We start from the raw sequence: 56,365 nt of genomic DNA on the forward strand, positions 1-56,365 counted from the left end.
AATGTCCATAACTATCCAAGTCTTTCGATTCTTTGTTTCACCTATTGGGTGAAGATACAAATTTAGCTAAACATATGAAAGACTTGATGTTACTGTAATTTTTCTAATTTAACTCACGGATTCTGGTTACTAATATCGGTCATCCCATCTTTGAATCAAACCACAACCTGCCTATAATAATCCCGATCATGAATTCGAATATCGGTCATCCCATCTTTGAATCAAACCACAACTGCTGAGATCGATCTGGAACTAGTCGGCATTGGTTCACTATCGACAATTTACCATGGTGAGCCTATGAAAGTTTGTTAGATGACTATATGCCGCCATAAATATTGAAATTGCAAAGATAATGGAGCCATTTACAAGCATCTGAGAACGGAATGAAAAAATACAGACCCCTGCAGTAATCCAAAAAGTACAGGAGCTCAACAAAACCAAAGATTCATTGACCATCGCTGACATAAACCCCAGTTATAGCTGGCTGGATTAGATTGACCAAAAAGCTTGACAACAAGCCACAAAAGAAACTTGGATATTAAACGTCTTTTGAAGTATTCTTCAATACGATAAATCATTACCCTATTCCACAGAAATCATAATCGGATACTTGAAATGTCAGTTGTATTATGAAAAAGTCATATGTTGATATTTGGATAAGATGGTTGCCCCTAGCAATATTACTTTTTTCAAGTTTCTACCTTATAATAGTTTTCTATCTATCTTGGCAGATAGACTTTAGGCAAGCTTATGTTAGGGGTGTATCTGAATGGACAAATCAGTTCCCAGTTTCGATTTTTTGGCTCCATATTAACAGAGAAGGTTTTTTAACTGAAAACTTACAATGGCTTTTCCTTTGGTTAACATTTTTCATTGGAATCATATGTTATTCACGTTTGCACAAAACATATCAAATTAATCTAAAATATGGGGTGTTGCTTTTCACAATCGGAGTATTTCTGATGATTTTGGAAGATATGTTCAATATTCGTCATATATTAGCTAATAAAATCATAGCTATTAATACTGAGGGCCATGCTTTATCAATAGAAGTCAGTAACAGTATTATAAGAACACTAGTTGAGGTATCCTTTTACTCAATAATTGGAGCCATAATGTTACTTGCATTTATAAAATTATTTTTTCTCTCACGTTTAAGTACAAAAACAAAGTACTATCTTTTTAGTGGTTATGGCTTTTATGCTATTGCAAGTATTGCATCAGCTACAAGGCATATTGGGGATTGGTACGTTGTTACTGGGAAATATATTCTTGATAAACTTTTAGTTAACAACGTAGCAGCCTATAATCCAGACAGTATTATGTTCTCAATTCATCCACTAAGTTATTATTTTATGGATCATCTTGTGGAGGAGTCATTTGAGCTTATGGGAAGCACGCTTTTGTTGGGAGCAATTATATATATTTTGATTACTGTTATAGATGGGCCCAGTTAGAAAAATTAAGTACTCAACTAGGATTTAATTTTTCAATTTGATCGCTCAGTCATCAAAAAAATCTATATAAAAATTACAATTTTTAATCTACAACTAAAATTAGAAATAAAAAAAAGCTACAAAGTTATTTTTAACAAAAAAATTATTATTGCATCATTCAAAATGATTTGCATATGCTCAAAAAACCGTAGGGCAAATAATATGAACGGCATTGGGAGGATGTGGGTGGTACTGGATTCGAACCAGTGACCCCCTGCTTGTAAGGCAGGTGCTCTGAACCAACTGAGCTAACCACCCGGTTATTACACAGAATTTTTAATATACGACGAAGTGCTGATATTTGCAATAAACACGGCTGAATTTTGTCGGATGCCGGTTGGCCGGGAAGATATCCACAAAAAAAGTTTTTCAAATTTTTCAAATTTTCTTGAAAAAAAGGTTGCAAATAACAGATTTGCCTTTATCTTAGACACAAGTATTATGGAGGAGAAGCTTTGGTTCCGGTGAAACTTATCCACAAAATTAATTTTTACTAATAAAGTTTGTAACAAAGTGGGGTTTAGTGTATCCTCTCTATACACAAGGGTGTTTCGGGTTTGTTACGGCAGTCGGTGCATGTGTCCGGCCGCCTGCCACCGAAATAAGTGATAATCATCCACAGACGGTTATTATTTCCATGCAGAACTTGAGACATACTTTTCAACAAACATCGCAATAATACGGAATAGGGGATTGTCTTCCAAGGACTTTCGCAACTATTCCGGAAACTGTAACAAAACAAACGGAGAACAAAATGGGTCAACAGCAACTTTTACTCGTAATATTGGTAACCATACTCGTAGGAATCGCGACCGTTGTCGCGCTGAACGTATTCGGCACCGCAGCCGAAGATGCCAACCGTGATGCCGTAAGGCAGGATATCCTGCAGGGTGCTTCGCAAGCTCAGGCGATACATGCTAGACCAACAGCACTAGATGGTGCTGGAAGAGATTTTACCCGTATCCAAGATGATGGCGCAGGTGAAGGTGATGATTTAATAACTAGGTTAGGAATGCCGGTAGTTTTCGAACATGAAAACTGTACTGATGCTACAGGTAACTATGGTAATGAGAATGGATGCTATGTGGTGGACGTGATTGATGCAAACTCACTTAGAATTACTGGTGATCCTTCCAGTGATCCTGATAATCAAATATTTGCAATTGTAAGTAGAGATGTTGATACAGGTTCATGGGAGATAGGCTGGGATGGATCTGATCCGTTCGCATCATCATAACTTAGCTGTTTAGTTTTATATTTTTGGTATAGATGTCTTGTTGTGAGGCATCTATACCTTTTTTTTAGTATTGCCGACTAAAAAAAATCATAAAATGCAATAACTCTACTTTTGATAAATGGCACAGCAACAATTATTGTTGTTAATACTGGTTTTACTGATTACCTCGTTTACAATAGTTGTAGCAGTTAACATATTTGGAGAGCGAGTTGCTCAGTCAAACCGCGATGCGGTCCGACAAGATTTGCTGTCAGGTGCCACTTCGGCTCAGGTTGTTTATACCAGGCCTGCAAACATAGGTGGAGCAGGTGAGGATTTTACCAGGGTTGAGGATGATTTGCTCCCGCGGTTGCTTGCACCGATAACCGAAATCGAGCCGGGTGTCTGGGGCAATGAAAACGGAATTTATGAAATAGTAGATGTCGAGGAATCCTCATTTTCAATACGCGGCATACCGTCGGGCAGCGACCCGGCATTGGTTTTAACAGTGCGTTTCCTCGAGGATAATCACGAATGGATTGTATCCATTGCGGATCAGGACGAGGAATCGTGACTCTTGCAGCGTATCCGGAGTACCCTATATTAAATCAATAAAAACCAACCATGCCCGAATTTCGATTTCAAGGCATTAACCCTCAGGGCAAGCTCGTAAAGAGCGAATTCAAGGCCCCCAGCAAAAAGGTGGCGAAGGCCCGTGTGGACAAGCTGGTGAAGTCCCGGAACCTCAAGAAGAAGTCCCTGGACCAGAAGGATATGTATATCTACCGGGTCCGGAAGAACGGCAAGGGGTCCATCGAGGGGGAGCAGGAGGCATTCAGCAAGGAGGAGCTGGAGCGTGCCCTGGTCAAAATGGGCTACAAGGTGGACAGTGTCAAGCGAAAGTGGCTTGACCTGAAAGGCGGCGTGCCCAACAAGGAGGTGGTTACCTTCATCCGGCTCTCGGCCGACCTGCTGCGCCAGAAGCTGCCGTTTGATCAGATCCTCAACCTGCTGCATGAGGATACGCACAATAAGCGCATGCGCGAGGTGATCCGGGAGATCCAGAAGGATTTGCGGGACGGCAAGGAGGGAACCGAGGTGTATGACAAGCACCGCAAAATCTTCGGTCAGTTCGCCTGTTACATGCTCAGCGTGGCATCCACAAGCGGTAACATGGCCCAGGTGTTCGACTCCACCGCCAAATTCATGGAGCGCGACGCTGATTTCAAGAAAAACATGCGCCGTGCCCTGATGATGCCGGTCATTGCTTTTATTGCGGTTGTCGGGGTTGTCCTGTTCTATGTGGCCTACATTTTCCCGGAAATGGCCGAAATGTTTCTGGAATTTGATATTGTACTTCCTCCCATGACCGCCGCGACGCTGGACTTCAGCAATTGGATTCAGCGCCACTGGATCCTGATAACCCTGGCGCATGTAATGCCCGTTGTCGGATTTATTATGTTCATAAGAACTCCTCAGGGCAAGCTGTGGTTTGATAAACATGTGATTAAAATTCCCGTGATGGGAGATTTGCTCCACAAAACCAGCATTGAGATTTTCTCGAGAGTATTTTACACGCTCTACAGCGGCGCCGGACAGAATATCGAGGTGATCCGCGTGGCATCCGAAGCCTGCCGCAATACATATATCGAAAAGCAGGTCAAGGAGGTGGCCATCAGGAAGATGGTGGAAGACGGCGCCGGACTGATTGAATCCATGGAGGCCACCATGGTCTTCCCGCAAACCGCGCTGAGCCGGTTCCGGCTGGGTGCCGAATCGGGTGCGCTGAAGGAAAACTCCAAACAGCTGGCCGAGTATTATGAAATCCAGACCACCTACAAAATGGACAATGTTATCGATTTGGTTAATCTGGGTATCAACATGCTGATCATGATCGCCCTGGTCTACATCACGGTGGTCTCATCCGAAGCAGCACTTATTTCACCGGGCTGATCTACGGCACGGTGACGCGGCCGGGCACCGCCAAGGCACAATCAACACATTCGCAGTATTTCCATGAGCACCAACGTCAGAAATTCCATCGGAAGACGCATCGGCGACCTGCTGGTCAAAAAGGGGGTCATCGACAACGATCAGCTTGAGCGTGCTCTGGAAATCCAGGCTTCCGAGCCCGAATCGGTGCGCCGCCGGCTCGGGAACGTGATCATCGAAGAGCTCGGCGCCGACCGCCATGATGTCATGAGCAACATGAGCGAGCTCTACGCTTTCCGCGAGGTGCTGCCCAGCGGCGAGGTGGACCAGAACCTGGTCGATAATACAAGGGCCATAATTGAAGAGCTCCCGGACGGCATGGAGGATCAGCTTTTCCACCGCAACACCATCCCCTATGAAAGGCGCGGCAACCGCCTCGTGCTGGCCTCTGCCGATCCGACCGATCCCGGCATTTCGGATATCGCCTCCAGGCTCCCCTTCAAGCAGTACGAACTGGTGTACTGCCGGCTCGAGACCATCCAGAAGATCACCGAACAGGTCTATAAGCAGAAGAACGAGTTTCTGGATCTGCTGGATGAGTACGACTACGAAGAGCCGGACCTGACCGGCGAGGAGGAAGGAGTCGACGAGGAGCAGCTCGATGCCGAGATCAACCAGAGCATGCTCAACTCCCTGGTCGAGGGCATGCTGGTCGAGGCCGTCCGCAAGGATGTCAGTGATATCCACGTCATCCCCGGCGCCGGCAACAAAACCGACATTTTCTTCCGCCTGGACGGCAAGCTGCAGCTCTGGCACACCCAGCCGAACCTCAAACCCGAGGCACTGTCGGCCGTGGTGAAGGACAAAAGCCGGAATGTAGACCGCTTCGAGCGCGACTCCGCCCAGGACGGCTTCATCCAGCGGCGCATCGACGGCACCAACATCCGCTACCGGGTCTCCATCCTGCCGATCGTCGGAGAGGAGTTCGACCGCAAGCTGGAGTCCATCGTTATCCGGGTGCTGGACGACCGCAAGGTGATCACCGACCTCAACAAACTCGGTCTGCAGAATCAGGCCTTCGATGATTTCAACAAGGCGATCCGCAAGCCTTCCGGAATTGTGATCATTACCGGTCCGACCGGAAGCGGCAAGTCGACCACGCTGGTGGCCGCGCTCTATTCCGTAGTCGATCCGTCGGTCAACGTGCTGACGGTTGAGGAGCCGGTCGAGTATCTGATCAGGGGGGTGCGTCAGCTCAAGATCTCCCACAACATGACCTTCGACAATGCCATGCGGGGGATACTTCGGCATGACCCCGACATCGTACTGGTCGGTGAGATCCGGGACCTGCTGACCGCCGAGATCGCCATCAAGCTGGCCAACACCGGTCACCTTACGTTCTCGACCCTGCACACCAACGATGCGCCCAGCGCCGTGGCCAGGCTGTTCAAGATGGGGGTGGAGCCGTTCCTGATTGCCAATGCCATCAACCTGGTCATGGCCCAGCGGCTGGTCCGAAAACTGTGCGAAATCTGCAAGCGGGAGATGGAGGATGTCAATCCTGAACTGCCTCGCAGCCTTGGCTTTACGGATGAGGAGATCGAAGAGACCACCTTCTACGAGCCGGCGGGCTGCGACAAGTGCAACCGCGGCTTCAAGGGCCGTATCGCCATCCACGAAGCTCTTTATTTTGACAAGCAGATCAAGAACATTGTTTTCGAATCCGGAGATGAGATTGATGAGGATCAGATCCGTCAGCAGGCGATCAAAAACGGCATGCTGACCCTGCGGGCATCCGGCCGCGAGAGGATCAAGGCCGGGATTACGACCCTTGACGAGATTGTGGCAACGACCCTGGAGGACTGACACATGAATGATTACACCGATCTGTTCTACACGCTGTTTGCCGTTGTGATCTTCGCCGTGTTTCTGCTGGTCGCAAACAATGTGATTGTCCGGAACGAGGTGTCCAAAGTGGATCTGGAGTATGAAAAAACGGCCATTTCGATGGCGCAGTCAATTGTAGAAGAGGCACGGAAAATGACGTTTGACCAGGCGCTGCTGGACGGGGTCGATCAGGATGATCTGCCGGCCGGCTTTCGTGAAACGCTGGGCGCTCCGGCCGGGATGCAGCGCCGTGATTTTACGGTATTCGATCATTTTCACGGTTACGCCGACACCCTGTCAACACAGATCGGTGATTATGCGGTGGAGGCCGAGGTGGTATATGTGGACGGTGAGCACCCTCATGACGAGGTTAGTGAGCCGACATATCATAAAAAATTAACGGTCGTTGTGCGCAGTCTGGAAAGCAGGAAAGGTGCAACCAAAACATATATAAAGTCGCATTTTTGACGATTTTCCCGGTTTTGGGATGAGACGGGGAGGATATTAGAATATTATAATGGATGGTGATTATGGATTCAAAAATGAATAATCTGATTCATCATGAAAAAGTGCAGGATATTCTTCAGAATGTTCCGGCGCTTTTCAGGAAATTTTCTCCTGATGACCTGAGGGGTTTTTTTATCACAGGTGAGCTGGAAACATTTCAGTCCGGAGAAATTGTCACGAGGGAAGCCTCGGAGCAGGTTCACAATGGCTGGCTGATAGCCGATGGCGTACTGTCTGTTTGGACAGACAATATAAAAGTTGCCAGTCTGGGTCCGGGTGATTTTATCGGCGAAGAGTTTTTGTTCAGCAAAGGTGTCAGGGCGGCCACGGTCAAGGCCGAGTCGGATGTCGCTCTGATCCGTTTCGACCGGGAGTCGGTGATTGATTTTTTTCGCACCCGGCCGGAGCGTATATTCAAGATATTTATCATGAACCTGCTGGAAATACAGCAGCGTAAGATCAAATCCATGAATAACAAAGTCGCCAGGCTGCAGCGCAAGCTGGCGGAGAACAACATTGACTAAACCGTTATGAATCCCGGGTATATTATAAGCACGATTATCGCCGGCCTGGTGCTGCTGTCGCTTATTGCGCTTAATGCCCGGATTATGCAGAGCGGCGGTGAGCAGACGCTCTACAACATGACCAAGATCCAGACCGATCTGGCATCCGACCTGATTGCCCATGATTTTCGCTCGATGGGTTATGGGATCCAGGATTCGTTCGCTGTCACGGCCGCCGACACGAATCGCATCCGGTTCCTGACGCACTTTGAAGGCGACGAAAATCCGACTGAAATTGAGTGGTATTTCGACCAAAGCGAAGACTCACCGTATGAAAACCCTGATATTCGTCCGCTCAGACGTCTTGTCAACGGCGATGAAGAGGTGGTAATCCAGGGGGTCACCCGTTTTCATCTGGAATTTTATGACTCACAGCGGCAGCCTGTAGATCCGCAGGCGGGACCGATGAGTGATATTCGCCAGATCAGAGTGGAATTGTTTACCGAGAGCCGGGAGCGGTTTTCCAACAACCGGTTTGAACGATCCACCTGGACCGGAGAACTCACACCGTTTAATTTGAACTGAACGCTAATCCGCATGAGGTAACCACATGGGACGAGCATTACTGATTATTTGCCTGGGATCATTTATCATCCTGGGAATCGTACAGCACGCCGTAAACAACCGCAGCGTATCGGTCAGCGGAGGTAATGTCGAAACCTTTTACGCCAATCACGGGCAGAATATGGCCGGGAGCGCGCTGGAGATGGCCATCAACCGCATGAATTTTGACAATAGCTGGGAGAGCCACAGTCAGCCATGGATTTACTCGCTTGATGAGGATATGGATGCGCATGTGCGGATTGATGAACATGATGATTTCCCTGGTGAGGTGCCGGAGGGGTACTACCGCGTCCGCTCCGAAGTGCAGGTGGGCGACAAAACGCTGGAAGCGTTCGCCTTTTTGTTAAAAAACTCAATTGAGCTTCCGGAGATCGAGTCGGCGCTGGGCGTATACGGGTCGGGGTCTACGATCAATTTCAGTGGAGCGGGTGGTGATAAAAAAATGGTCTCGGGGTTTGATACAAATCCGGACGGTTCTGATGGACCGGCTGAAGCTCTTCCGGGAATCAGCTCTCCGGATGATGAGGATGACCTGATAAATATCAGCGGAGGCAGCATACCCTATGAAGGAGATCCAGATTATCTTAAACGGGATGATCTGGACTCGGAAGAACTTGAACGAATAGTGGAGGAATACCGCGGCATGGGCAGGCGGTATGAGTCAGAATCCGATTTCGGAACACCCGAAAATCCCGCTGTAACCATCATTGGGGAAAAAGATGGGGGTAATAATCAGGATGTAAAAATTTCGGGCAGCAGTGCTCATTACGGCGGCATTATTATTGTTGAAGCCGGCAGCAGCTTTACTATGTCGGGAGATTCTGTATTTGAAGGCCTGATTATTGTGCACGGCACTTTTGAGGCGGCCGCGGGAACCCCTTATGTTTATGGCGGGGTAATACTTGGCGACAATGCAAAAGTTGAGATTGACCAGCCGGATTTTGACCTGCAAGGTAATCCCACCGTTCACTACAGCAGTCAGTCCCTTCAGAATCTTCAGGACAATATTACCGGCGGAGGCAGTTCCGGCAACATGGTGGTAGACAGAATTTTTTATTGATGTAACATTGGTTTATGAATCTTGATCCTCAGTCCCAGAAGCATCTGGACGAATTTCGCGAGAGAATCACCCGGTTCCCGGGTCATCTTCACGGTACCGAACGGCAGAAATGGCTTGTGGACCTGATTAACAGGTCATCACTGGAGGTACGAAACGCACTGAGAGAGGCGGTTGAGCATCACCTGATGATGATGAGTTCCCTGGAGGCGTCCGATATCGACATGGGAGGAAGCGGCTGCCATGGCCGCATCTGGTACCGTATTCACGGGAAAAAATCCGTCTACCCGGATTCGCCCGTATTCAATCTCATTGAAACCGATGCCATGCTGCTGAATCTGGTTTCCAAGGATCAGATCGACCAGCTTTTTGAAAAGCGGAATCTCGATTTCTCCCATGTTATTCCCAATGACGACGGACCGGATCACCGGTTCCGGGCAGATATCTACTTCGACCTGGATCATCTGGCGCTGAACATGCGGCGCATTGAAACGGAGATCCGGCCGTTCAAAGGGCTGCAGCTGCATCCGGAAATTGCCAAAGTGCTGAGCCTGAAATATCTCAAATTCGGACTGACACTGGTGACCGGTATCACCGGATCGGGAAAATCATCCACGCTGGATACCATCATCAATGCCAACAACCGAAGCGTGGACGGGCATATCGCCATCATCGCCTCTCCGGTGGAGCTTGTACATGAACCCGTCCGCTGTATTGTCCGGCACCGTGAAGTGGGGCGGGATGTCCCGTCATTCAGGGACGGTGTGGTGCAGAGCATGCGTCAGGATCCCAATATCATTGTCATCGGCGAGCTTCGCGATGACGAAACCATACTTGCCGCTCTGGAAGTGTCCGATTCCGGTCACAAGACCTTTTCAACGCTGCATACGGCATCGGCCAGCGAAAGTATTGACCGGATCATCGGGGAAGTGCCGGTCCGCGAGCAGGACCGGGTGCGCAACCGTCTGGCCGATGTGATCACCTGCGTCATCAGTCAGAAGCTGGTCCCCACGCTGGACGGCAAGCGGGTGCTGGCCAAGGAGGTGATGCTGGCGACCAATTCGGTCAAGGCCGCCATCCGCAACAACAATGTCGGCGAAATTTATCAGATGCTGGCAGAGGGCGGCCAGTACGGCATGCACACTCTGGAACAGGATCTCAAAAGACTGGTTGAAGAATACAGGATTTCTGCTGATGAAGCAGTAAATTACGCCAATAATAAAAAGCGGATGAAAGAACTGCTGAGGTAACAGACTCAAAAGGAGCCACCATTGAAGAAAAAGGCATATTTAGGGTTAGCCCAGGACAGGAATAAAATTTACGCTGCCCACCTTACCAAGGTGAAAGGTATACTGCAGCTGGTCGATATAGAGGTCCTTGAGCTTCCGGAGTCCATCGAGCACCGCCCAAAGCCCAGACCGGGCGGACCGCCGCCGGAGCCGGAAGACGATACCGTTTTTAATCTCGATGATGATGACCTCAGCGATTTCGAATCCATCAGCATGGATGACGATGATATCCCGGATGAATCCGATTCCGGCAAAACCAAGGTTGGCTATGACGAGTCGGAAGATGAGGAGACCAACGAGCAGATCCTGAGCAACTATCTGAATTCGCTTGGCGACAGAAAACTCATCACCGGAATCAATATTCCACAGGGAAGGACCATCTTCCAGCCGCTTCAGGGAGTCAACCTGAAGAAAATGAAAAAGAAGGAGCAGGATGAGTTCATCAATGAGAAACTGGCTCCTATCTACAATGAAGAGATTGAGGCCGACAAGTACACCTGGGAGGTGGATGATGATGGTGACGGCTGGCTTGTTTCCCATGACAACGGCACCGATCTGATCAACCTGATTGACCTGGCCGAAATTACGTACGACGGCAAGGTCCGGATCCACGAGATGCTCTCCGACGAGGTGATCTGGACCGGGCTTGTGCAGAGCCATTACCGTCTTGGCGAGGAAGAAATTACCGGACTGCTTAGTATCGGGGAACGCACTACCAGACTGGTGTTTCTCAAGGGGCACCGCATTTTTCATGTCCTGCCGGTCATCAACGAAGGAGGAAGATCCCGAAATGTAAAGCAGACCGTATTCAGCAAGCTGCTTTTCGAGATTGACAAGGGTACGCTGCCTGCACTGGATTGCCTGCTGATCATGCACAGCAGCTCAACGGCCGCCGAACAGATACGCGATTTCTTCAGGGACCAGTTTATCGATGTGGAAGTGGATCTGTTCCGGCCGGATCCTGAAAAGCTGCAGCTGCCCGAAGAGATCCAGAAAAACCCGGAAGTTATCCGGCCCTATCTGACGGCCATCGGCGCGGCACAGGCAGCCGCCCGCATTGATACGGCGGAATGGCCCTCTCTGTCCCTGCTGCCGGAATTTGTGATTGAACGGTACAAAATTTTCAAGCTTCAGTGGCACGGGGCCGCATTGCTGGTCTGCATCGCCCTGGCGCCCCTGCTGGTCAATCACTGGTATCAGGATTATGTATCTGAGCGGCAGCAGCTTGAACGGGAACTCAGTCAGATAGAAACTGAAATTACCGAACTGCGTCCGGTAGCTGCCGATGTGGAACACATGACCGAAGAGCAGGCGGTGCTGCGGGAAAAAAACGCCAGGGTCATCGAACTGTCCGAAAACACGCTGCTCTGGTCCCGGATCCTCGGTCAGATCAACGAGGGTATGGCCGAAATCCCCAACACCTGGCTGACCACCTTCCGGGTCGACGGCGATGAGCTTTCCGTGGAGGGGCATACCCTTTACCGGCAGCGCGTGCCACTGGTTACACGTGTATTTGATGATGCACGCATTGAACGGGTCGAAGAGTCGGAGGTCCGGGATGCCACCATACACAATTTTTCACTCAAAGTGCATGATTACCTCGCAGATCCTGATCGCTTTACACCGGAAATACCCGAACCGGATGAAGACTATATCCGGGAAGTTGAACTGAGGTAACCGGATTCCAAATTATTAGTCACTGATTTTGCATATGAGTTACGGCATACGAAATACCATTATACTTGTTATCACGCTGGTGCTGATGCTGGGCGGCAGCTGGCTGTTCCTGCGATTTACCTATGCCTCGGATATCGAAGAGCTTGAGGAGGAAATATCCCGGAAGGATCAGGAGCGCAGCGAGTATGCCGAAGTAGCCGCCATGTACAATGAGACCGTGGTTGAGCATGCCCGGCAGCTGTACATCCGTGACAACCATCCCAAAGAGCTGTTCGATGACCACCGCCTGGGACGGATTTACGAGTATATCGATCAGCTCAGCCGCGGCATTTCCTTCATCCGGTATAACTATTCCCTCAGGGACTCCACGGTACACGACGATTACGGGACGATGCATTTTGTGCTGAACGGGGAGGCGGAATACCGCAATCTCAACAATCTGATCCACCGGATTGAGCACAGCAGCGCCATTATACACATCCGCTCCATTCAGCTCAGCAATTTCACAGATCTGGACAAGCTCAGTAAAGTAGATTTTCAGATGGAGCTGGAGGCATATTACAACCGGGAAGACCGGCTTGCCCGGCCGGTCCGGATGTCTCGGGCTGACCATCTTGGCAATATCACGCACAATCCGTTCTATTCGCTTGTACACCCGGTGCCTCCCAACGAGGAGAACCGGCTCGATGTGGATCAAAGCCGGCTCATTGGCATGACTTCGCGGTTCATCATGGTCCGTGACCAGGATGGCGAGATGCAGCGGCTGACACCCGGAGACCGCGTGTACCTGGGCCGGTTGCAGCGCATCGATACGGAGACACAGGAGGCGGTATTTGAACTGGTGCGCGGCGGTTTGTATGACCGTGTTGTGATGACGCTGAATTAGGAAATTTCAATTTGATAACGGGAGCTAAACACATGAAGCTTACAGCACTGAATTTATTACTTGCCTTGTTTATTGTGTCGGCTGGAGTTGCGGCGGCACAGGACCGGCTGCCGGTTCGGGAGTACACCAATCCTGATGAGCTGGTGGTGCTTGATGAAAGCATGGATTTTGAAGAGGCCCTGTCGCTGTTCGAAGAGTTTTCAGAGGAATTTACCGGCAGGATCATCATTGACCGATCCGGATTCAGCGGGGAAATCGGTGTTGAGGTTCCGCAAATGCACTGGTTTGATGCGCTGGAGCGGGTGGCCGGGTACAACAATCTTGCTGTGCTGGAGCATGAGCGGTATATCGAGATAGAAGAGATGCCGGATGAAGAGCAGGAGCGTGTTCAGGAGCCCGCCCGCAAGCTGGAAGACGAAACCATCAATTTCAACACCAGGGAGATCGAGATCAAGGCCACGTTTTTTGAGGTGAACCGTTCTGCCATCCGGGAGCTTGGAGTTGACTGGTCTGCTGTGAGCAACGGAAGGGTGCAGGTTGATCATCAGGCCGCTGACCGTATCGGCGATCCGGCTATAGGCATACAGATCAGCGGGGACGATGTGGGCGGCACCGGCGTGGATATTTCGGCCCTTTTCAACGCGCTTGAGTCGATGAATGAGGGCGAGGTTATCTCTTCACCCACAATCAAGGTCATGGAAGGCGAAAGCGGGCGCATCCAGGTGGGACAGGATTTCTCCCTGCGCCAGCGTGATTTTGCCGGAAACATTGTGGAGCGGTTTTTCAGCACCGGAACCATCCTGGAGGTGGTTCCCAATATTTTATATCACGAGGGAACCCCCTACATCTACATGACTGTCCGGGCCGAGCGCAGCACCGTGGCACCCGGCGAGACCAGTACGATTGTGAACAAGCAGGAGGCAGAAACCGAGGTGCTGATGCTCAGCGGTGAAACCACGGTCATAGCCGGACTTTATGAAACCGAAGAAAATGTCACCCGAAGGGGCGTTCCCTTGCTCAAAGACCTGCCCGGATGGTTTTTCGGGCTGCGCTATCTTTTCGGTTACAACTCTACCGAACACATCGTGCAGGAGCTGGTGGTGGTGCTGGAAACTTCCCTTGTTCCCACCCTTGAGCAGCGCCTTGAAGGCGTATTTGAGAGCGCACCGAACCTGATAAGAGATATGCGCAATGAATTCCAGGAGTTTCAGCTTGAAGATCTGGAGCGCTGAGGTTAGCGCAGTGTTTTTTCCGGCAAGACTGTGACAGCCATCAGTTACAAGTGTTAGATTTTGCTTAAAATCTTGAAACAATGGTTTCTTATTTATCTGGTCGGATGAAATCTGGGGGCCGGTACACACCAATGGCCGTTTCAACATTGCAGGCGATCCGACATTTCATGGACGTGTAACAAGCCCTGAAATGTGGCGCGGGCATGGAGGTCATACTAATGATCCCCATTTTTTGAGCGGGTCCGACTTCAATGCACCTGAACGCAGTCCGCCTTCTCAGCTGGACCTTGAAATACTGAGGGATGCCGCTTCGTCGGGAGGTGTCGAATTTGACGAAGAGGTTGAGGTTGAGTTTCTTGAAGGCGAAAAAATCCGGGTTATGGAAGTTGACAGCGGAATGGAATATGAACTCAGTCTGGAAGGTTCAAATGGTGTGATAAGCTCTACAGAAAAGATTTCTCTAAGGGGCAGTGTGGACGGCAGCTATACCGTCCATTCGACAAATGACATTTTCATCAATGGTGACGTGGTGTACAATGATAATCCGCATGACAATCCGGATTCGGAAGACCTGCTGGGCATTGTAAGTGAGCAAAATGTCCGGATAGAGCGAAACGCCCATCAATATGATGGAAACAGCGATATTCATGTGCATGCATCGATTATGGCATTGGGAAATTCCTTCGGTGCCGAGGATTATAACACGGGTTCCCCGAGAGGAGAGCTTCATCTTCTCGGAGGAATTATCCAGGAGCGAAGGGCAGCGGTTGGCACCTTCAGCGGCAGTGGCATATCGTCCGGTTTCAGCAAACAGTACCGCTATGATGACAGGCTGCAGTATCTGATCCCCCCAAGCTTTCCCCGGGAAAGCGTCTTTTCTGTTGAGCACTGGATTACCAATGTGTATCCGCATCAGGAGGATGGAGACGACAGTGAAGAAGAGCCTGCTATCTGACATTAACCAGTTCTTTTAACAACCGACATCGCAAGTCACAAATCTGCAAGTGCATGTATTACTACAGTTATATTCTGATTCCTTTTTTTCTGCTTTCAAGTGCCCTTTTTCTGACGGTATCTGCGCAAACAGAGATCACTTTCCAGGTGAACATGCAGAATCATATAGATGAGGGGGTTTTCGATCCGGAAAATCATGCCGTGGAACTCACAGGGGACCTCGGCCCATTGCGCATAAGCGGCAGCAAGGCTCTGCTGCCATCCGAATCGGATTCAACCATCTATAAAAAAGAAGTTGCCTTTCCCGCTCATAGTGTCGGCCGCGAGCTGCAGTACCGGTTTCAACTGAACCTGAACGGCCGGGTGGAAAAAGAGGATAATCCGCGGCTACTTCGGATTCCGGATGAAGATGAGGAGCTGGATGCCCTCTTTTTTAACAGTTATGCCTGGTAGCACTTTGTTGCTGAAGTATTTTCCGGCAGATTTTTTTAGCCGCAATGCCATTCATAAAGCACGCCGGCTCTTAATAAATTAAATAATTTTAATAATATTATTCGTTTAGGGGTCTTGCCGGGCGTTTTTTCCTCGCTTCCGTACAAGAAAATTAATTGTTTGCATTAGTATTAATTTTTTTTAATATTCAATCAGAAGTTATCATCTACACCCAAAAACTGGAGTATCCGGCGCTATTATTAACCGGCCGGATCAATCGGCACTCGACAGACAAGGCGGCTTATGGGGAAATACGCAATGATATTGGTATCTGCGCTCGTTTTTTCGATGACGGTGTACGCCAACAGCCTCATCAATACAAATCTGGCCGCAAATACCCGCACCGTAGAAAGCTACAGCCATAACCAGGCTCAGAATATTGCACAAAGTGCCATCATGGCTGCAATCAGACAGTTGCAGCAGGATGAAAGCAGTCCGCTGCTTCCGGCAAGTGATCAGAGTATTTCGTTTCCATCCGAAACCGGGTTTGAGCCATGGGACGCACTTCACGGAGACTACCGGCTTCACTTCCGGAATCAGTCGGATACTCTGCTGGTCATCGAATCAACCGGCCGGTTTGAAGAGAAATCATACAAGGTATCTGCCGGTCTCACTTTCGGGCAATCCGGCTGGAATCCGGTATTCAACCAGGCAGTTCACGGCGAGCACTCCATCGACTTGACGGGCAGCTCAAGTATTAAAGGAAGTGCATCGATCAACAGCACCGAACCTGTGTCGGTTACACTTGACTGGGCAACGGTCATTGAAAATGCACTGTCCATAGGTCCGGGAGGAGACCCGGCTGTTGTTGTAGACAAGCGCCATGAAGGCAACATCGGAGAAGGCATTTTTAATTTGCCCCGGGAGCAGACCTATCCCATGCCTGACTTCCCCTCCTATCCCCCGAAAATGTTCTTCGGCAGTTCGGTTTACCTGCAGGGAAATGATACAAAAACGCTTATGTATAATGATTTTGACGGTTATTACATTCCGGAAATCAGGGTGCGGAGCAATACCAGTCTGACCATAGATTTAGGAGATGAGGACAGGGTGCTCCATGTGGGAAACTTTGACATACAGAACGGCCATGTGCACCTCGAAGGAGATGGGAGCCTGGAGGTGTATGTGGAAAACAAGCTCAATCTCGGCGCCAGCAGTACGGTGAACAGCGACGGGGATGTCGGGCGGTTTTTTCTCTATTATGGCGGCAATGATGCCGTGAATTTTCGCGGAGATACCAACTTTAACGGTGGGTTGTTTGCCAAATCGGCAAATGTGGAGCTCGGCGGATCCAATTCACTGACGGGATCGCTGATCACCGGCGGCACCAGTGTGGATATCCGCGGGGCGGCATCGGCAGAATCACGGGTGGTTTATGCGCCGAATGCACATGTGGAACTGAGGGGATCGGCAAGCATCCATGGCGCCGTGATATCGGATTCGTTCAGGGCCGTGGGCAACTCGCATGTTTACTACGAAGAGGATCTTGACTCCGAACTGCCAGATCTGGACACAGGCGGGGAAGGATCGGTGGAACTGGCTTACTGGGAATGAGAAACTAATCATATGTAAGGGATAGCATATGTCCACAAGTCAGACACTGTTAAGCGTTGGAGCGGTAATCCTGCTTTCTATTGTTTCGCTGAGCATCGGCAGGATGTACGTGCAGTCGGTTCACAACTCTGTTGATCATCAGCATACGAACGATGCACTGAATCTTGGCAGGGACCTGAGCGAAGAAATTCAGTCCTACGCTTTCAAGTACGATGAACTCGAAGCTGATTTTGGCGATTTAAGCGATGTGACCAATCCGGCCCGCAGAAGAACGTTCCCGTCCGAAGCAGGTGAACTGTTTTATGTAACCTATGAGCTTGAGGCTGACGAGGAGCTGGTACACGGACAGGGCGGACATATCGTGACCATACGGATTTTCATGGAGCAGAAAAGTCAATACACAAAGAAAGCCGAATATGTGACAGCCGTATTGCCGATGTGACAGTCACCAGTAACGTCCACTCATAATTATTACGATCATGGCATTTCAACCGGATCTGGTCGTTCCACCAATTATTATTGCAATGCTTATTCTGATGGTGCTGGGAATAAACTCTCTGATTCTGGAATCGTCGGTAGATAACCGCCTGGCCAATGACATGCAGACCAGGGCCGCCCTGGCGGTGGACCTGGTTCAGGAGGAAGTCCGGGGTCTTGAGCAGCTTCTGGAGGAGCCCGACAGCACCCTCCGGTTTTTCACTTTTACCGGAGACTCTGTTGTGATCTCGCAAAGGGATAAAAACCTCAAGATCATCCGGAAGGATCGTATTTCAGAGGTTCCGGACACGGTATATTATGACCTGGACTTGAAGAAAGTCCGCTTTGCCTCCTATCCGGATACGGTGATGTACGATTATGCCGATTTCATCAAGGTGAATGCCCGAACGCAAAGCAATCCGGACCATCATGCCCGTTTCAACAACACGGAGCAGCTGATGAGCGCCGTGGCTGAGAAAAAGCTTTTTTTACGGCACAAGGCGGCAAGGTCGCATAAAGAATCGAACTGAGCAGGTTCGTCCGGGCTCAAATGTCCAGCCGGTAATGCTGAAGTGACGGAAGTTTCTTCCGGATGGACTGAAGATAGGATATATCAATTTCAGCAAGAGCCATACCGGTCTCCGTTCCAAGATGGTCAAGAATATTTCCCCACGGATCGATGATCATAGTGTGTCCGTGCGTTTTCCGTTTTTCCCCGTGGAAGCCGGTCTGCGCCGGTGCGATGACATAGCAGGTGTTTTCAATGGCACGGGCGCGCAGCAGCACCTCCCAGTGTGCCTCGCCGGTCGGGCGTGTGAAAGCCGAGGGGACGCACAGCACCTCGGCGCCCCGTGAAGCAAGCCGGCGGTAGAGCTCGGGAAAGCGGACATCATAGCAGATTGAAAGTCCGAAACGGATCCCGCACGAACCGTCATGGACCACAGCATTGGTCCGGCCGGATTCCACCGTGTCCGACTCCATGTAGCTCTCTTCATCCGACAAACGGATATCAAACATATGGATTTTGTCATACGAGGAAGTGTGACCGGTCCCGGGATCGAAAAACACAGCCCGGTTGTACACTTTTCCCGATCCGGCCCTGACCGGAAAGCCTCCTGCCAGAATGCTGATGCCGTATTTTTTTGACAGTGCGGGGATCTGTTGCATAACTGCTTCAGCAATGGTTTCAGCCTGACGGTGCTTCTCTTTTTCATCACCAAGGAAAGCGAAATTTTCCGGCAGCGCAACAAAAGAGGCGCCCCTGGCTGCCGCATCACCCACAAAACGTCCGGCATCGGCCATATTGGCTTCCAGATCGGGCTGACTGTTCATCTGAATGGCTGCTGCAAGAATATGGCCCATGTTGATACTCCTGAGTTACGGATCGGTGTACTGCAAAATTAAAAGTATAACGGAGATGCGGCCTGTCTTCTGACATCCCGCCGTTTTAAAAACGGCTGCTGATTTAACAATACAAATTCGGAATAAATGCTCACAGATGCGTACCTTGATAACGGTTATCTGCCTGAGGTGGTTGCAACCGTCAGCATATTCAGCATTTATTGACAGCAAAAGAAGACATAAAACAGCTATGGGAGAGGATCCGGAAGGATCCCCGGACTGAGAAAGCTCAGTACATCCTGCAAAGGCTGATCGTTCTGGCCATAGTCGGGCTGATAATCTATCAGCTGGCGGACATCGGCTGGAGAGAGGTACTCCGGTCTCTGCCTTCCCATCCGCTTTTTTATCTGCTGTTTGTTTTCCTGTATCTCAACCTTCCTGTGGCTGAAATTTTTATTTACGGGCAGGTATGGAATTTCAGGAAACCGGACGGATTCCGGGCCTTCCTGAAGAAGCACGTCTATAACAACGAAGTGATGGGTTACTCCGGAGAATTCTATCTTTTTCTCTGGGGCCGCAAGCGTGTTGAGGGTCCGGACAAAAAGATCTTCAAGAACATCAGGGATAACACCATCATATCATCGGTAACCTCCAATATGGTGGCGGTGCTGCTGCTTGCCGCGCTGGTATATACCGGCACCATAGACATATCGGCCATAACGGAAGACCTCAATCTGCTCTATGTGTTTCCGGGGGTGTTTCTGGCCGTGGTTGCAGCCGTAGTGCTGTACCAGCTGCGCCGTTACATATTCGATCTTCCGCGGCGCAAGGCGCTGGTCGTATTCGGTATCTACCTGACCCGTTTTTTGCTGCACCACGGAGCCATGATGCTGATGTGGGCCGTGGCGCTGCCGGGAACCTCCATTGCCGTGTGGCTGACCTTCATCGCCATATTTATTGTAGTCAACCGGATACCCTTTGTGCCCAGCAAAGACCTGGTGTTCATGTGGGCGGGAATCGAATACGCCCGGGTTCTGGATGAAACCATGCTGGCATCCGTAGCAGGGATGCTTCTGGTGTACAGCGCGCTGAAAAAGATAACCGGACTTGTGCTCTATTTGTACCTGTCGGCTTCTCAGGATGAGTCTGAAAGTGAAACGGTTCCGCAGAATTCCGGTTAAGTTTTCCGGCTTCTGACCGATAACACCGATAACGAGGGTGCAGGTAATCTGTTGAACCCGAATAAGAAGCGAATTTCGTGGCCGGGTGCGGAACCAGTCGTGCATTACTTCTTTAATGCCTCCCCACCCGTCCGGTATGCGGAATCAGGGACATAACCGGAATCACACAAATATTAGAGTATTATGACTGATGAGCTGAGCAACTCGAATTCATGGAGCATTGGGAAAAAGCTGACGGTATCATTTTTGACCGTAGCTTGTGTTACGTTGCTGCTTGGAGGGGCGGCGTTTTATCAGATGAGTGTAATCCGGGGGTACTCCGATGATCTGATAAACAACAATCTTTCAGAGTGGAGCGTGGCCTCATCGATTCAGGAGAATGCAAGGGAAGTTGTGTATTTCATGATTACGTTTTCGGCAACACGGGATATGGACTGGTGGGATCGTGCCGTTGAGCCTTTTGAGGAGGCGGTTGCCTACGTGGATGAGGGATTCGAGTTGGCTGAAGAGCGGGATGCCGAAGCATTCAGAAATGATCTCACCGAGCTGCGGAATGCTTTTGATGATTATGAGCACTCCATCGACCGGTCGGGGGAAGTAGTACAGACTTTTCTGGAGCGACAGGAGGATATGGAGAATGCCTTTGACCAGTTCCATCACAATATAGCGCAGTATATGGACATGCGCCGGGAGGCGATATTGGAGCTGACGGAAGAGGCTTCGGATGAAAATGCGGCTGCCGTACGATCTCATCAGGATGAGCTTGTTCAGGCCGATATGCTGCTGGAAGAGGCCAGGAACGATTTTGACCGGATATGGGAAGCGGAAGCCGCTGATGAATTTGATGTCATTGAACGGCTTGTTTCTGATTTCAGGGACAAGGAGGATCAGGTTTCGCGGATAGTTGCTGATACACCGGCGTCGGAGATGCAGATTCAGCTTGAGGCTGCGCGCGGTGATCTTGGTGATATTGCAGGGGGACTGGAGGAGATGGTCGTTGCCCGTCAGGTCGAGCACGATGTGGCCATGGAGCGGCTGGATGCGTACACACGGGTGCTGGATCTGGTGGATGAGCTGGATGAGTCCTATCGCATGGCGGCATTGGCCAACGGGGAAAATACACAGGCGGTAATAGACCGGTCGCTGTGGATTCTGGGAATCCTTGCCCTTGCAGGGGTTTTGATTTCCCTTGTGCTCGGGGTAATTGTCAGCAGGTCCGTATCCGGTAAATTGTCAAGAGTTATCGAACGGCTCAGGGGCGGTACAGAGCAGGTAAGTTCCGCTTCGGACCAGCTATCGGAAACCAGTCAGCAGCTTTCACAGAATACCAGTTCCCAGGCGGCCGGATTGCAGCAGACCACATCCTCCCTGGAAGATTTTTCCTCACAAATAGCACAGACTGCCGACAGCTCCGGAAAAGCGGAAGAGACTGTCAGGCAGGTGAATGTATTGATGGATAACGGAATTGAAGCTATGACCAGGATGACAGAGGCGATGGACAGCATCCGCGATTCTTCAGAACAGACGTCGAAAATTGTAAAAACGATTGACGACATTGCATTTCAAACCAACCTCCTGGCCTTGAATGCCGCTGTAGAGGCTGCGCGGGCCGGTGAAGCCGGCAAGGGGTTTGCCGTTGTGGCCGAAGAGGTCCGCAGCCTGGCGCAGCGCAGTGCCGAAGCGGCAAGGAGCACATCCGAACTCATCAATGAGTCGCGAAGCAAAACCGAAGGAGGTGCGGAAGTCGCAAAAGAGGTGAGCGGCAACCTTGAGCGTGTCAGAGATCAGGCCAAAGAAGCCGGAGCGCTTATTACCAATATTTCCAATGCCGCAAATGAGCAGACGCGGGGAATGGAGCAAATCAACGACGCTATTCAAAACATTGACCGCTCGGTACAGGAAAATGCGTCCAGTGCGGAAGAGTCGGCAAGCTCAGCAGAAGAGCTGTCGTCCCAGTCCAGAGAGCTGTATGGTTCGGTTGAAGATCTGGTCAGTATAGTTGGCGGAAAATCCTTCCGCCATGACCGGAGGATTGACACTGTTTCAGAGAGCCGGGATCCGGAGTATCAGGGAAGGGGTCATTACACGGAGTATTCCGGCAACGGGACAGGGAGAAAGAAAATCGGGCAGAATATTTAAGTTTTTTTAATAAATCGCGATAACAATTCACAAGGGGTGACCTCAGGAGCAGTTTCCAATCCGGTCTGCAAATCGGAATATGCCCGGAGTCTATTCCTTTGCGGCACAAAATTTGTATTGATTTTGCATATACACAGCACCGGTGCATTCCGGAAGCAACGGAATGTGGTGCTGTAATTTTAACTGCAAACATCACAATGTCTTCCGGAAGCAAAAAATTATTTGGAGTTAGTTTATGAGCAAAATAAAAGCATTGGTAGTGGATGATTCCAAAATCATGCGAAGTGCGGTGAAGCGCACGCTTGATCAGCTGATGATGGCGGATTTTGAATATATCGAAGCCATTGACGGGCAGGATGCCCTTGAAAAATTTTCCGATGAGATTCAGATCATATTTCTTGACTGGAATATGCCCAAGATGTCCGGTGTGGAATTTTCCCAGGCTGTGAGAAGCAAGGGCAACACCAGTCACATCCCTATCATCATGATCACGGCGGAAAAATCGATGGGCAAGGTCGATACCGCGCTGAATGACGGCGGAGCCAATGACTATGTCACCAAGCCGTTTACAGCTGACCAGGTGCACAAGGTGCTGAGCAAATACATCGACAAGGATGGGAACCTGATTACCGGCACCGATGATGACGGACAAAAGAAAAGTTTCTTCAAGGACATGCTTAATCTGAAATAATTATGAGTGAACTATTACCTGTGAGTCTGGATGACGTCCGGAAAATACCTGATGAGATCATTACCTCCGTCCGGAACAGTGTTGAAGCAACCTTTGAATCCATTATGGGCAGCCGGCCCGATTTTGTTGATGGCGTGGAGAAGGAAGAGCCCATGAACGGAATTATCGGCAATATTTCCGTTTTCAATGCCAATCATACCCTGACGCTCATGGTGGCCATTCCCAGAGAGACTGCAGTCAGTCTTTCAGAGGTGTTTTGCGGTATGGAGCTGCCCTTCGAGAGTGATGATATGGGGGATCTGGTGGGTGAAATATCCAATATTCTTGCCGGGGAGGTTGCAGCCAATGCCGAACAGGTAGGCTTTGTGGGACAAAGCTCGCTGCCGACAGTCACCAGGGGAAGTGATCTCAAGTTGTTCATGCCAAACAAGCCTCCGACCTCACAGCTTCGCTTTAATGGCAGCGGAGGTGAATTTTGGGTCAATCTCGCATTGTGCGAATCCAAACGTCGAAAGTAAGAGGGAATTATGGGTGATGCCAACGATAAGTGTGTCCGGTCGCTTGAAGAAATTATGAGAACTCTGGCCGATGTCTGGCCCGGAGACCGTGATAATATCATGCAGGCGGGTGCCCGGCTCGAGGGGACAATAGAAGAATTCGAGGGCAAATCAACATTGCTGAATGAGCTTATCGGACTGGCATGGAAGGCCCTGATTCACCTCTATGAAAAGGACGACTTTTTTTTCAGTATCAGGGTTGCAACGCTGCAGGCCGTGAATACCATCCGCGAATTTGCGGTTCATGACGGAGACATCGCTGTAGAAGTATTTGAAAAAGCCAGTTCAGATCTTCAGAAAGCACTGGCCGGAGAAGCCGAGTCAGCCATTTCTGAAGGAGAGGCAGCCGCACCTGCTGAAAGCGAAATGAGTGCGGATCCGGCACCCCAAAATGAAAAAAAGCAATCGCCGGCTGATCCAGCGGGTGAAGAGGCGCTTGGTGACGATGAAGATCATGGTGAACCGGACACGCAGACCGGAGCAGAGATACCGGAGGTGACATTAAGTGATCTCGCTTCGGTGATCATGCAGCTCCCGGATGATACTCTTTCAGCGGCACATATTGAACAGATTGCCAATCTGGTGTCGTTTTTGAAAGAGCACTGCCGGCCGCCGATATGCGCGGTACTCAGCGATATCCAAGAAACCATTGCCGGGCTTGAGGGCAGGGAGCCGGAAGATCCGGCAGGTTTTCTGTCGGATCTGTCGGCTAAAGTTGATAAAGCCGTTCAGTTGGATATGAACGATGAGCTGGGGCAGGAGGAACAGTCACCCGGGGCTGACGGAAAGGAAACAGCTGATCAGCAAGCAGAATCCGGCCGGATAACCGATATCAGCCAGCAGTCCGTGGATGATCCGCAACCGGAAATAAATGAACAGGCCGAAGGCGGCCAACAGACCGGTGACAGCTACTCCCGGGACTTCACTGTGCCCGACGATCTCGACGTGACGTTGCTTACCGATTTTATTACCGAGTGCAACGAACAGATCGAGGAGGCCGAAAGTGCGCTGCTGGACCTCGAAACATCACCGGACGACGATGAGCTGATCCACAAAGTTTTCCGGTCATTCCATACCATCAAGGGGACATCCGCTTTTATGGGACTCACACCCGTTTCGGAGTTTGCTCATGCCGTGGAGACGCTGCTTGATATGGTCAGGGATGATCATATCCCCTACGATTCCGCCTGTGCCGATATCACTCTCAATGCCATTGATATCGTCAAGTCATTCCTCGAAAAATCAGAACAGTTGAGCGGGGGTGATGTGCTTTCCATGCCGGAAGAGTATCCGCCCATGATGCGCACGCTCATTCAGATTGCCGAGTTCGGCAAGAAACCCGAACAGGCACTTGCAGAGGAAACCGGGTCCGGTGCAAGGAAGCAGGCTGGTCCGGCTTCATCAGAAAGCAATAGTGAGCCGAAAAAAGAGCAGACGGCTGGTGATGCCGAAGATTCCGGTTTGGATGTGTCCGGAGAAGCAGCGGGTGATCCTGTGCAGTCTGACAGAAGTGCACCGGAGAAATCAGCAAATGCACCAACCGGTAGTCCGGATACCCCTGCTGAAAATGACCGGAACGGTGCGCCGTCCGGAAACCGGGAAGCAGACGGGCCGGGAGCCAATGGCAGTCCGAAAAGCAGCAAAGCGCGGGCAGAGTCGGATGTTACAGTCCGGGTAAATGTTGAGCGGCTGGACAGGGTGATCGATATGGTTGGTGAGCTGGTGATTGCCCATTCGGTGGTGGCCCAGGATTCCAACATTGCCGCGGATCCGGACTTGTCCCGCAAGGTTACGCACAGCACCAAAATTTTGCGCGAACTGCAGGACACCAGTCTGACCCTCAGGATGGTTCCGCTGAAGGCCACATTCCAGAAGATGAACCGGCTGGTCCGTGATCTGTCGAAAAAGTCCGGCAAAACCGTGTCCTACGCAACCGAGGGAGAGGATACCGAAATCGACCGCAATATGGTCGATATCATAAATGAGCCGCTGGTTCACCTTCTGAGAAACGCCCTGGACCATGGCATCGAGGATGCGGAAACCCGTCAGAAGAAAGGCAAATCCGGCATAGCAAAAATCTGGCTGCGTGCTTTCCAGGCCGGCGGAAAGGTTATCATTGAAATCGAGGATGACGGCAAGGGGCTTGATAAAGATAAAATCCTCTCCAAGGCCGTTTCAAAGGGGCTGGTTGAGCCCAATAAAAAACTGACGGACAGCGAAATATACAAGCTCATATTTTTGCCTGGATTTTCTACGGCGGAAAAAGTCAGTGATTTGTCCGGAAGGGGAGTGGGGATGGATGTCGTCCGCAAGTCCATCGACCGGCTTCAGGGTAAAGTGGATGTGTCCTCACGTCCCGGCGAAGGCACAAAAATCTCACTGGAACTGCCGTTCACGCTGGCCATAACGGACGGAATGCTGGTCCGCATCGGTAGTCAGCAGTTTATCGTCCCGACCATCAACATCGACATGACATTCCGGGCAGAACAGGATGACTTGTTTACGGTTCTGGGTGATTCCGAGCATGTGCGTTTCCGCGGGGATTCCATTCCGGTAATCCGGCTTCACAGGATGTTCGGGATCACGGATGCGGTTGAGGATGTGAGGGAGGCGACTTTAATGGTTATAAACAACAACAAAAAGAAATACGCACTGCTGGTGGATGAGGTGGTCGGACAGCAGCAGCTGGTCGGCAAATCGATCGATATGCCGGTCAAGATGCGGAATATTTCAGGTGGTGCCATTCTGGGGGACGGCCGCGTGGGGCTGATCCTGGATACGGTGGCACTGCTGAACTGAACGAGCAAAGCAAAGGTGAATGCTATGGATGAACAAAACAACGTGCAAAACGAAGAAATGGAGAAAACGGTAGAAGGCGGGAAGTTTCTGACGTTTTATCTCGGCGAAGAGGAGTATGCCATAGAAATCCTGAAAGTGCAGGAGATTATCGGGCTGATGTCGATTACACCGGTGCCGAACATGCCTGCCTACATCAGAGGTGTCCTCAATCTGCGCGGGAAAATAATTCCTGTCATGGACTTGCGGTCGCGTTTCGGCCTTCCCGCGGTTGATGACACGACAGAAACCTGTATTGTGGTTATTCAGGATGGTCAGTACCGGATGGGCACGGTGGTGGACAAGGTTTCCGAGGTAGCCAACATTGACGGTGGTGATATCGAGGATGTTCCTTCCTTCGGCAATAACAAAAGCAGTGAATATCTGGCTGGAATCGGCAAGCAGGAGGATTCGGTCAAATTGATTCTGGATGTTACAAGGGTTCTTTTTGATGTTCCTGAAGAGCTGAAGGGGAAAAAGGAGAAGGAAACGGCTGCTGCCGAGGCTTGACGGCAGGAGTTTGATGCTTTCCGGATATGTAAAATCTGTCCGGACGGAGTTGGTACAGTTTGCCGGAGGTGCTGTTTCGATGGCAAAAAATCTGACAGAATGTTCTGAGTATTGATAGAGGGTTTAAAGTCAAAATAGATGTATTAGTCATTCAATTAATGTTAAAGAGGGGGCAATTATGAAAGGTAATAACAAGAGTTCCGTTGAGCAGGGAAAGAAAGGAAGGTCATGGACCATTGGCAAAAAGCTTATTGTGTCATTTCTGGGTGTGGCACTGATTACATTCATTGTAGGCCTTCTGGGTTATGGCGGTGCCGTGCTTAGTGATAATTATATGGAAGAAATAGGGGAGGTGCGGTTGCCCAGTGTGGCCAGTTTGCTTCAAATGGAGGCAGAAGCCGAAAATATTCGCGGAACCATGCGAACGCTTAACATCCCCGGACTTCCACGGGATCTGCGCCGGCAGCAGTATGTGCATATAGAGGAAGCCAATCAGCGTTATCAGGAAGCCTGGGATATATTTGAGCCCTTGCCGCAGACAGAAGAGGAGGCAAGGCTGTGGAACCAGTTTGTCCCGGTAGATGAAGAATGGAGCGGGTACACGGATGAGGCCCTTGACCTGGCCCGGCAGTTTGATGACATCGGAATTGCAAACCCGCAGGAGCTGGAGCGGGAACTGGAGCGGTTTATGAAAGACCATTACATGGTGGTTCAGGAGGTGCTGCACATGCTTCATGTAGATCAGCAAACGTTTGCTGGCGGTGATGATCATACCGCATGCAACGCCGGAGAGTGGCTGCCCGATTACCGTACCGACAACCCTGAACTTGCTGCGCTTATCCGCAATTTTGAGGAGCCTCACAGGGCGTTCCACGAAGCTGTCGGACAAATGAAAGAATTGGTGGAAGCCGGCGAGACCGAACAGGCTGCAGAGCTATACGAGGAAGCATTTATTGCAAACATGGAAGCGGTTTTCGGACAGTTCGATGATATGCTTGCTATGGCAGATGAAGCAACAATGGCACTTGAAACTTCACAGGATCTGCTTTTCGGCTCTCTGCAGGAAACACAGGATGAAGCCCTGGATTTGTTGTATGCCCTTGTCAGCGAAAACATGGAAATTGCAGCCGGGGAAGTTGAGAGAGCGACAACCAGCTCTGCCGTGGTTCGTGCTTCAACACTTTTCGGTCTGGCCATCGGTGTCATCCTGGCCATTGGTCTTGGTATTCTGATCAGCCGCTCTATTAATAATTCGCTAAGACGCATTATCGATGGACTGAACAGCGGTTCGGAGCAGGTAAATGCCTCTTCAACCCAGCTTTCAAGCTCGAGTCAGCAGCTGTCAGAAAGCTCCAGTGAGCAGGCAGCCGGATTGCAGCAGACAACGTCATCGCTTGAGGAGATGTCTTCGCAGACAAAGCAGACAGCTGAAAATGCATCCCAGGCCGAACAGGCCATGCGGGAAACAGAGCCCAAAGTCCAGCAGGGTATGGAAGCCATGGAGCGAATGTCCAAAGCCATGGGCGAGATTCAGGAGTCTTCACAGGAGACATCAAAAATCATCAAAACCATTGATGATATCGCATTTCAGACCAATTTGCTGGCACTTAATGCTGCCGTTGAGGCTGCCAGGGCCGGTGAAGCCGGAAAAGGATTCGCTGTAGTGGCCGAGGAGGTCAGGAACCTGGCACAGCGAAGCGCCGAAGCGGCAAGTAATACGTCCGAACTCATTGAGAAATCGCAGACAAGCTCTCAGAACGGAGCATCTGTTGTCAAGGAGGTTTCTGAAAACCTGGAAAGCATTAAAGACAGTGTTACCAACGTGAGTACACTGGTTGTTGAGATCTCGGCTGCCGGCAAGGAGCAGGCCAATGGCATATCCGAACTGAACTCGGTAATGTCGGAGATGGACAAGGCGGTTCAGGGCAATGCCTCTTCTTCAGAGGAGACGGCGAGTGCCGCTGAGGAGCTGTCGTCGCAGGCAACAGAGCTGCGCAATATGGTAGGTGATCTTGTGGGACTGGTCGGAGGCACGCACGAACAGAGCTACTCGGGAAACAGAGCGGACATTCGTTCTCAGGCTGACTGGCAGGGCGGCTCGGCAGCAGGTAAAGGAACGGGTTCTTTTGCCGGTAAACTGAAAAAACCTTCGGCAGCTCAAAAAGCTGAAAGAAGTGAGAGTGGTAATGGAAAGACATCATCCGGCAGTAAAGACCCCAAAAGGCTGATTCCACTGGAAGATGACGATCTCAGTGATTTCTGAAATCAATAACACTCCGTATCCCGGTTTCTTTGTCTCCGGAAGTCCGGGGTATGGAGTGGCTTTATTCAGGGTTAATTCCCTGTCTGCCCGGATTCTGACGGTTTGTTGCCGGCATTTTTTTACACAGTAATATCATAACAACTATTATGGTGAATGGATGAAGTTCTTCAATAATCATGCGGAAGATTTGACCAGGCTGGAGCTGCCAAGTTCTGATTTCAACAAGGTACGCAAGCTGCTGCATGATTATTGCGGAATTTATATCCAGGAAGGCAAGGAGGCGCTGGTCAAGGCCCGCATGCTCAAACGGATCCGGCATCTCAAGCTGCGCGGATTCAAGGAGTATCTGGATTTCATGGACAGCGACGAGTCGGGAGCCGAGTTTCTTGCTCTTGTGGATGTCCTCACCACCAACAAAACCAGTTTTTTCCGGGAAAGTCAGCACTTTGAATTTCTGCGGGAGGAGGTGCTGCCAAATACCCGGCAAAGGGATCTGAAGTGGTGGTCGGCGGGATGCTCATCGGGGGAAGAACCTGTCTCCTGTGCCATCACCTGGCTGGAAGAGCAGCCCGATTACGGGAGTGGGTCACTGAAAATCCTGGCAACGGACATCGCACAATCCATGCTGCAGATCGGTAAGAGCGGTATTTATGCAGCGGAAAAACTGCACGGCATTCCGGGTTTTGTCGTAAACAAGTACTTTTCAAAGCTCCCGGAAACCCCGCCGTCATACCGCCTTGATCCGGCAGTCAGAAAAATGATCAGCTACGCCCGGCTGAATCTCAAAGAGTCCTGGCCGATGAAGGGCCCTTTTCATGTAATAATGTGCAGAAATGTCATGATTTATTTTAATCGTCAGACGCAGGAAGAGCTGGTATCACGGTTTCATCGTCTGCTCGAGCCGGGCGGATATCTGTTCCTTGGCCACTCCGAGAGCATGCAGGGCAACAGCTCGCGGTTCAGGAACATCAGGCCGGCGGTATATCAAAAAATCAGGTGATGCATACATGAAGACGATTGTTGGTGTCAGTGATGTAAAAATTTCCAATATAGCCGGTGAGGAGCTGGTGACCTATGCGCTCGGGAGCTGCCTTGGAGTAGCCGTTTACGATCCTGTGGCCATGGTGGGCGGTTTGCTCCATGTGATGCTGCCGCTGTCGAAGGCGGATCCGGACAAGGCCCGGCAAAAGCCGGCAATGTATGTGGATACCGGGTTTTCACAGCTACTGAACGGTTGTTATGATTTTGGTGCCAGTAAGAAAAACATGCATGTGGTGGTGGCCGGAGGTGCTTCCATGAAACAGGCGGGGAACGGCGACTACTTCAAAATCGGGAAACGCAATTTCACTGTTTTGCGCAAACTCTTATGGAAAAACGGATTCATAATTGCCGCCCAGGATGTGGGGGGATACAATTCCAGAACAATGTCGCTCCGGATATCCGACGGACTGGTCACCATCAACAAAAAACCGTTTTATCACCATCAGAATACATACTCCAGTACATCCGGTTTTTAATGACACTGACAGGCACCCGGATTATGACCCTTTTTAGTTCACTATCAATAATTTATTCACAACCCATAACCAACCGTTCATACAAATGGCATTGCGCGCTTTAATCGTTGATGACTGTTCGGTAACCCGGTTCATGATCGCCAAAACCCTTCGTTTGGGTGATATTGAATTCGACAAGATATACTATGCCATGGATGGCCGCGAAGGGCTGGCCGTTATGGATAATCATCCGATCGATTTGCTGCTCATGGACATCAACATGCCGGTCATGGACGGACGGGAAATGCTGGAAATCGTACGTCAGCGGCCATACGGCAAAAACCTCCCGGTCCTCATCATTTCGTCGGAAAGCAACACCCGGCAGATTGAACATTTTCAGGAAATTGCAGCCGGGTTCATTCACAAACCTTTTACAGTGGAACAACTCAGAAACACGGTCCGAAACACAATTTTGCAGAACTATGAAGAATAGCCTGAACGAAAAAATTTACAGCACGGCAGCAGAAACGTTTGAAATGATGTGCTACATGTTTCCGCTTGAAGAGTTTGAAGTTGAAGAAACCGAAAAAATGGAGGAGTCCGGGTCTGTTGTATCCGTGGTGAATTTTGACGGAGCATCACACGGCGGAATGATCCTGCGCGCATCTCGGGACCTGGTTGATGCCATTGCAGATAATATGCTCGGAAGTGATGATGCCACCGAAGAGCAGAAGCACGGTGCGCTCTGTGAAATCGCCAATATTATCTGCGGGAATGTCGTGCCTGCTTTTTCCGACGGCGAAGAGATCAGCTATATCCGGCCGCCAAGGATAGCCGCACCAGGCGAGCAGCCCCACAGTCTGTTTGACTCGATGAATCACAGCGAAACGGTACGGATTCATCTGGATGAAGGCAGTGCGGAAATATCAGTTTATTACTCCTGAACAGGTACTTATTCAGCATATGGAGATGACATGATCAAGGTTCTGGTTGTAGATGATTCGGCGCTGGTGAGAAAAATTCTCACCGAAGAGCTTAACCGCCAAAAAGATATTGAGGTGGTGGGGACGGCAATTGACCCGTACGCTGCCCGTGACAAGATCATTGAGCTCAAACCGGATGTTCTGACTCTGGACCTGGAAATGCCCAGAATGGACGGTCTCTCTTTTCTGGAAAAACTGATGAAACACTATCCGATGCCGGTGGTGGTTGTGAGTTCTCTGACTCCGAAGAACAGTGAAAATGCGCTGATGGCGCTGCGCCTTGGGGCCGTGGATGTCATCTGCAAGCCCGGCTCAGCCTATTCAACCCAGAATATCTCCGTCCAGATTGTCAAAGCCATCCGGACCGCATCTGTTGCACGCTTTGACAGAACCGCAGTTACGGAGCAGGAGGCCGGAAACGGCAGAGCAGCGGCAGGTGAAGCACCGGTCCGTGAAGCGGGACTCATCCATACAACCAGCAAACTGATTGCCATGGGGGCTTCAACAGGCGGGACCCGGGCCATCGAATTGGTGCTCAAATCACTTCCGCCTGATACCCCCGGCATTGCCATGGTACAGCACATGCCGCCGGTGTTTACAACCACTTTTGCGGAGCGGCTTAATCAGATAAGTCCGCTTGAAGTCCGGGAAGCCCGCGACCGTGACAGAATCTCTCCCGGTGTGGCCCTGCTAGCCCCGGGCAATTACCATATGCAGGTGGAAAAAAGCGGGGCAAGTTATTATGTGCGGATCAAACAGGGTCCGCCGGTACATCATCAGCGTCCCAGTGTTGATGTACTGTTTCACTCCGTTGCCAGTGCGGCCGGTGTCAATGCCACCGGCGTGCTGATGACCGGTATGGGGTCGGATGGAGCCAAAGGCATGCTGGCAATGAAACAAGCCGGGGCGCACAATATCGTTCAAAACGAAGCTACCTCTGTGGTTTTCGGAATGCCCAGAGAAGCTATCAAAATCGGGGCAGCTTCAGAAATTTCGGCACTGGCCGATATTCCCGGTAGAATCGTTGCCAATGTAAAAAAGACTAAAACAGCCCAGAGTCAGGGATAGAAAACTATTTTTAAACAAATCGTACGAAAATGAGTCTGAATATATTAGTTGTAGATGACAGTGCGGTGATGAGGAAAATGATCATCAAAACGCTTAACATGAGCGGCATTCCCCTGGGTAATATCATGGAGGCTTCTGATGGCAAAGAGGGTTTGCAGAAGCTCGAGGAGAACTGGATTGATCTGCTGATGATTGACATAAATATGCCGGTTATGGATGGCATGGAGATGCTCAATCACGTGAGAAGCAACCCGAGGACCAAAGATACACCGGTGCTGATCGTCTCAACGGAAAGCAACGAACAGCGAATCGCCAATTTCTATAAACTCGGTGCCTCTTTCGTCCACAAACCGTTTACCCCGGAAGAGCTGCGGCAGGAGATCAGCCGCATGACGGATATTCCCGCCTGAGATTGTCCTGTGAGCTGACACACGGGAGCTGTTTCTAGCTCATGCCGCGCGGAGGCAGGAGAAGGGTGAATGTTACCCCTTTCTTCCCGGAATTGCTTGTCTGAATTATCGTAATACCCAGTTGCCGGCAAATAAGATAAGCTATGGTCAGCCCGATGCCCATGTTTTGCGGCTTGTTTGTGATGAAGGGTGAAAAAATCCGCTCATTCAGATATTCGGGAACCGGGTCACCATAGTTGGTGACATGAACCTTTAGGGGAGATTCCAAAATGATCTGAACGGGCTTTCTTTTTCCAGCTGTGTGTTCAAGAGCATTTGTAATCAGCAGCTGGAAGAGTTTTTCGATTTTTTGGCGGCTGCTCGAGATCGCCTGCCCGCGGCTATGCTGGCGTATTTCTATGCGCTTTTGTGTTTTCTTGTCCAGGCTTTTGATGTAATCCATGGCAACGGATCCGACGTTGATGCTGCTGACATCGTGCCGGGTTTCGGCCGTGTGCAGGGTTTCGAGTTCATCAAGCATATCGTTCAGCTGATCCATGCCGGAACTGAGCTTGGTAACACGATGCCGGATCTGCTTTGCCATTGGGTCGTCCATGAGCATATCGAGATAGCCCTGCATTCCGGTCATCGGTGACCGCAGCCGGTGCAGCACCAGGCCCACCATATCGCGTGCCGTATGGATTTCCTTCATGGAGGGAAGTCCCGGACAAGGTGAAAGCATGATCATCTCCAGGCTGAGATCCTCCCATGCAAACGTCTGTTTTTCGCAGACAAGCCACTCTTCATCGAAATAGACCATGTTGCAGGCTTCGGAGATCTGCTCTTCATAGCAGAGAATGTTCGAAACCGGAACATTTTCAAGGCTTCTTTCAGGATAAAGAGCAGAAACGGTATCATTTGCCAGCAGAATGGTCCCGTCACTTTTGTTTGTGAGGAATACAGGATTCGGCTGCATGTTGATGAGCAGCTTTAGTCCCTGCATGGATTTTTTTTCCTGCGGGGGGGAGCAGACGGATGCTGTCCGGCCGGATTCCATGCAGGCGCCTCCTGTTTCTGCAGATATGCTGTGATGTATTCTCAAAAAATCGATATCAGAAATCATTCATACAGGACAATAGTAGTGACAAAGAGACGATGGCTGTTCAAATAGTTTCCGGATGCAAGATGCATGCCTTACTGCTTATCAGCCATTATTTGAAAAACTTAAACGGTGATGAAAGACGCGGGGAAAAAATTGCCAGCGCCGTGGCGCTTTTGTCTCAGGCCGGAAACCGGAACCGTCCGATATAAAAAAAGAACACCGGATCATGGAATGGCACGGCAGTTGCTGTAATACAGGGTGGATATAATGAATCCACAGATTCAGTAAAACAGCAACAGCACATTTTGATGTACAAATGAAATGCACATGACCGGGCTGGCGCCCGGACACACAGGCGCATGATTAATCACGGCCATGGAATTACATCTGACCATATAAATCAGAAATTTTAAACAGATGAAATACCCATGGCGGCTTACCGTCACACAGGAGCATGATTATAGCCAACATGGGTACTACATTTGACGTCAGAATCACAAATTATAAACACATGAAACTCATCGACAATCAGCATTCCATACTGTTGGGCAAAACAATGGATGCGCTCACGCTGCGGCAGAAAATGACCTCATCCAATATTGCCAATATGGATACTCCGGGCTATAAGAAACTGAATGTCAGTTTTGAGGATGAACTGCAGCGTGCCCAGGACAAAGGGGGCGTCCGGGCGATGAATACCGTCAATCCGACTATTGAAGAAACAGATGAGAAGCCGGTGCTGGAAGACGAGCTGCTCGAAATGACCGACACGCAGATCCGCGTCAATGTGATGACCCGATCGCTGCGTCACCATTTTGACATGCTCAGAACCGGAATCACCGGTATTAACCGATAACAATAACCTCCTTCCAATACAGCCATGTTACCAGATCGACTTTTTTCATCATTTCAGACAGCGGCCGGGGGCTTGTCGGTTCAGCGGGAAAAAATTGGTGCGGCAACGAACAATATTGCCAACGCCGGAACATCCGCCCCCAATGGATCCGCGGATGTTTACCGTCCGCAATCCGTGCAGACGGGAACAGGGGACAGGCAGGATTTTCAAAGAATGCTGCTTGACAGTATATCCACACTGCGCCAGACACGTCCGGGCCATCATGCGGTATCCGGTGGAAGCGTCAGTCAGGGCAATCCGGGTTCTTCCTCTTCTGATTTTGGTCCGACCGCCCAAATGGTGGAGTCTGACAATTTCCGGCATGAATTTGACCCGAACCATCCCGACGCTGATGAAAACGGGATGGTCAGATACCCCGATGTTGACCTGATTCGTGAAATGACGCAGCTGGTGAGTGCCAATCGTCTGTATGAAGCGAATCTGAGTGCCATCGAGGCAGAAAAGCAGATAATCAAACGATCACTTGAAATATAGAACAGAGCATTATGAATGTCTCATCTCTTATAAACTCCTTTCAGGCACAGGACACCTCGCGCACTACGAGCCTCAGACAGGCAGCGGCGACTGCCGGTCCAGCAAAACTGACGGACGAAGAGTCACGGATGATCCACAGGGAATTTTCCGGAACTGAGGAAATTACATTTTACAACGGAAGCGGCGAGTCAAAGCAGCAGATGGTTGCCGGCAGAGGCCAGCATCTGGATACGATAATTTAAATCTTAAACTCAGGATAACGTCATTATGAGTACGCCATTAGAGCTCAGAGGCTTGCAGCAGCCGTTCCAGGCTGAGCCGGGTCAGGAGCGTCAGCAGTTGAAAACGCCGGAGTCGGCGGACAGTTTTTCCGACATGCTTTCAAGGGCAGTCAATTCGGTAGACGAAACCATGAAAACATCGGAGCAGAGCATCCAGGATTTTGCCGCTGGAAAGACTGAAAATGTTCATGAGGTGATGATCAACATGCAGCGCGCTCAGCTCAGTTTTCAGATGATGGTGGAGATGCGGAACAAAGCCATCGAGACCTATCAGGAAATCAGCAGAATGCAAATATAGGGTAACCGTAAATGGGACGTTTAACTGAATCTTTCCGATCCTTTTTCGAGCCGCTCAGTCCGGCGCAGAAGTCCATTTTTGCACTTCTTGTTGTGGGCCTTCTCACTTTTGTCGGCATGATGTTCTACATGACGCTCAGGCCGGATTATGCGCTGCTGTTCGGATCGCTGCCGTCGGAATCTGCCAATGAAATAGTCGAAGAACTGGAAGAGCGAAATGTTTCCTACCGTATTGAGGACGGCGGGCGTTCCATTTTTGTGCGCAGGGAGAATGTGGACGAACTGCGGATGAAACTGGCTTCGGTCAGCATGGCACATTCTGATTTCAAGGGATATGAGCTGTTTGATGAAAATGCCCTGGGAATGACCGATTTCATGCAGCGTGTCAATAAAAAACGGGCGCTTGAGGGTGAGCTTTCACGTTCCATCAGCAGTCTGGAACAGATTGAGCATGCCCGGGTCCATCTCGTCCTGCCAGAGCGGACACCATTCCAGAGAACCACGGTCGATGCCTCGGCATCTATTGTGGTGAACCTCAAGAGCGGACAGTCGCTCAGTGAACAGCAGGTGCAGGGCATGAGTTCGCTTGTTGCCGGAAGCGTGGAGGGGCTCGATATTGAAGCCATAACCGTGCTGGATCAGAACGGCAACCGCCTGACGGAAGAAATGCACATGGGCACGGCGCTGGCATCCGGCTCCAAACAGATGCAGCTCCGGCAGAAAACCGAATCCTACCTGACCGAAAGGGGGCAGACCATGCTGGACCGGGTTCTGGGGCCGGGCAACAGCATCCTCAGAGTGGCTGCCGAACACGACTTTGAGAAGCTTTCCAGAGAGTCCGACATCATCGATCCGGACAGCAGGGTGATCATATCCGAAGAGAGAAGGTCCGAGACCAACAGCGACGAAGGATTTCAGACTTTGCCCATTGATGAATTCACGCCTCTGGAGCTTCGCGGTGAAACGGTGATGACGTCATCCCGGAACAACGAAAATGTGATTCAAACCCGGAACTACGAAGTCAACACCATACGTGAGCTATTTGAAAAACCACAGGGTGATATCAACAGGCTGAGCGCTTCGGTCCTGCTGAATTACAAGCAGACGGTCCAGGAGGATGAAAACGGGGAGCAGATGGTTGTTGCCGAACCCTATACGGATGAGGAGATTGATGAACTCCGCGGTGTTGTTGAAGCGGCGCTTGGTATCAACGGTGACCGCGGCGACGTCATCACCATTACGCAGCGTGAATTTTACGATCCGATGGCGGATCCGTATCAGCATGTCATGGAGCAGCCGTTTCCCTGGAATCAGGTGTTACGATGGGTGTTGATTGCAGCTGCACTGGCAGCCGTGGCCGCATTGCTATACAACATGTCGCAGCGGTTCCGTGAAGAGAAGCATCCGGTTCTGTTCGGCGAGTTTTCCGGAGGGCAGGATGTGGATGTTGCCGGTGATGGCCAGGAACAAGATGAAGAGGGAATTATGTCTGAAGAAGAAGAGGACTTCTACAACCGCAAGCTGTCGTCAACTGCACGTAAACAGCTTGATGACAAATCATTTGTAACCGAGGAAATCCGGGACTTTATCGAAATGCAGCCGGATGACGCAGCCAATGTGGTTCGGGCAATGATGGCAACAGAGAAATAACAGATCGTTTATACCATGGCAAAAACATTAACGGATTCCGGAGTAGTTCTGGACGATGTAAAAAAAATGAACGGCATTCAGAAGGCCGCGGTGCTGGTGATATCTGTCGGGATGGACACGGCATCCAAGCTGCTCAAGTCACTGCGCGACGAGGAGGTGGAGGACCTGTCCCTTGAAATCGCCAGAATCAAAAACGTAAAACCCGAGGTGATCGAGGCTGTCAACAGGGAGTTTTACGATATGATGATGGCCAAGCAGTACATACTTGAAGGCGGACTGGACTACGCCAAGAACATTCTTTCAACGGCAAGGGGCACAGATGAGGCCAATGACATGTTCCGGAGGCTGGAGGCCGAAACCGGATCCAGCGCATTCGGCGTCTTCCAGGCCAATGAGACCACACAGATTGCCAGCTTCATCCAGAATGAACACCCGCAGGTTGCGGCGCTTATCCTCTCCCAGCTGAAAAAAGAGCGCTCGGCGGAAATCCTTTCCCATCTCAGTGATGAACTGCAGGGGGAAATTTCTTTTCGTCTTGCCTCGATGGACAAGATTTCATCCGAGGTCATTGATGAGATTGAAGAGGTGATCAAGGAGCAGATGGGCGGTGTGGATGCCGTCGGCGACCGTGTCAAAGGCGGTACGTCCGTAGTTGCAAACATCCTCAACGAAGCCAATATCTCGGTTGAGCGCAACGTGATCAAGGATATCGAGGAAAGAGATCCTGTCCTGGCCGAAGAGATCAAGAAGCAGATGTTCCTGTTTGAGGATATCGCTCACTTTGACGACCGTACCGTTCAGGTCATCATTAACGAAATGGACAAATCGGATCTGGTTCTCGGACTCAAGGGCGTCAGTGACGAGCTCAGCAACAAGTTCCTCAAGAACATGTCAACACGCGCTGTGGACATGCTCAAGGAAGACATGGAGGCGCTGGGACCGGTGCATGTGAAGGATGTCGAGGATGCACAGCAGCGGATTATCAAGAAAATCAAGCAGCTTGAAGAAGACGGGCAGATAACCACCCGCAAGATGGATGAAAACGAAATTGTGGAGTAATGCCCTTATGTCCCGAAGAATTATAGACAAGAGCAAATTTTCCTGGAAGGAGGAAGATCGATTCAAGCTGGATTACAAGATGGTCTTCGAGGACAGAAAACCCCTCGAAGAGCCGGAGGTTCCGGACGTGGATCAGATTCTTGAGGCGAAACTCAATGAATGGAACAAGCAGCTTGAAAAAGCGCGTAAGGTAGCTTTTGAACAGGGCTACAAGCAGGGCCGGTCCGACGGGATGAGCCAGGCCCGCGAGGAACTTGATCAGCGCCTCGGCAGCCTGGGCAGCCAGTTTCAATCCGCATTTGAAGCGTGGAAATCCAATGTGGATTTGCTCAAACCCGGGATTCTGCAGCTGGTGTTTGATATCACCGAAGCCATACTGGAGATGCCGGTAACCAACGGTACCATGCGCAACAAGCTGGAGGCGGAGCTTTCGGAGCTGATTCAGGAAGTCGACAAGAAATCCAGGCCGGTACTGTGGGTTTCCGCTGATGACTACGAACTGGCGGAGTCGCTGATCACAGAATACGGTGAAAACACAGGTGTCATTCTGCGTGTCGGTAAAAACTGCAAGCCGGGGGAATATCAGCTGGACACAAACCGGGAGAAGATTGTCCGCGACTTCAGGCAAATGCTTTACGATTTCAAGGATTCCCTGATCCTGCCAAAATCCTGACAGAGTAATACAATGAGCACCAGCACCATATCCCAGCAGTCACTTTCCGGACATTTCGGGCAGATCCGTGATAAGATCCCGCTCATACCATCCGGGCCGAAGCGATACGGCAAGGTGTCAACGGTTATCGGGACCATCGTCGAATGCACCGGATTGCAGGCATGTGTCGGAGAGATTTATGCGATCCATACCCAGACGGGAAAGACCATTCTGTCGGAAGTGGTGGGTATACGCGAGAAAGAAACGCTGCTCATGCCCTATGACCGCATTGAAGGATTGAAGTCGGGCTGTCTGGTGGAACTGAGCAGCCGGCCGATGACCCTGGCCATCGGTGACGATATGCTGGGACGTGTTGTGGATGCTGACGGGCTGCCGATCGATCACAAGGGCGCCATTCTCAACGGCGAACACCAGCCGGTGTATAACGATCCGCCCGGACCGCTGGAGCGGACACGGATTGATGAACCCATGTTTACCGGTGTGCGGGCGATTGATGCGATCAACACGCTGGGAATGGGGCAGCGTATGGGGATTTTTGCGGGCTCTGGCGTCGGGAAAAGTGTCCTGATGGGGATGATAGCACGCCATTCAGCGGCGGATGTGAATGTCATCGGGCTGATAGGCGAGCGGGGGCGCGAGGTGAGCGAATTTATTACCGATGCCCTTGGTGAGGAAGGTCTGAAGCGGTCGGTGGTTGTTGCGGTTACTTCGGATAATGCTGCGATGAGCCGGGTCAAAGGTGCTTCAACCGCAACCGCCATAGCGGAATATTTTCGCGATAAAGGAAAAAATGTCCTCCTCATGCTGGATTCGGTCACCAGGGTTGCGATGGCACAGCGGGAAATCGGGCTGGCATCCGGAGAGCCTCCGACGACCAAGGGATACCCTCCCAGCGTGTTTGCCTTGCTTCCAAAGGTGCTGGAGCGGGCCGGAAAAACGGATAAAGGCAGCATCACCGGACTCTATACGGTGCTGGTTGACAACGATGATATGAATGAGCCGGTAGCCGATGCCGTGCGCTCCATTCTCGACGGCCATATCGTTCTTTCACGGAGACTTGCGCATAAAAATCATTATCCGGCGATAGACGTGCTGGAGAGCGTGTCCCGGGTGATGCCGCAAATTATTTCGCCGGAAGACCGGAGTGTGGCAATGAAGGCGAGAGAGATTCTGGCCACCTACAGGGAGGCCGAAGATCTCATAAACATTGGTGCATATGTAAAGGGGTCAAATCCGAAAATTGACGAAGCGATCAAAAAAAATCCGGGTTTGGAATCATTTTTGAAACAGAACATGGATGAGGCGGACTTCAACAAGGATTTATGGGGTTCGCTGAAGAAGCTCACAAGCTGAAAACAGACCGGCAACACAATTTTTCATGATTTGCATCTGAGTAAAACCAGACAACACAAAATAAAACCAGGCACATGTCCTTTAAATTTTCATTGGAACCGGTACTGAAAGTCCGGGAGCACAGAGAAAAAGTGCAGAGGCAGAAACTTGCCGAGGAGATGAAGCGCAAGCAGCGGATCAGCGAGCAGAAGGAGGCAGTGCAGGCAGACCTCGAGCAGTTTCTGGGACAAAAAGACAAGCACAAAGTCTATGATGTCCAAAAGCTCAGAAACAGCTATGCCCATCTTGAGCACTCTCATAATGTAATGGGAAAGCTGGAACGCGATATGCAAAAAGCCGAGGATGCCATCCACAAGGAGCGCAACAAGCTTGTAACGGCGCACCGCGAAACCCATATCATGGAAAAAGCAAAAGACCGGGAGTTCTCCGCCTGGAAAGAGGATCTGGAAAGAAACGAGCAGAAAGCCATGGATGAAATTGCAACCCAATATTATAACCGATGATAAAATAAGGTCGCGACATTTCACTTCGTGACCTTCGGCTCAAGCGACGTCATAAATCCAAACAATTAAACAGATGAAATACCAATGACAGAGCATAAGCTCTGACACACAGACAAATGATTAAAACTGTCATGGTATTACATCTGTCATTATAAATCGATTTTTTTAAAACAGATGAAAGCATTAAAAATATTAGGAATTGTTGTTGGTACCTTTGTCGGGACATCAGTCCTGATGTTTTTTTTGTATCCGCACATTCATCCTGATCGTGCAGGGGACGTTGAGAAGCTGGATGAGGACCCTCTTATGGCCGGTTCGGTCTGGGAAGGCGATGTGATGAGTCCGGAGGAGTGTGAGAGCCTGCAGTCCGAACTGGAAAGCCTGCACTCCGAGAATGCCGAACTGATGAGCCGCATCGATTCACTGGATAATGAAAATGAAAAGCTGAAGGCAGAATTGGCGGATCTGGAGTCGGCGGAGCCGCAGCCAGCCGATGAGGCCGGCATTCCGGCAGCCAACGGCACTACCATAACCATGGATGACGAAGATTTTGCAGAACGGGTTAAAAGTCTTCTGAACCTGGACGAGGAAGAGCTGGCACCGATCGTACAGAATATGGAAGATTCGCAGCTTGTACGGCTTTACCGGAGTGCCGGAAGCATTCAAAGGGAGAAACTGCTTCGCTCACTTGCCCCGGACCGGGCTGCAAAACTAATGAATGAGGTGATGTCATGAGTCAATTTCCATTAGTGCATTCGAAAAACCCGGTTTCATCGTCTCCCCGTTCAGGTACAGGGATGCCGCCGGGAAGCAGCACCGTGAAAGGGGCACCGGACAATCGTGATGCATCCTGGTCTTCGGTATGGGATGATTACAACAAAAAAGAAAAGAGTGATGACCGTAAGACCGGCAAGGCGGGCGGCCGCGATTACCCGGGAAGCAATCTGACGGATGAAAAAAAGGACAGTCAACAGTCAGCGTCTTCCGGTAAAAACGGTTTGACCGGAGAGTCAGGAAAGACAGGAAACCTTGCAGATATGCTTGCAGCCTCCGGAGTTACCGGATCCGGTTCAGGTGCGGCAGCGCAATCCGGTAAAGCAATACACGGGACGGATGACTCCGGTATCCGGAATCTCAAAGCAGGAATCGAAGGACAACTAAGCAGTAAAGATGAGCTTGATGGGCCGGAAAAAGGCCTGCAGTCAACAGACGGTGCCCGGGCCGGGCTGGGTGTCAATGCTTCACTGGCTTCAGGGATGTTTCGTGGTGAGGCCGAGAAGGGGGAGTTACCCAATGCACAGGATGCAGCAGCGCTGAAGGCCGCTTCAGGTCATGATGCAAAAGCATCCAATGTCGCAGCAAGTCTGGATACACCAGCTGATTCTGAAAAGAAAAAAGCTGATAACAATACCGCCGGCAACGCTGCCGGAAACGCAGGCACTGCAAATGCGCTCACTGCAGCAGCCGGCTCAGGCAAAAACGCTGATGCGGACAAGCAGGCAACCGGACAAATCGACGGCAGCCGCACAAATGGCGGGAGCACCGGTGATTCCGAACGGATACAAAACGGCTCCGGATCACATGGCTCAGCAAATACGGCGGGTCATGCCGGGAATCCGGTGCAGACAATGAACAGCAGTGCGGATTCTCAAAAAAGTCAGGACGGACAACCCCGCACCGGCATTTCCGGCGGTATGAACCTTACGGGCAATCAGGAGATGCCGGCCGGCGGATCAATGAAAGCGGGTACTGACGGAAAAGAAGGTCAGTCTGCAGAGGGGATAACCCGAAACGGAAATTCCGGTAATCAGGCAGCAGATAACACCAGCCGTGACGGATGGAGCTTCAATTCGCTCACCAGGGCATTGGCCATGAAGCTGCAGGCAGCACAAAAAGGCGAAGGGTCCGGTGATCAGGGGTTGCAGGTTGATGACGCGAAAAAGAAGGCGGCAAAACTGTCAGATCAGTCCGGGGGGAATGTCCGCAACGATGAGTTGCTTACAGGAAAAGCAAAAGAAACCACGGAAACAGCTTCATCCGGAAAGGACAAGGCATCTTCATGGGAGCAGAAATTCCGGGCCCTGTTTAACGGCAACGAGGGCAGCCGGAGTCTGCACCACAAAAACCGCCATGCTGATCACATCAATGCACTGAGTCAGCGGAACGGACAGTCCGGCGCGGCACGCCTGCCGTTTCAGGTTGAAGGGGGTACATCTGCCCCGGGTTCTGGTGCAACCGGTACCATCGCTCTGACAGAACCCGTTCACAGTATCAAGCCGGAAAGTGCCGGAGCCTATGGAATAACCGATTCACAGAACAGTTCTGACCAGGACTGGAAAGAGTTCCTGAAAGAGTTTGAGCTTGAAAAAGATCAGGAAGAAGAGCGCAGGGAAGTGAGCGCTTCGCTGTCACGTCTCGGACAGTCTCATCTGGCAAATGCGGATCTTCGCAGGGAAGTCATGCCTGGTATCACCAGAATGGTGCAGCACTCCCGCGAGTCGGCGAAAAGCAGGGAAGGCAGCTGGCAGAACCACCGTTTTCAGCTTGATGATGGAAAAAGTCTGCGGGTTTCGGCAAGGGAAGTGGATGGTGTGCTGCAGCTGAGAATGGGGTCTTCCAATTCGGAACTCAGCCGCATGCTGCAGCAGCATTTCCAGGAGATCAGGGAGCATCTTGAAAAAGAGTGTGACATCAGCATAGAGCTGCACCTCGATGGCGGCGGCGCAGATGGCTTTGCACGGTTTTTCGGTGATCCGGATCAATCTGCCCAGTCCGGGCAGCTCAGGTTTGATGAAGAAGACAAAGCAGAACCGGTGGCCGTAAACAAGGTTGCACCTCAGGCCGTGCGGGATTTTGGATACAATCAAATGGAATGGACGATATAAACAGTAAATGCTATGGAACTGCATAACATAAACTCTCAGACCTCCTCGGCTTTCAAACAGGGGGAAACGGCAAAAAGAAACGAAATGGGGCAGCAGCAGTTCTTGCAGCTGCTGGTAGCACAGATGCGGCACCAGGATCCGGTGAACCCGCTGGAGGGAGCTGAATTCGCGGCACAGCTGGCCCAGTTCAACTCCGTAGAACAGCTGATCAATGTCAATGACGGACTCAAGAAGCTCCAGGAGAGTCAGGATATGATGAGCACCGGACTGACCAACTCCATGGCGGCCTCACTGACCGGCAAAAACGTCAAAGCCATTACCGAAAGTGTGCCCTATACACATGGCGACACTACGGATATCCAATACAAGCTGAGCCATTCCGCATCAGAAGTTGATATTGTGATAATGAATCACGAGGGCAGGGAAGTGCGCAGGGAAACACTGCAGAACGTGTCCGCCGGTGAAAACAACTGGGTCTGGGACGGCGAGAACAACAACGGAAACCGGGTTCAGGATGGCGAATACTTCGTAAAAATCGAACCTAAAACCGATGAAGACACCGATATTCAGGCCATCACCTACATAGAAGGTCTGGCGACCAAAGTCCGGTATACCAGCGAAGGTGTGAAGCTTAATGTAAATGGCATTGACGTTCCCATCGGCGACGTCGAGGAAGTGGGCATATTGCTGTAACACTCATTTTAAATTTTAACAAACAACAACAACGGGCCGCACAGTGCAGGCCCGGCAGTTTCAATGGCTGCAAAATCAAAAACGGAGATACATTATGGCATTAATCAGAGCATTGAATTCAGGAGTCAGTGGTTTGAGATCATTTCAGACCAAAATGGACGTCATTGGTAACAATATTGCCAATGTGGAAACCAATGGTTTCAAGTCTTCACGGGCAAGTTTCGCCGAGCTCATGAATCAGAACATGGGACGCGCGGATGCCGGAGGTGAGTCATCGCCCCAGATGAACAACCAGGTGGGACTGGGTGTCCGTGTTGCCTCCATCGACCGGGATTTCACTCAGGGGGTTATGCAGAACACCGGCCGCGGCACCGATCTTGCTCTTGAAGGCAGCGGTTACTTCCTGGTTCAGGATCAGGCCGAAACCTATATGACACGTGCCGGAAACTTTGTATTCAACAAAGACGGACACCTGGTAGATCAGGGCGGACGCCATGTTCAGGGCTATAACTCCAGAGACGGTGAGATCAATCCGGGCGGAACAACCGAAAACATTTTTGTTGATTTCGATCAGGTGCTGGAACCCAATCAGACCGAAGAGGTTCTGCTGACCGGTAACCTTTCCGGTGAGGCAGGGCAGGAGCGCGTTTTAAATACGACTATTTATGACAACCTCGGAAATGCCCATTCGGTCCTGATGACCCTGGAAAAGCAGGATGAGTTCAACTGGGATTACGAGATCACTTTCCCCGACGGCGGTGACGCTGCTGGCGGCGCAACCGGAACCATCACATTCGACAGTGACGGCAATCTTACATCCGGATCTGAGATTGAGATTGAAGGATTCCAGGATCCCTCCAGTGGTGCCAATGCACAGGATTTCACCATCAGGTTTGGTGATGAGGAGACCGGAATCGGATTCACGCAGTATGCCGGTTCCAACACGGCCAAGGTACTCTCCCAGGACGGCAACGCCCAGGGACAGCTGCTTGATGTTGATATCGACGGAGAAGGACGCCTGCAGGGTATTTATGACAACGGCGAAAACAGGACGCTGGCTCAGGTCGCTCTTGCTGAAGTGCAGAATGACAACGGCCTGGAGATGGTTGGCGGAGGCCTGTTCCGCGCTTCATCAGCTGCAGGTGAAGTTTTTATTAACTCTGCAGACAATATGTCCGATACTACTATTAACTCCGGCTCTCTGGAAGGATCCAATGTGGATCTGGCCAAGGAGTTTACGGAGATGATCACCTCGCAGCGGGCTTACCAGTCCAGTGCAAGGGTTATTTCAACGGCAGATGAAATGCTGATGGAGGCTGTAAACCTGAAGCGGTAATGCTGCCGGAGTGAATTTCTGAAAAAAACATAACAGTCTGCCCTTCAGTTTCGGGGCAGACTGCCGATAACTCAGATATGTTAGATCGCTCGGCACTCATAGGATTTTTAGCTGGTTTCGGCCTTATCGCCGTCGCCATCGTCTCTCAGGGAGAGTTGATTGCGTTTGCCAGCACCTCCTCCTTCTTTATCGTATTTGGAGGTGTCATAGCTGCAACCATGGTCAATTACAGCTGGGACAACATCAGCGACAGCTTTAAGACCATATCCAGCATGATGAAAGCCCGGACTGTGGATTTGCGGACCGATGTGGAGCTGATGAACATGTTTGCCCGGAGGGCACGCAGAGGCGGACTAATTTCTCTTGACAAAGAAGTTGAATATATCGAAGACAACTTCCTGAAAAACGGCTTGCAGCTTGCCGTTGACGGTATTTCCAAGGGAAACCTGAATGCCATTCTTGATGATCAGATCAAAAGCAACGAACGGCGTGCGGAGATTTCCATAAACGTGCTCTATTCGATGGCTTCGTATGCTCCGGCTTTCGGAATGATCGGTACGGTTATCGGTATGATCCTGATGCTTCAGAATATTTCGGATCCGGAAAGTCTCGGCCGCGGTCTTTCGGTCGCTCTTTTGACCACGCTGTACGGCACCATCTCAGCGAACATGTTCTTCAATCCGCTCGCCGGAAAGCTTGAGTATCTGAGTGAACTTGACAACAACAGAAAGAGAATGTTCCATGTTGCCATCATGTCCATTGTTGAAGGGGAAAACCCGCGCATTATGGACAAAAAGATGCTCAACTACGTGGATCCCAAAGACCGCGCCACATATCTCCAGTTCCATGATGAAGTCCGGGTGACAAAGGAAAAAGAAGAGAAGCTCTATAAATACTGGCCTGAACAACAGAACAACTCATGGGACGATCTAAGAAGAACTCTGGAAACTGGCTGATGACCTACAGTGACATGGTCACGTTGCTGCTGGTCTTTTTCGTCGTTTTATATATGCTCACGCCAGGGGTCGACATGGACACCCTTCAGGAGTTTCTTCGCCGTTTTCAGGGGGGGACCGGAGTGCTGGATCAGCAGCAAACCGTGATCGACCGACGGTCGATGGACAGGGAAGAAGAGCTGAAGCAGGAGCGGATGGAGCGATGGCAGGCACTTGTAGATTTTATTGAAGACCGCCAGCTGGAAGATCATTTTGAAATTGACCTGATCCCCGAAGGTATCAGGATTACATTGAGCGAGTCGGTAACCTTCAACAGCGGATCATCACAGCTGCTGCCGGATGCGAGAAACATCCTGACAGAAATTGGAGAGCTTTTTTCCGACGATATCTACGAAACCGAAGTGCAGGGCCATACGGATAATGTACCTTTGAGGGAAAGTGCGTATTATAGGACGAACTGGGATCTGGGGGCGGCCCGTGCTGTTTCCGTAGTCCGTTTTATCAAGGATATTTCGGGCCTGGATCCGGATCGTTTCAAGGCAAGCAGCTACGGCGAATACCGTCCGATTGCTTCGAACGATACAGATAGCGGCAGAAGGACGAACCGCCGGGTGGAAATTTATGTCAGATATGACGACGAATACATTGACCTGACTGATCAGCTGCCAATCTGGGAGCGAAGTAGTGCAGTCGACAGAGAGTAACCCATACATACAATCATGCCTGCTGTCAGCAAGGATAACAAAAAAACAGATTCGCAAAATGCGACAGGTAAGCGGAGATCAAAATTTCTGCTTCCGGGAAAATATTTCCTTTTCGCATTGCTGTTTGCGGCGCAGGCCGGACTGGCATATTACCTTGTGGATGAATATTACGATGTGATCTATGAGCACACGCTCGGAAATATTTCGGAAGAAAAGGTCACCTACAAATTCGACGAGATCATTGCCAACCCCACTAATACCAACGCACAGCGCTTCCTCGTCGTCGAAATCGGCCTTGAATTGTCCTCAGGCAGGGATATTGAACGTATTCAGAGATACGAAATGGAGATAAAGGATCGTATCAACGAGGTGCTTTCATCCAAGCAGGTAAACGAACTTATCAGATATGACGGGCGGCAGGAACTCCGGCGCGAACTTGCCGGAGAAATAAATCGGGTTATCGGTTCACATTCGGTACGCAATTTGTATTTCACCAAGTATGTAATGCAATGATGTGTGTTAACCGATGTGAATATTTATGGATTCCAACCATCCGAGAACAGCTCCGCGGCGGAAAAAATACGTAGAGCCTTACGATTTCAAGCATCCCAAGCTCTTCAGCAAGGAGATCATGCGAACCCTGCGTACGCTTCACGAAGTGTTCGCGCGCAACCTGAGCCGGGTTTTCAGTTCCGCCCTCCGCACCAAGGTGGATGTCAAACTGATGCAGATCGACCAGCTTGCTACCAGCGAGTTTGTCAGGCATATTGAAACCCCCAGCGCCATCTATGTGCTCAATGTGGAAGAGCTTGGTGGCGACATGGTTATGGTAATGAAACCCGGATTCTGCATTCATCTCGTGGAAAAGCAGAGCGGCGGCAGGGGACAGGGACTCGATGAGCACCGGATGCTGACCACCATAGAAGAGAAGATCATGTCCCGGATCATGAAAAATGTGAACCGGGAGATTATTGCGGCCTGGGAACCGATCATGAGCTTCAGGATCAGTTCATTTTCCTACGAAAGCAAACCGGAGAATGTGCATATGATATCTGCAGATCCTTCCATTGTTGCGGTGTTCCGCGTAGACCTGGGAGAGCAGAGTGTCGAGCTGAAAATATCATACCCGTACAGCCTGCTAAAGGAGTCGCTGAATGAGTCGGTTTTGCAGTCCGGAAGCCATTCGCGGCAGGCCAAGCTTTCCGAAGAGCAGCTGAAAGGATACGAACAGACCTTGAGCATGGCCAATATCCGGGTGCAGCCCCTTCTGGGCACAACAACTCTCACGATCGGCGAGCTTATGGACCTGGAGGAAGGTGATGCCATCGCTCTTAATCAGAAAACCGACCAGCCCCTGGAGGTCAGAATCCACGGTGTAAAGAAAATGATGGCGTATCCCGGTACCCGGGGCAACAAAAAAGCGGTAAAAATTTATCAAATACTGGAAGAAATTAACGAACAGGAATTATTATGAAACTGGAAAACATAAAATCCGAACTGGAACAGCACCTCCCGGATGTCGAGAAGTTTTTGACATCGGTTCTTCAGGAAGAGTCCAAAATTTCGATAGTTTCATCTGAAAATGTTGACCGGGACTCATTCCGGAAAGATCTCGGAAAAGAAGATATCTTTGTCTTCACAAGAGATGAGCAACTGAAAACGGATATCCTTCTTATTCTGGATCAGGAGTGGTTTGGACTGCTCTCCAGTATCATGATGGGTGTAGAGGAAAAGAAAAACAATGAGATTACCCGCGATCTGCTGAAAAAGTTTTCCGGCGAGCTCATTACCATGCTTCAGAAAAAGCTGAAAGTCAAAGAGATCGCCCTGAAGGTCAATGAAATCGAGGTACTGACAGCCAGACAGGTTGAAAAGCGGTTTAATCATACCGAATACTTTCACACCAAAATGGACGTGAGCGGCCTTGCAGACAATGACGTCCGGGCAGAAGTGATGATTGGTTATCCGGAACAAACGGAAAGCGCGCAGAAAGAAGAGGCATCCGGAAAAACGGAGGCCGGACAGACTGCGGAATCATCCGGCGATGCAAAGAAAACCCCGTTCAAATCCGGTCAGGAGACTGGCAAGGCTGCTGACCAGCAGAAAAAAGCAGGCGGGAAGGACTTCACCGAAATGGACCCGGACAAAATGGGTGACCGGGAGCAGCCCGGAAGAGAAGTGGACGAGTCGGAAGTCATTTCAGGACGCCGGGTGGAATTTGACGATTTTGACAATGGCGGGTCTTCCGGAAACGGCCATTCACACAGCATGGCATTGCTCAAGGACGTGGAGATGGAAGTATCTGTCCAGCTCGGACAGATAGAGATGCCGCTGGGCAAGGTGCTTCAGCTTTCAAAAGGATCTATTATTGAGCTGGACAAACTTGCGGGTGAACCGGTGGACATCCTTGTAAACGGTTCAAAAATTGCACACGGAGAGGTTATTGTCATTGATGAACACTTCGGTGTCAGGATATCCAATCTTATCACCACCCGGGAAAGAATTGCCGGCCTGTAATAATGGATATCAAACAGTACATACCATCCGGTGATCCCAAAAAAGTACTCGGGACGGTTGTCTCTGTTTCCGTAGTGCTGCTGGTAGTCTGGCTGTTCATGGTCTCCCGCATGGAGTACCGGTCGGAATCCGGCACAAATAACTACTCTCAGGAACATCAGGACAGCGTTACGGCCATTATGGCGGAAAACAATCCGGGTCAGAGCCCGGGAGACCGCGAGTCGTCCCGCATTTTCATGAATGCCCTGACAACCTTTGTTGTCCTGATCGTACTGCTCGGGCTTGTCTGGTGGTGGTCACGCAAAAAAACGGGATTCAGCTTGTCAGGGAAGTATTTTCGCGACATAGGCCAGCACACCGTGGCGCCCGGAAGCCAGCTGAAAATCCTTGAAGTGAACGACGAAATCTGGATCCTTGGAATCAGCTCAGGAGCTGTCCGGCTTCTGCACCGGTATTCAAAAGAAGAGTGGAAAGAATCCAGCCCGTCCGAACCGAAGTCCGGTGACCGGAGTTTTTACAACATGTTCAGCGGTAAGTCATGATTTTTTCCGTATTAGCACAGGCACTGCCCCAGATGGATCTTACGATAGGCGGCGAGGCCGAGGATTTTTCGCTTGCCATACAGGCCCTGATACTGATAACAGTACTGTCATTTGGTCCTGCTTTCATTACGATGATGACCAGTTTCACCCGCATCATTGTCGTATTTTTCTTTCTCAGGATGGGCCTGGGTACGCAGCAGTCCCCACCCAATCAGGTGTTGATCGGCCTTGCGCTGTTCCTGACTATTTTCATCATGATGCCGACGTTCAATGCGGTAAATGAGCAGGCGATACAGCCCTACGTCAATGAGGAAATGACCCAGGCGGAAGCATTGACAGAAGCGGCGGTCCCGCTCAAGGAATTCATGGTGCGTCAGACCCGTGAGCAGGACCTGCTCTTTTTCATGGACATGATGGATCTGGAACCGGCCGGCAGCGTCGCAGATATTCCGTTGTACGTGGTGGTGCCATCCTATGTCATCAGCGAACTGCGCATCGCATTTCAGATTGGGTTCATGATCTATCTGCCCTTTATGGTCATTGATCTTGTTGTGGCCTCCATTCTGCTATCGATGGGAATCATATTCCTTCCCCCGGTGCTGGTATCGCTGCCGTTCAAGATTCTCGTATTTGTTCTGACCGACGGCTGGTATCTGCTGGTCCAGTCCATGGTACGCAGCTTCAATTAGTTCAGAAATATCCCGGATTACATTTAAATCAGGTTGTCATGAACACAGAAACAGGTATCTACTGGGTGCAGGAAGCACTGACTACGGCAGTGGTGCTTGCCGGGCCCGTACTGCTCGGTGCCCTTTTGATCGGATTGTCGATTGCCATATTTCAGGCGGCCACTTCCATCCAGGAGATGACCCTGAGCTACGTTCCCAAAATGGTTGTGGTGGTCATCATTCTTTTTTTTCTGTTCGGATTCATGCTTCAGTATGCCGTCGGATTCACAGAGCGGATATTTGATTTCATCCCCAATATCGCACAGTAAAGTTTCTGCTGACCCGGCAGGCAGTGCATGAAAGAAACCAATGAAGCCCGGACCTGCTGATGGACCTGTTTACAATTGAATATATCACAGCGGCTTTTCTGATCTTTGTCAGGGTCAGCAGCATGATGATGACCGCCCCTTTCTTCAGTACGGCGGTCTTCCCCGTGCAGGTCAAAATATTTTTTGCACTGGTCACCAGTGTGCTGCTCTATCCCGTTATCCCCGCACAAAATGTCATGCTCGACGTGGATACCACTTTTGTGGAGCTGTTGTTCATCATCATACAGGAAATACTGATTGGTGTGGCACTCGGCCTGGTCGGGCAGCTGATTTTTGCCGCACTGGAGCTGAGCGGAAGTCTTATAAGCATTCAGGCTGCCCTTCGTTTTGCAAATGTTGTGGATACCATGAGCCAGCAGCAGACGGCGGTGGTCAGCAACATATTCAGCATGCTGGCGATCATTTATTTTCTGGTTATCGAGGGGGACAAGGTCTACATCATGGCACTGGCCCGGAGTTTTGAAACGGTCCCGGTAAGCACAGCGCAGCTCACGGAGGCATCGCCGATATTTATCCAGATGGCGACACGCCTTTTCATAAACGGCGTTCAGATCGCATCACCGTTTTTGATAGTTTTCTTCATGCTCAATCTCTCATTTGCGATCTTTGCACGCATAATGCCGCAGGCAAACATCTTCTTCATTGCCCTGCCGGTCAAGGTGGGTGTGGGACTGATCATGCTCGTGCTGATCGTCCCCTATCTTCCGGTAGCCTTTGATATGCTGTTCCAGAGCATGTTCGACTATCTCTCAAGAGTACTGGACCTGATTGCACCGTAAGAAATACTGTGCTTACACTTTCAGATCAAGCTGATCTCCGACTCCATCTTCAGATGATGGCGGCCGGGGCTGTTTTTTTTCCACAGGAGGTCGTGAAATGCCGGTTCTGGGTTTTCTGAAGCAGGGTTTTCCTTTCAGCGGGAAAGGCGGGCGCTCCTCGTCCTCCTTCTGGCGTTTCTTTTTCAGAAGCTGAGATTCCCGTTTCTTACGATGTATCTCCGGTATTTTTGCCAGTTCCGCAATGCGTGAGATGGAGGTCATGGTCGGTATCCGGTTTAGCGCGTAAGCTCCGGTTTAAGATCGCTTTTCAGTTCGATAAGCAATTTGCCTACAATCTGTGAAATACGCGCCTCCGAAAGCCCCAGTAAAACAGCGATTTCACTCAGGGTCATATCCTCAAAATAGTAGAGGGTCAGGATAAGTCGTTCGCGTTCGGGCAATTTTCCGATTTTGTCACGCAGTTTGATGATCATGGCATCCTGAAGCATGCCGCTGTCAGGCTGCTCACTGTCAGGATCGGGCATTGTGTCGTACATGGACCCGTCCTCACTGTCAAAACGCGAATCAAGTGACAATGCATTGCGCTGCTGCACGCTGCTGAGCATCATGCGGTAATCTTCCAGCGAAATGTCCAGCTCGGCAGCGACCTCCTCGTCTTCCGGAACCCGGCCCAGTTTCTGGGACATCTGATCGATAATGTCCTGTGCCCGTCCGTAGTTTGTTCGCTGAATACGCGGCAGCTGGTCCACCTTCCGGAGATAGTCAATGACATTGCCCCGGATACGGTAGTAGGCATAAGTATTGAACTGGATTTTTTTACTGCAGTCGTAACTGTCCAGCGCCTGGATCAAACCTGTGATGGCGGCGCTTTCAAGGTCTTCATCCTGCGTGAGCGGATGGTCCGGTTTCCTGATTTTTCCGATGATACTCCGCAACAGGGGCATGGATTTGCTGATAATCGCATTTCTGAGCCCTTCGGCAGGTTCCTGGCAATAGGAATCAACAAGTTCCTGTAAAGAAAGATCACCCATATCTTATACCTTTTTTCGGGTTTTGACCTCGCTGTTCTTCCCGCCGCTTTCATTTTCGGCAGCAGCAGCTGAGGAAGAAGGTTCGTTTTGGCCGGTTTCCCTGATGATGTTGATAAAAAAGATGCTTACATAGATGGCCGCAAACAGCATCAGAAAGACAAGTACACTGCGGTACAAAGCCTGATCAATCTGCTGGCCGCCCATCAGCAGCAATGCAAAGAGGAGCAATGATATGGCAGTAATCAACCGTAATAACATGGCGTTTCCTCAAATTATTCGTGACTCAATGATCCGGATCCCTGTGGTGCCAGCTGTTCGGGAATGCCGTTCATGATATTGTGGGAAATAAATTCAAGCTCTTTCAGAATCTCTGAACGTGGCACTGCCCTGGTAAGCGGAATCTGCTTTTGAACCGATTTTCGCACCTCTTCGCTGGCCGGAATGAATCCGAGATAACTGACCTGCTGTTTCATGAAATACTGCAGGATGGTATTGAAGCGGTTGTGAATACCCTCGGCCGACTCTTCGTTTTCAGCAAAATTCACCACACTTGCGAACGGATATGTCGGATCAATGCTCAATACATATTTGCAAAAGCGATATACATCCGAAATGGCCGTTGGTTCATTAACAAGAATGATCATCCCCATATTGGCACGATCCAGTGCCCAGAGGCTAAGCTCTCCGGAACCGGCCGGTGTGTCGATGAAAATGAAATCAAACTGCTCCGACATTGCCGCCAGGACCTGATCCATCGCATCAAGAAGCAGCTCAAGATTTTGCTCCATATTTCCCGGCCTGTCGGATCCGGTCACCAGTGTCAGCCCGTCACAGTCATGCGGCAGATCCTCAAGTCCGCACTCTCCCTGAATCCATTGCATTACGGTGGCATCCACCTGCTCATTCAGCAGCGTAGCACAGTTGGATAATCCCAGGTCGGCATCAATGATGGCAACCGAATATCCCATGTTTTTCAGCGTGTCGGCAATATTTACCGTAGCCATACTTTTTCCGACGCCGCCTTTTCCGCTGACCGTTGTCAGTATGTAGGGCTGATGTATATGTTTGTGATTGCTCATAGCATTAGGTTAATCAGGTATCTTGCAAAACTTGTTGTGTAAACCATGCCGGACTGAATTCTGAGAGGCCGCCCGGTATGGCTGCCCCTCTGCTCATGAACCGGGACCCGCAGCCCATTTCCTGCATGAACGGGATGACCGGTCCCCATTGCGAAACTTCATCCAGATGGGTCAGTGCCACATAATCAGGCTGAAGCGGATGGTGTATGTTGCCGGATTCACGGAAATAGTACCTATTCAGCGCTGCGTTGATCACATAGTGAACTTCAAGCGGTGTCACTGCGGCAAGCAGCTGCCTGATTTTCCAGTACTCGCGGAACGAGCGCTCCTGCTCAACAGGGATGGATGGTGAATCAAACAGCACATGATCAAACTCCTTCCACTCTTCCAGGTATCCGTTCACATCGGCATTGCTGCCGATTTTGTAGAATGTGATGTTCTGATCTTTGCAGAAAGGCTCCAGAATGGTGTAGTAGGGCTGATCCTGCCGGTTTTGCGGCATGATGGAAACCACAGCCACCTTTTTGTCAGACATGAATTCCGGATGCTGTACCAGTTTCATGATCAGGGAAGTCTTGCCCGATCCGGATGGTCCGGCAAACAGCACAAAAGGCGCAAGCGGATCATTGCTGCTCCCCTTCAGGGCATTGCGGATAATGGATGATAAGCCTGCCATGAATTGCTCCGTTTCCTGATCCGGGTCGATACCGGTCTCGATTATCTCCCTGAACCATCGTGCGATTACCGTTGGCTTGATTCCGGTCTGAACAAGCTGCTGAAATGCCGGATGGGAGGCATAGTCGAGATTGGAAGAAATCAGCGCCGAATCAAGCAGTGATTCCAGTTTGTCAAATCGTTTGTGAAGCGCGGTGATCTCCCGCTGATTGTTTGCAGCTGTCGGTTGTCCGGCAGCCGGGGAACCCGATGCTCCGCCCCCTGCAGCGCCGGATGCCTGGAAACGTCCGGACAGTTTCGGCTCATCATAGTCAAAAATGGTTGACTTGAGCTTGCCGGACTGGCCGTTGGTTGCCGCTGATGATGTTTTGGCCTCTTCACCTGAATCGGCCTGCTGCGTCTGTCCGGCTTCTGCAGCCGTTTCACTGTTCTGAATGGAATTGAAAAAGCGGCCTTTCATGGCACCCGGCTTGAAACGGGTTTTTCCGGACCGGGAAGATGAATCCTGATTCTGTTCTTCCCGCGTTGCATATTCGCGCAGTGTCTTGAGATTGCTGCTCACCGGCT

Annotated in this window: 60 protein-coding genes and 1 tRNA gene (1 of these 61 cut by a window edge); 53 read left to right on the top strand and 8 right to left on the bottom strand. The window is 50.5% G+C overall.

Annotated features, from left to right (window positions below; translation table 11 throughout):
* Positions 1-629: 629 nt before the first annotated feature.
* The gene (locus NATSA_RS04390; RefSeq protein WP_210510794.1) at positions 630-1,457 is read left to right on the top strand and encodes a hypothetical protein; all 828 of its coding nucleotides are present in this window, start codon (positions 630-632) and stop codon (positions 1,455-1,457) included.
* 222 nt (positions 1,458-1,679) lie between these two features.
* On the opposite strand, the gene NATSA_RS04395 is transcribed toward NATSA_RS04390, so the two are convergent.
* Positions 1,680-1,754 (bottom strand) — tRNA-Val (locus tag NATSA_RS04395).
* Between the two features lie 496 nt (positions 1,755-2,250).
* Here NATSA_RS04395 and NATSA_RS04400 point away from each other — a divergent pair.
* From NATSA_RS04400 to NATSA_RS04480, 17 genes are all read left to right on the top strand, one after another.
* On the top strand, positions 2,251-2,733 hold the full coding sequence (locus NATSA_RS04400) for a hypothetical protein (protein ID WP_210510796.1): 483 nt from the start codon (positions 2,251-2,253) through the stop codon (positions 2,731-2,733).
* A gap of 118 nt (positions 2,734-2,851) precedes the next feature.
* Positions 2,852-3,286 (top strand): hypothetical protein, encoded by a 435-nt coding sequence (locus NATSA_RS04405; protein WP_210510798.1) that lies wholly within the window; start codon positions 2,852-2,854, stop codon positions 3,284-3,286.
* Positions 3,287-3,336: 50 nt separating this feature from the next.
* Positions 3,337-4,665 carry a type II secretion system F family protein gene (locus tag NATSA_RS04410; protein ID WP_210510801.1) on the top strand — a complete coding sequence of 443 codons (1,329 nt, stop codon included), beginning with the start codon at positions 3,337-3,339 and terminating at the stop codon, positions 4,663-4,665.
* A 63-nt stretch (positions 4,666-4,728) separates the two neighbouring features.
* Positions 4,729-6,510 (top strand): GspE/PulE family protein, encoded by a 1,782-nt coding sequence (locus NATSA_RS04415; protein WP_210510802.1) that lies wholly within the window; start codon positions 4,729-4,731, stop codon positions 6,508-6,510.
* Positions 6,511-6,513: 3 nt separating this feature from the next.
* Positions 6,514-6,999: a hypothetical protein gene (locus NATSA_RS04420; RefSeq protein WP_210510803.1), complete on the top strand. Its 486-nt coding sequence runs from the start codon at positions 6,514-6,516 to the stop codon at positions 6,997-6,999.
* Between the two features lie 74 nt (positions 7,000-7,073).
* Positions 7,074-7,562 carry a Crp/Fnr family transcriptional regulator gene (locus NATSA_RS04425; RefSeq protein WP_210510804.1) on the top strand — a complete coding sequence of 163 codons (489 nt, stop codon included), beginning with the start codon at positions 7,074-7,076 and terminating at the stop codon, positions 7,560-7,562.
* 6 nt (positions 7,563-7,568) lie between these two features.
* Positions 7,569-8,126 (top strand): hypothetical protein, encoded by a 558-nt coding sequence (locus tag NATSA_RS04430; protein ID WP_210510805.1) that lies wholly within the window; start codon positions 7,569-7,571, stop codon positions 8,124-8,126.
* A gap of 25 nt (positions 8,127-8,151) precedes the next feature.
* Entirely contained in the window at positions 8,152-9,225 is a 1,074-nt protein-coding gene (locus tag NATSA_RS04435; RefSeq protein ID WP_210510806.1) for a hypothetical protein, read from the top strand.
* A 14-nt stretch (positions 9,226-9,239) separates the two neighbouring features.
* Positions 9,240-10,472, top strand: coding sequence for a type IV pilus twitching motility protein PilT (locus NATSA_RS04440; RefSeq protein ID WP_210510807.1), 1,233 nt, complete (start codon positions 9,240-9,242; stop codon positions 10,470-10,472).
* 21 nt (positions 10,473-10,493) lie between these two features.
* Positions 10,494-12,188, top strand: a complete 1,695-nt coding sequence (locus tag NATSA_RS04445) for a PilN domain-containing protein (protein WP_210510808.1) — start codon at positions 10,494-10,496, stop codon at positions 12,186-12,188.
* 34 nt (positions 12,189-12,222) lie between these two features.
* Positions 12,223-13,074 (top strand): hypothetical protein, encoded by an 852-nt coding sequence (locus NATSA_RS04450; RefSeq protein WP_210510809.1) that lies wholly within the window; start codon positions 12,223-12,225, stop codon positions 13,072-13,074.
* Positions 13,075-13,106: 32 nt separating this feature from the next.
* Complete coding sequence (locus NATSA_RS04455; RefSeq protein ID WP_210510810.1) at positions 13,107-14,306, top strand: type II secretion system protein GspD; 1,200 nt, start codon at positions 13,107-13,109, stop codon at positions 14,304-14,306.
* 190 nt (positions 14,307-14,496) lie between these two features.
* Positions 14,497-15,261, top strand: coding sequence for a hypothetical protein (locus NATSA_RS04460; protein ID WP_210510811.1), 765 nt, complete (start codon positions 14,497-14,499; stop codon positions 15,259-15,261).
* Positions 15,262-15,314: 53 nt separating this feature from the next.
* On the top strand, positions 15,315-15,713 hold the full coding sequence (locus NATSA_RS04465) for a hypothetical protein (protein ID WP_210510812.1): 399 nt from the start codon (positions 15,315-15,317) through the stop codon (positions 15,711-15,713).
* Between the two features lie 282 nt (positions 15,714-15,995).
* Positions 15,996-17,306, top strand: a complete 1,311-nt coding sequence (locus NATSA_RS04470) for a DUF7305 domain-containing protein (protein WP_210510813.1) — start codon at positions 15,996-15,998, stop codon at positions 17,304-17,306.
* Positions 17,307-17,334: 28 nt separating this feature from the next.
* Positions 17,335-17,748, top strand: coding sequence for a hypothetical protein (locus tag NATSA_RS04475; protein ID WP_210510814.1), 414 nt, complete (start codon positions 17,335-17,337; stop codon positions 17,746-17,748).
* 37 nt (positions 17,749-17,785) lie between these two features.
* Positions 17,786-18,313 carry a hypothetical protein gene (locus NATSA_RS04480; RefSeq protein WP_210510815.1) on the top strand — a complete coding sequence of 176 codons (528 nt, stop codon included), beginning with the start codon at positions 17,786-17,788 and terminating at the stop codon, positions 18,311-18,313.
* A gap of 16 nt (positions 18,314-18,329) precedes the next feature.
* On the opposite strand, the gene NATSA_RS04485 is transcribed toward NATSA_RS04480, so the two are convergent.
* The gene (locus NATSA_RS04485; protein WP_210510816.1) at positions 18,330-19,145 is read right to left on the bottom strand and encodes a carbon-nitrogen hydrolase family protein; all 816 of its coding nucleotides are present in this window, start codon (positions 19,143-19,145) and stop codon (positions 18,330-18,332) included.
* 200 nt (positions 19,146-19,345) lie between these two features.
* Between NATSA_RS04485 and NATSA_RS04490 the strand changes: the two genes are divergently transcribed.
* From NATSA_RS04490 to NATSA_RS04550, 13 genes are all read left to right on the top strand, one after another.
* Positions 19,346-20,305: a hypothetical protein gene (locus NATSA_RS04490; protein ID WP_210510817.1), complete on the top strand. Its 960-nt coding sequence runs from the start codon at positions 19,346-19,348 to the stop codon at positions 20,303-20,305.
* Positions 20,306-20,488: 183 nt separating this feature from the next.
* Positions 20,489-22,444 carry a HAMP domain-containing methyl-accepting chemotaxis protein gene (locus NATSA_RS04495; RefSeq protein WP_210510818.1) on the top strand — a complete coding sequence of 652 codons (1,956 nt, stop codon included), beginning with the start codon at positions 20,489-20,491 and terminating at the stop codon, positions 22,442-22,444.
* A gap of 235 nt (positions 22,445-22,679) precedes the next feature.
* A complete protein-coding gene (locus NATSA_RS04500; RefSeq protein ID WP_210510819.1) occupies positions 22,680-23,135 on the top strand; it encodes a response regulator in 456 nt (151 codons plus the stop codon).
* 2 nt (positions 23,136-23,137) lie between these two features.
* Positions 23,138-23,653: a chemotaxis protein CheX gene (locus tag NATSA_RS04505; RefSeq protein WP_210510820.1), complete on the top strand. Its 516-nt coding sequence runs from the start codon at positions 23,138-23,140 to the stop codon at positions 23,651-23,653.
* 9 nt (positions 23,654-23,662) lie between these two features.
* Entirely contained in the window at positions 23,663-26,491 is a 2,829-nt protein-coding gene (locus tag NATSA_RS04510) for a chemotaxis protein CheA (RefSeq protein ID WP_210510821.1), read from the top strand.
* Positions 26,492-26,515: 24 nt separating this feature from the next.
* Positions 26,516-27,037 carry a chemotaxis protein CheW gene (locus tag NATSA_RS04515; protein WP_210510822.1) on the top strand — a complete coding sequence of 174 codons (522 nt, stop codon included), beginning with the start codon at positions 26,516-26,518 and terminating at the stop codon, positions 27,035-27,037.
* Between the two features lie 178 nt (positions 27,038-27,215).
* Entirely contained in the window at positions 27,216-29,300 is a 2,085-nt protein-coding gene (locus tag NATSA_RS04520) for a methyl-accepting chemotaxis protein (protein ID WP_210510823.1), read from the top strand.
* 157 nt (positions 29,301-29,457) lie between these two features.
* On the top strand, positions 29,458-30,300 hold the full coding sequence (locus NATSA_RS04525; RefSeq protein ID WP_210510824.1) for a CheR family methyltransferase: 843 nt from the start codon (positions 29,458-29,460) through the stop codon (positions 30,298-30,300).
* 7 nt (positions 30,301-30,307) lie between these two features.
* The gene (locus NATSA_RS04530) at positions 30,308-30,817 is read left to right on the top strand and encodes a chemotaxis protein CheD (protein WP_210510825.1); all 510 of its coding nucleotides are present in this window, start codon (positions 30,308-30,310) and stop codon (positions 30,815-30,817) included.
* An 85-nt stretch (positions 30,818-30,902) separates the two neighbouring features.
* Positions 30,903-31,289 carry a response regulator gene (locus NATSA_RS04535; RefSeq protein ID WP_210510826.1) on the top strand — a complete coding sequence of 129 codons (387 nt, stop codon included), beginning with the start codon at positions 30,903-30,905 and terminating at the stop codon, positions 31,287-31,289.
* Positions 31,279-31,740 carry a chemotaxis protein CheX gene (locus tag NATSA_RS04540; protein WP_210510827.1) on the top strand — a complete coding sequence of 154 codons (462 nt, stop codon included), beginning with the start codon at positions 31,279-31,281 and terminating at the stop codon, positions 31,738-31,740. Before NATSA_RS04535 ends, NATSA_RS04540 begins: the two co-directional genes overlap by 11 nt.
* Before the next feature lie 30 nt (positions 31,741-31,770).
* Complete coding sequence (locus NATSA_RS04545) at positions 31,771-32,847, top strand: protein-glutamate methylesterase/protein-glutamine glutaminase (protein WP_210510828.1); 1,077 nt, start codon at positions 31,771-31,773, stop codon at positions 32,845-32,847.
* A gap of 29 nt (positions 32,848-32,876) precedes the next feature.
* Positions 32,877-33,257 (top strand): response regulator, encoded by a 381-nt coding sequence (locus tag NATSA_RS04550; RefSeq protein ID WP_210510829.1) that lies wholly within the window; start codon positions 32,877-32,879, stop codon positions 33,255-33,257.
* Between the two features lie 34 nt (positions 33,258-33,291).
* On the opposite strand, the gene NATSA_RS04555 is transcribed toward NATSA_RS04550, so the two are convergent.
* Positions 33,292-34,293 (bottom strand): sensor histidine kinase, encoded by a 1,002-nt coding sequence (locus NATSA_RS04555; RefSeq protein ID WP_210510830.1) that lies wholly within the window; start codon positions 34,291-34,293, stop codon positions 33,292-33,294.
* Positions 34,294-34,849: 556 nt separating this feature from the next.
* On the opposite strand from NATSA_RS04555, the gene NATSA_RS04560 reads away from it, so the two are divergent.
* The 22 genes from NATSA_RS04560 (at position 34,850) to fliR (ending at position 53,013) form a co-directional block, all read left to right on the top strand.
* The gene (locus tag NATSA_RS04560; RefSeq protein WP_210510831.1) at positions 34,850-35,194 is read left to right on the top strand and encodes a flagellar basal body rod protein FlgB; all 345 of its coding nucleotides are present in this window, start codon (positions 34,850-34,852) and stop codon (positions 35,192-35,194) included.
* Positions 35,195-35,218: 24 nt separating this feature from the next.
* Positions 35,219-35,728, top strand: a complete 510-nt coding sequence (locus NATSA_RS04565; RefSeq protein ID WP_210510832.1) for a flagellar basal body rod protein FlgC — start codon at positions 35,219-35,221, stop codon at positions 35,726-35,728.
* 11 nt (positions 35,729-35,739) lie between these two features.
* Entirely contained in the window at positions 35,740-35,970 is a 231-nt protein-coding gene (locus NATSA_RS04570) for a hypothetical protein (RefSeq protein WP_210510833.1), read from the top strand.
* 25 nt (positions 35,971-35,995) lie between these two features.
* Positions 35,996-36,307 carry a flagellar hook-basal body complex protein FliE gene (gene fliE / locus NATSA_RS04575; protein ID WP_210510834.1) on the top strand — a complete coding sequence of 104 codons (312 nt, stop codon included), beginning with the start codon at positions 35,996-35,998 and terminating at the stop codon, positions 36,305-36,307.
* Between the two features lie 11 nt (positions 36,308-36,318).
* Entirely contained in the window at positions 36,319-37,956 is a 1,638-nt protein-coding gene (fliF, locus tag NATSA_RS04580) for a flagellar basal-body MS-ring/collar protein FliF (RefSeq protein WP_210510835.1), read from the top strand.
* A 15-nt stretch (positions 37,957-37,971) separates the two neighbouring features.
* A complete protein-coding gene (gene fliG, locus NATSA_RS04585; RefSeq protein WP_210510836.1) occupies positions 37,972-39,015 on the top strand; it encodes a flagellar motor switch protein FliG in 1,044 nt (347 codons plus the stop codon).
* The gene (locus NATSA_RS04590; RefSeq protein ID WP_210510837.1) at positions 38,993-39,688 is read left to right on the top strand and encodes a FliH/SctL family protein; all 696 of its coding nucleotides are present in this window, start codon (positions 38,993-38,995) and stop codon (positions 39,686-39,688) included. The genes fliG and NATSA_RS04590 overlap by 23 nt, the downstream gene beginning before the upstream one ends.
* Before the next feature lie 12 nt (positions 39,689-39,700).
* Positions 39,701-41,041 carry a FliI/YscN family ATPase gene (locus NATSA_RS04595; protein WP_210510838.1) on the top strand — a complete coding sequence of 447 codons (1,341 nt, stop codon included), beginning with the start codon at positions 39,701-39,703 and terminating at the stop codon, positions 41,039-41,041.
* A gap of 74 nt (positions 41,042-41,115) precedes the next feature.
* Complete coding sequence (locus NATSA_RS04600) at positions 41,116-41,544, top strand: flagellar export protein FliJ (protein WP_210510839.1); 429 nt, start codon at positions 41,116-41,118, stop codon at positions 41,542-41,544.
* Between the two features lie 174 nt (positions 41,545-41,718).
* Entirely contained in the window at positions 41,719-42,279 is a 561-nt protein-coding gene (locus NATSA_RS04605) for a methionine--tRNA ligase (protein WP_210510840.1), read from the top strand.
* Complete coding sequence (locus NATSA_RS04610) at positions 42,276-44,429, top strand: hypothetical protein (protein ID WP_210510841.1); 2,154 nt, start codon at positions 42,276-42,278, stop codon at positions 44,427-44,429. Before NATSA_RS04605 ends, NATSA_RS04610 begins: the two co-directional genes overlap by 4 nt.
* A gap of 12 nt (positions 44,430-44,441) precedes the next feature.
* Complete coding sequence (locus NATSA_RS04615) at positions 44,442-45,122, top strand: flagellar hook assembly protein FlgD (protein WP_210510842.1); 681 nt, start codon at positions 44,442-44,444, stop codon at positions 45,120-45,122.
* 94 nt (positions 45,123-45,216) lie between these two features.
* Positions 45,217-46,458, top strand: coding sequence for a flagellar hook protein FlgE (locus NATSA_RS04620; protein ID WP_210510843.1), 1,242 nt, complete (start codon positions 45,217-45,219; stop codon positions 46,456-46,458).
* Between the two features lie 77 nt (positions 46,459-46,535).
* A complete protein-coding gene (locus NATSA_RS04625; protein ID WP_210510844.1) occupies positions 46,536-47,414 on the top strand; it encodes a motility protein A in 879 nt (292 codons plus the stop codon).
* A complete protein-coding gene (locus NATSA_RS04630; protein WP_210510845.1) occupies positions 47,378-48,118 on the top strand; it encodes an OmpA/MotB family protein in 741 nt (246 codons plus the stop codon). Before NATSA_RS04625 ends, NATSA_RS04630 begins: the two co-directional genes overlap by 37 nt.
* 15 nt (positions 48,119-48,133) lie before the next feature.
* A complete protein-coding gene (locus NATSA_RS04635; protein WP_210510846.1) occupies positions 48,134-48,631 on the top strand; it encodes a flagellar basal body-associated FliL family protein in 498 nt (165 codons plus the stop codon).
* A 25-nt stretch (positions 48,632-48,656) separates the two neighbouring features.
* Complete coding sequence (locus NATSA_RS04640) at positions 48,657-49,592, top strand: flagellar motor switch protein FliM (RefSeq protein ID WP_210510847.1); 936 nt, start codon at positions 48,657-48,659, stop codon at positions 49,590-49,592.
* Positions 49,589-50,635: a flagellar motor switch protein FliN gene (gene fliN, locus NATSA_RS04645; RefSeq protein ID WP_210510848.1), complete on the top strand. Its 1,047-nt coding sequence runs from the start codon at positions 49,589-49,591 to the stop codon at positions 50,633-50,635. Before NATSA_RS04640 ends, fliN begins: the two co-directional genes overlap by 4 nt.
* A gap of 2 nt (positions 50,636-50,637) precedes the next feature.
* Positions 50,638-51,177: a flagellar biosynthetic protein FliO gene (locus tag NATSA_RS04650; RefSeq protein ID WP_210510849.1), complete on the top strand. Its 540-nt coding sequence runs from the start codon at positions 50,638-50,640 to the stop codon at positions 51,175-51,177.
* A complete protein-coding gene (gene fliP, locus NATSA_RS04655) occupies positions 51,174-51,866 on the top strand; it encodes a flagellar type III secretion system pore protein FliP (RefSeq protein WP_210510850.1) in 693 nt (230 codons plus the stop codon). The genes NATSA_RS04650 and fliP overlap by 4 nt, the downstream gene beginning before the upstream one ends.
* A gap of 38 nt (positions 51,867-51,904) precedes the next feature.
* Positions 51,905-52,174, top strand: coding sequence for a flagellar biosynthesis protein FliQ (gene fliQ / locus NATSA_RS04660; RefSeq protein WP_210510851.1), 270 nt, complete (start codon positions 51,905-51,907; stop codon positions 52,172-52,174).
* Between the two features lie 59 nt (positions 52,175-52,233).
* Positions 52,234-53,013 carry a flagellar biosynthetic protein FliR gene (gene fliR / locus NATSA_RS04665; RefSeq protein ID WP_210510852.1) on the top strand — a complete coding sequence of 260 codons (780 nt, stop codon included), beginning with the start codon at positions 52,234-52,236 and terminating at the stop codon, positions 53,011-53,013.
* 12 nt (positions 53,014-53,025) lie between these two features.
* Here the strand turns inward: fliR and NATSA_RS04670 are convergent, their stop codons facing one another.
* The 5 genes in view from NATSA_RS04670 to NATSA_RS04690 are tightly spaced (at most 14 nt apart) and all read right to left on the bottom strand, a layout consistent with a single transcriptional unit that may run on beyond the window.
* A complete protein-coding gene (locus NATSA_RS04670; RefSeq protein ID WP_210510853.1) occupies positions 53,026-53,274 on the bottom strand; it encodes a hypothetical protein in 249 nt (82 codons plus the stop codon).
* 14 nt (positions 53,275-53,288) lie between these two features.
* Positions 53,289-54,044 (bottom strand): sigma-70 family RNA polymerase sigma factor, encoded by a 756-nt coding sequence (locus NATSA_RS04675; RefSeq protein ID WP_210510854.1) that lies wholly within the window; start codon positions 54,042-54,044, stop codon positions 53,289-53,291.
* Positions 54,045-54,047: 3 nt separating this feature from the next.
* Entirely contained in the window at positions 54,048-54,302 is a 255-nt protein-coding gene (locus NATSA_RS04680) for a hypothetical protein (protein ID WP_210510855.1), read from the bottom strand.
* A 14-nt stretch (positions 54,303-54,316) separates the two neighbouring features.
* Positions 54,317-55,123 (bottom strand): MinD/ParA family ATP-binding protein, encoded by an 807-nt coding sequence (locus NATSA_RS04685; RefSeq protein ID WP_210510856.1) that lies wholly within the window; start codon positions 55,121-55,123, stop codon positions 54,317-54,319.
* Between the two features lie 13 nt (positions 55,124-55,136).
* Positions 55,137-56,365: the 3' portion of a hypothetical protein gene (locus NATSA_RS04690; protein WP_210510857.1), read on the bottom strand. Its footprint extends 400 nt past the window's final position; 1,229 of the gene's 1,629 nt are visible here — the last part of the coding sequence; its start codon lies off the right edge, out of view; it ends in the stop codon at positions 55,137-55,139.

The sequence above is a fragment of the Natronogracilivirga saccharolytica genome (assembly GCF_017921895.1).
In the GTDB taxonomy this organism is placed as follows: Bacteria; Bacteroidota; Rhodothermia; order Balneolales; family Natronogracilivirgulaceae; genus Natronogracilivirga; species Natronogracilivirga saccharolytica.

What these genes read in the sequence shown, in the direction of transcription:
- NATSA_RS04390 (WP_210510794.1), top strand. Translation starts at nt 630, where the DNA reads ATGAAAAAGTCATATGTTGATATTTGGATAAGATGGTTGCCCCTAGCA.
- NATSA_RS04400 (WP_210510796.1), top strand. Translation starts at nt 2,251, where the DNA reads ATGGGTCAACAGCAACTTTTACTCGTAATATTGGTAACCATACTCGTA.
- NATSA_RS04405 (WP_210510798.1), top strand. Translation starts at nt 2,852, where the DNA reads ATGGCACAGCAACAATTATTGTTGTTAATACTGGTTTTACTGATTACC.
- NATSA_RS04410 (WP_210510801.1), top strand. Translation starts at nt 3,337, where the DNA reads ATGCCCGAATTTCGATTTCAAGGCATTAACCCTCAGGGCAAGCTCGTA.
- NATSA_RS04415 (WP_210510802.1), top strand. Translation starts at nt 4,729, where the DNA reads ATGAGCACCAACGTCAGAAATTCCATCGGAAGACGCATCGGCGACCTG.
- NATSA_RS04420 (WP_210510803.1), top strand. Translation starts at nt 6,514, where the DNA reads ATGAATGATTACACCGATCTGTTCTACACGCTGTTTGCCGTTGTGATC.
- NATSA_RS04425 (WP_210510804.1), top strand. Translation starts at nt 7,074, where the DNA reads ATGAATAATCTGATTCATCATGAAAAAGTGCAGGATATTCTTCAGAAT.
- NATSA_RS04430 (WP_210510805.1), top strand. Translation starts at nt 7,569, where the DNA reads ATGAATCCCGGGTATATTATAAGCACGATTATCGCCGGCCTGGTGCTG.
- NATSA_RS04435 (WP_210510806.1), top strand. Translation starts at nt 8,152, where the DNA reads ATGGGACGAGCATTACTGATTATTTGCCTGGGATCATTTATCATCCTG.
- NATSA_RS04440 (WP_210510807.1), top strand. Translation starts at nt 9,240, where the DNA reads ATGAATCTTGATCCTCAGTCCCAGAAGCATCTGGACGAATTTCGCGAG.
- NATSA_RS04450 (WP_210510809.1), top strand. Translation starts at nt 12,223, where the DNA reads ATGAGTTACGGCATACGAAATACCATTATACTTGTTATCACGCTGGTG.
- NATSA_RS04455 (WP_210510810.1), top strand. Translation starts at nt 13,107, where the DNA reads ATGAAGCTTACAGCACTGAATTTATTACTTGCCTTGTTTATTGTGTCG.
- NATSA_RS04460 (WP_210510811.1), top strand. Translation starts at nt 14,497, where the DNA reads ATGTGGCGCGGGCATGGAGGTCATACTAATGATCCCCATTTTTTGAGC.
- NATSA_RS04465 (WP_210510812.1), top strand. Translation starts at nt 15,315, where the DNA reads ATGTATTACTACAGTTATATTCTGATTCCTTTTTTTCTGCTTTCAAGT.
- NATSA_RS04470 (WP_210510813.1), top strand. Translation starts at nt 15,996, where the DNA reads ATGGGGAAATACGCAATGATATTGGTATCTGCGCTCGTTTTTTCGATG.
- NATSA_RS04475 (WP_210510814.1), top strand. Translation starts at nt 17,335, where the DNA reads ATGTCCACAAGTCAGACACTGTTAAGCGTTGGAGCGGTAATCCTGCTT.
- NATSA_RS04480 (WP_210510815.1), top strand. Translation starts at nt 17,786, where the DNA reads ATGGCATTTCAACCGGATCTGGTCGTTCCACCAATTATTATTGCAATG.
- NATSA_RS04485 (WP_210510816.1), bottom strand. Translation starts at nt 19,145, where the DNA reads ATGGGCCATATTCTTGCAGCAGCCATTCAGATGAACAGTCAGCCCGAT.
- NATSA_RS04495 (WP_210510818.1), top strand. Translation starts at nt 20,489, where the DNA reads ATGACTGATGAGCTGAGCAACTCGAATTCATGGAGCATTGGGAAAAAG.
- NATSA_RS04500 (WP_210510819.1), top strand. Translation starts at nt 22,680, where the DNA reads ATGAGCAAAATAAAAGCATTGGTAGTGGATGATTCCAAAATCATGCGA.
- NATSA_RS04505 (WP_210510820.1), top strand. Translation starts at nt 23,138, where the DNA reads ATGAGTGAACTATTACCTGTGAGTCTGGATGACGTCCGGAAAATACCT.
- NATSA_RS04510 (WP_210510821.1), top strand. Translation starts at nt 23,663, where the DNA reads ATGGGTGATGCCAACGATAAGTGTGTCCGGTCGCTTGAAGAAATTATG.
- NATSA_RS04515 (WP_210510822.1), top strand. Translation starts at nt 26,516, where the DNA reads ATGGATGAACAAAACAACGTGCAAAACGAAGAAATGGAGAAAACGGTA.
- NATSA_RS04520 (WP_210510823.1), top strand. Translation starts at nt 27,216, where the DNA reads ATGAAAGGTAATAACAAGAGTTCCGTTGAGCAGGGAAAGAAAGGAAGG.
- NATSA_RS04525 (WP_210510824.1), top strand. Translation starts at nt 29,458, where the DNA reads ATGAAGTTCTTCAATAATCATGCGGAAGATTTGACCAGGCTGGAGCTG.
- NATSA_RS04530 (WP_210510825.1), top strand. Translation starts at nt 30,308, where the DNA reads ATGAAGACGATTGTTGGTGTCAGTGATGTAAAAATTTCCAATATAGCC.
- NATSA_RS04535 (WP_210510826.1), top strand. Translation starts at nt 30,903, where the DNA reads ATGGCATTGCGCGCTTTAATCGTTGATGACTGTTCGGTAACCCGGTTC.
- NATSA_RS04540 (WP_210510827.1), top strand. Translation starts at nt 31,279, where the DNA reads ATGAAGAATAGCCTGAACGAAAAAATTTACAGCACGGCAGCAGAAACG.
- NATSA_RS04545 (WP_210510828.1), top strand. Translation starts at nt 31,771, where the DNA reads ATGATCAAGGTTCTGGTTGTAGATGATTCGGCGCTGGTGAGAAAAATT.
- NATSA_RS04550 (WP_210510829.1), top strand. Translation starts at nt 32,877, where the DNA reads ATGAGTCTGAATATATTAGTTGTAGATGACAGTGCGGTGATGAGGAAA.
- NATSA_RS04555 (WP_210510830.1), bottom strand. Translation starts at nt 34,293, where the DNA reads ATGGAATCCGGCCGGACAGCATCCGTCTGCTCCCCCCCGCAGGAAAAA.
- NATSA_RS04560 (WP_210510831.1), top strand. Translation starts at nt 34,850, where the DNA reads ATGAAACTCATCGACAATCAGCATTCCATACTGTTGGGCAAAACAATG.
- NATSA_RS04565 (WP_210510832.1), top strand. Translation starts at nt 35,219, where the DNA reads ATGTTACCAGATCGACTTTTTTCATCATTTCAGACAGCGGCCGGGGGC.
- NATSA_RS04570 (WP_210510833.1), top strand. Translation starts at nt 35,740, where the DNA reads ATGAATGTCTCATCTCTTATAAACTCCTTTCAGGCACAGGACACCTCG.
- fliE (WP_210510834.1), top strand. Translation starts at nt 35,996, where the DNA reads ATGAGTACGCCATTAGAGCTCAGAGGCTTGCAGCAGCCGTTCCAGGCT.
- fliF (WP_210510835.1), top strand. Translation starts at nt 36,319, where the DNA reads ATGGGACGTTTAACTGAATCTTTCCGATCCTTTTTCGAGCCGCTCAGT.
- fliG (WP_210510836.1), top strand. Translation starts at nt 37,972, where the DNA reads ATGGCAAAAACATTAACGGATTCCGGAGTAGTTCTGGACGATGTAAAA.
- NATSA_RS04590 (WP_210510837.1), top strand. Translation starts at nt 38,993, where the DNA reads ATGAAAACGAAATTGTGGAGTAATGCCCTTATGTCCCGAAGAATTATA.
- NATSA_RS04595 (WP_210510838.1), top strand. Translation starts at nt 39,701, where the DNA reads ATGAGCACCAGCACCATATCCCAGCAGTCACTTTCCGGACATTTCGGG.
- NATSA_RS04600 (WP_210510839.1), top strand. Translation starts at nt 41,116, where the DNA reads ATGTCCTTTAAATTTTCATTGGAACCGGTACTGAAAGTCCGGGAGCAC.
- NATSA_RS04605 (WP_210510840.1), top strand. Translation starts at nt 41,719, where the DNA reads ATGAAAGCATTAAAAATATTAGGAATTGTTGTTGGTACCTTTGTCGGG.
- NATSA_RS04610 (WP_210510841.1), top strand. Translation starts at nt 42,276, where the DNA reads ATGAGTCAATTTCCATTAGTGCATTCGAAAAACCCGGTTTCATCGTCT.
- NATSA_RS04615 (WP_210510842.1), top strand. Translation starts at nt 44,442, where the DNA reads ATGGAACTGCATAACATAAACTCTCAGACCTCCTCGGCTTTCAAACAG.
- NATSA_RS04620 (WP_210510843.1), top strand. Translation starts at nt 45,217, where the DNA reads ATGGCATTAATCAGAGCATTGAATTCAGGAGTCAGTGGTTTGAGATCA.
- NATSA_RS04625 (WP_210510844.1), top strand. Translation starts at nt 46,536, where the DNA reads ATGTTAGATCGCTCGGCACTCATAGGATTTTTAGCTGGTTTCGGCCTT.
- NATSA_RS04630 (WP_210510845.1), top strand. Translation starts at nt 47,378, where the DNA reads ATGGGACGATCTAAGAAGAACTCTGGAAACTGGCTGATGACCTACAGT.
- NATSA_RS04635 (WP_210510846.1), top strand. Translation starts at nt 48,134, where the DNA reads ATGCCTGCTGTCAGCAAGGATAACAAAAAAACAGATTCGCAAAATGCG.
- NATSA_RS04640 (WP_210510847.1), top strand. Translation starts at nt 48,657, where the DNA reads ATGGATTCCAACCATCCGAGAACAGCTCCGCGGCGGAAAAAATACGTA.
- fliN (WP_210510848.1), top strand. Translation starts at nt 49,589, where the DNA reads ATGAAACTGGAAAACATAAAATCCGAACTGGAACAGCACCTCCCGGAT.
- NATSA_RS04650 (WP_210510849.1), top strand. Translation starts at nt 50,638, where the DNA reads ATGGATATCAAACAGTACATACCATCCGGTGATCCCAAAAAAGTACTC.
- fliP (WP_210510850.1), top strand. Translation starts at nt 51,174, where the DNA reads ATGATTTTTTCCGTATTAGCACAGGCACTGCCCCAGATGGATCTTACG.
- fliQ (WP_210510851.1), top strand. Translation starts at nt 51,905, where the DNA reads ATGAACACAGAAACAGGTATCTACTGGGTGCAGGAAGCACTGACTACG.
- fliR (WP_210510852.1), top strand. Translation starts at nt 52,234, where the DNA reads ATGGACCTGTTTACAATTGAATATATCACAGCGGCTTTTCTGATCTTT.
- NATSA_RS04670 (WP_210510853.1), bottom strand. Translation starts at nt 53,274, where the DNA reads ATGACCTCCATCTCACGCATTGCGGAACTGGCAAAAATACCGGAGATA.
- NATSA_RS04675 (WP_210510854.1), bottom strand. Translation starts at nt 54,044, where the DNA reads ATGGGTGATCTTTCTTTACAGGAACTTGTTGATTCCTATTGCCAGGAA.
- NATSA_RS04680 (WP_210510855.1), bottom strand. Translation starts at nt 54,302, where the DNA reads ATGTTATTACGGTTGATTACTGCCATATCATTGCTCCTCTTTGCATTG.
- NATSA_RS04685 (WP_210510856.1), bottom strand. Translation starts at nt 55,123, where the DNA reads ATGAGCAATCACAAACATATACATCAGCCCTACATACTGACAACGGTC.